The 57,091-nt window shown below is 56.6% G+C and carries 54 protein-coding genes and 1 tRNA gene (1 of these 55 cut by a window edge); 30 read left to right on the forward strand and 25 right to left on the reverse strand.

Features of this window, described 5'->3' with window-relative positions:
- Positions 1–904 precede the first annotated feature (904 nt).
- Positions 905–980, reverse strand: a tRNA-Lys gene (locus IE102_RS16445).
- A 132-nt stretch (positions 981–1,112) separates the two neighbouring features.
- On the opposite strand from IE102_RS16445, the gene IE102_RS16450 reads away from it, so the two are divergent.
- From IE102_RS16450 to IE102_RS16465, 4 genes are all read left to right on the forward strand, one after another.
- The gene (locus IE102_RS16450; RefSeq protein ID WP_189488727.1) at positions 1,113–1,466 is read left to right on the forward strand and encodes an Hpt domain-containing protein; all 354 of its coding nucleotides are present in this window, start codon (positions 1,113–1,115) and stop codon (positions 1,464–1,466) included.
- 109 nt (positions 1,467–1,575) lie between these two features.
- Positions 1,576–1,899, forward strand: a complete 324-nt coding sequence (locus IE102_RS16455) for a 2Fe-2S iron-sulfur cluster-binding protein (protein WP_189488729.1) — start codon at positions 1,576–1,578, stop codon at positions 1,897–1,899.
- A 54-nt stretch (positions 1,900–1,953) separates the two neighbouring features.
- On the forward strand, positions 1,954–2,985 hold the full coding sequence (locus tag IE102_RS16460; protein ID WP_189488731.1) for a hypothetical protein: 1,032 nt from the start codon (positions 1,954–1,956) through the stop codon (positions 2,983–2,985).
- A 5-nt stretch (positions 2,986–2,990) separates the two neighbouring features.
- Positions 2,991–3,446, forward strand: coding sequence for an NUDIX domain-containing protein (locus IE102_RS16465; RefSeq protein WP_189488733.1), 456 nt, complete (start codon positions 2,991–2,993; stop codon positions 3,444–3,446).
- 341 nt (positions 3,447–3,787) lie between these two features.
- Here the strand turns inward: IE102_RS16465 and IE102_RS16470 are convergent, their stop codons facing one another.
- Positions 3,788–4,321, reverse strand: a complete 534-nt coding sequence (locus tag IE102_RS16470) for a GNAT family N-acetyltransferase (RefSeq protein ID WP_189488736.1) — start codon at positions 4,319–4,321, stop codon at positions 3,788–3,790.
- A gap of 23 nt (positions 4,322–4,344) precedes the next feature.
- Complete coding sequence (locus tag IE102_RS16475) at positions 4,345–5,217, reverse strand: SDR family oxidoreductase (RefSeq protein WP_189488738.1); 873 nt, start codon at positions 5,215–5,217, stop codon at positions 4,345–4,347.
- A gap of 102 nt (positions 5,218–5,319) precedes the next feature.
- Between IE102_RS16475 and IE102_RS16480 the strand changes: the two genes are divergently transcribed.
- A complete protein-coding gene (locus IE102_RS16480) occupies positions 5,320–5,757 on the forward strand; it encodes a winged helix-turn-helix transcriptional regulator (protein WP_229807830.1) in 438 nt (145 codons plus the stop codon).
- On the opposite strand, the gene IE102_RS16485 is transcribed toward IE102_RS16480, so the two are convergent.
- Genes IE102_RS16485 through IE102_RS16500 form a run of 4 tightly spaced genes read right to left on the reverse strand, consistent with a single transcriptional unit; the run spans position 5,754 to position 9,513 of the window.
- Positions 5,754–7,031, reverse strand: a complete 1,278-nt coding sequence (locus IE102_RS16485; RefSeq protein WP_189488740.1) for an MFS transporter — start codon at positions 7,029–7,031, stop codon at positions 5,754–5,756. The two genes, IE102_RS16480 and IE102_RS16485, sit on opposite strands and share 4 nt — an antisense overlap.
- 44 nt (positions 7,032–7,075) lie before the next feature.
- Complete coding sequence (locus IE102_RS16490) at positions 7,076–7,714, reverse strand: 2-dehydro-3-deoxy-6-phosphogalactonate aldolase (protein ID WP_189488742.1); 639 nt, start codon at positions 7,712–7,714, stop codon at positions 7,076–7,078.
- A 10-nt stretch (positions 7,715–7,724) separates the two neighbouring features.
- Positions 7,725–8,621, reverse strand: a complete 897-nt coding sequence (locus tag IE102_RS16495) for a 2-dehydro-3-deoxygalactonokinase (protein WP_189488744.1) — start codon at positions 8,619–8,621, stop codon at positions 7,725–7,727.
- Positions 8,622–8,640: 19 nt separating this feature from the next.
- Positions 8,641–9,513, reverse strand: a complete 873-nt coding sequence (locus tag IE102_RS16500; protein WP_189488746.1) for an SMP-30/gluconolactonase/LRE family protein — start codon at positions 9,511–9,513, stop codon at positions 8,641–8,643.
- Positions 9,514–9,725: 212 nt separating this feature from the next.
- On the opposite strand from IE102_RS16500, the gene IE102_RS16505 reads away from it, so the two are divergent.
- The 3 genes from IE102_RS16505 to IE102_RS16515 all read left to right on the forward strand — a co-directional run bounded on the left by IE102_RS16505 (position 9,726) and on the right by IE102_RS16515 (position 13,739).
- Positions 9,726–10,946, forward strand: coding sequence for an acetyl-CoA C-acetyltransferase (locus tag IE102_RS16505; protein WP_189488748.1), 1,221 nt, complete (start codon positions 9,726–9,728; stop codon positions 10,944–10,946).
- A 22-nt stretch (positions 10,947–10,968) separates the two neighbouring features.
- The gene (locus tag IE102_RS16510; protein ID WP_189488750.1) at positions 10,969–13,176 is read left to right on the forward strand and encodes a 3-hydroxyacyl-CoA dehydrogenase NAD-binding domain-containing protein; all 2,208 of its coding nucleotides are present in this window, start codon (positions 10,969–10,971) and stop codon (positions 13,174–13,176) included.
- 191 nt (positions 13,177–13,367) lie between these two features.
- Positions 13,368–13,739, forward strand: a complete 372-nt coding sequence (locus IE102_RS16515; RefSeq protein WP_189488752.1) for a hypothetical protein — start codon at positions 13,368–13,370, stop codon at positions 13,737–13,739.
- A gap of 57 nt (positions 13,740–13,796) precedes the next feature.
- Here IE102_RS16515 and IE102_RS16520 read toward each other — a convergent pair whose 3' ends face one another.
- Positions 13,797–14,069, reverse strand: coding sequence for a BolA family protein (locus tag IE102_RS16520; protein ID WP_189488754.1), 273 nt, complete (start codon positions 14,067–14,069; stop codon positions 13,797–13,799).
- 70 nt (positions 14,070–14,139) lie between these two features.
- Here IE102_RS16520 and IE102_RS16525 point away from each other — a divergent pair, with 70 nt between their 5' ends.
- From IE102_RS16525 to IE102_RS16535, 3 genes are all read left to right on the forward strand, one after another.
- Positions 14,140–14,808 (forward strand): J domain-containing protein, encoded by a 669-nt coding sequence (locus IE102_RS16525; protein ID WP_189488756.1) that lies wholly within the window; start codon positions 14,140–14,142, stop codon positions 14,806–14,808.
- 210 nt (positions 14,809–15,018) lie between these two features.
- On the forward strand, positions 15,019–15,480 hold the full coding sequence (locus tag IE102_RS16530; RefSeq protein ID WP_189488757.1) for a GFA family protein: 462 nt from the start codon (positions 15,019–15,021) through the stop codon (positions 15,478–15,480).
- Positions 15,473–16,174: a VIT1/CCC1 transporter family protein gene (locus tag IE102_RS16535; RefSeq protein WP_189488759.1), complete on the forward strand. Its 702-nt coding sequence runs from the start codon at positions 15,473–15,475 to the stop codon at positions 16,172–16,174. Before IE102_RS16530 ends, IE102_RS16535 begins: the two co-directional genes overlap by 8 nt.
- 5 nt (positions 16,175–16,179) lie before the next feature.
- On the opposite strand, the gene IE102_RS16540 is transcribed toward IE102_RS16535, so the two are convergent.
- From IE102_RS16540 to ypfJ, 3 genes are all read right to left on the reverse strand, one after another.
- Positions 16,180–17,988, reverse strand: a complete 1,809-nt coding sequence (locus tag IE102_RS16540; RefSeq protein ID WP_189488761.1) for a long-chain-acyl-CoA synthetase — start codon at positions 17,986–17,988, stop codon at positions 16,180–16,182.
- Between the two features lie 125 nt (positions 17,989–18,113).
- Positions 18,114–18,614: a hypothetical protein gene (locus tag IE102_RS16545; RefSeq protein ID WP_189488763.1), complete on the reverse strand. Its 501-nt coding sequence runs from the start codon at positions 18,612–18,614 to the stop codon at positions 18,114–18,116.
- A gap of 125 nt (positions 18,615–18,739) precedes the next feature.
- Positions 18,740–19,576 (reverse strand): KPN_02809 family neutral zinc metallopeptidase, encoded by an 837-nt coding sequence (gene ypfJ / locus IE102_RS16550; protein WP_189488765.1) that lies wholly within the window; start codon positions 19,574–19,576, stop codon positions 18,740–18,742.
- 447 nt (positions 19,577–20,023) lie between these two features.
- On the opposite strand from ypfJ, the gene IE102_RS16555 reads away from it, so the two are divergent.
- The 9 genes from IE102_RS16555 to IE102_RS16595 all read left to right on the forward strand — a co-directional run bounded on the left by IE102_RS16555 (position 20,024) and on the right by IE102_RS16595 (position 27,833).
- Positions 20,024–20,248 (forward strand): hypothetical protein, encoded by a 225-nt coding sequence (locus tag IE102_RS16555; protein ID WP_189488767.1) that lies wholly within the window; start codon positions 20,024–20,026, stop codon positions 20,246–20,248.
- Between the two features lie 387 nt (positions 20,249–20,635).
- Complete coding sequence (rpsL, locus tag IE102_RS16560) at positions 20,636–21,007, forward strand: 30S ribosomal protein S12 (protein WP_006275291.1); 372 nt, start codon at positions 20,636–20,638, stop codon at positions 21,005–21,007.
- A gap of 12 nt (positions 21,008–21,019) precedes the next feature.
- A complete protein-coding gene (rpsG, locus tag IE102_RS16565) occupies positions 21,020–21,493 on the forward strand; it encodes a 30S ribosomal protein S7 (RefSeq protein WP_189488768.1) in 474 nt (157 codons plus the stop codon).
- A 178-nt stretch (positions 21,494–21,671) separates the two neighbouring features.
- Complete coding sequence (fusA, locus tag IE102_RS16570) at positions 21,672–23,750, forward strand: elongation factor G (RefSeq protein ID WP_189488770.1); 2,079 nt, start codon at positions 21,672–21,674, stop codon at positions 23,748–23,750.
- A 116-nt stretch (positions 23,751–23,866) separates the two neighbouring features.
- Positions 23,867–25,057: an elongation factor Tu gene (tuf, locus tag IE102_RS16575; RefSeq protein ID WP_189487066.1), complete on the forward strand. Its 1,191-nt coding sequence runs from the start codon at positions 23,867–23,869 to the stop codon at positions 25,055–25,057.
- A gap of 92 nt (positions 25,058–25,149) precedes the next feature.
- Complete coding sequence (locus tag IE102_RS16580) at positions 25,150–25,671, forward strand: hypothetical protein (protein ID WP_189488772.1); 522 nt, start codon at positions 25,150–25,152, stop codon at positions 25,669–25,671.
- 32 nt (positions 25,672–25,703) lie between these two features.
- Entirely contained in the window at positions 25,704–25,931 is a 228-nt protein-coding gene (locus IE102_RS16585) for a putative signal transducing protein (RefSeq protein ID WP_189488774.1), read from the forward strand.
- Between the two features lie 17 nt (positions 25,932–25,948).
- Positions 25,949–26,572: a glutathione S-transferase family protein gene (locus IE102_RS16590; protein ID WP_189488776.1), complete on the forward strand. Its 624-nt coding sequence runs from the start codon at positions 25,949–25,951 to the stop codon at positions 26,570–26,572.
- A gap of 112 nt (positions 26,573–26,684) precedes the next feature.
- Positions 26,685–27,833 (forward strand): GNAT family N-acetyltransferase, encoded by a 1,149-nt coding sequence (locus IE102_RS16595; protein ID WP_189488778.1) that lies wholly within the window; start codon positions 26,685–26,687, stop codon positions 27,831–27,833.
- A gap of 45 nt (positions 27,834–27,878) precedes the next feature.
- Here the strand turns inward: IE102_RS16595 and IE102_RS16600 are convergent, their stop codons facing one another.
- On the reverse strand, positions 27,879–29,252 hold the full coding sequence (locus tag IE102_RS16600; RefSeq protein WP_229807831.1) for a D-alanyl-D-alanine carboxypeptidase: 1,374 nt from the start codon (positions 29,250–29,252) through the stop codon (positions 27,879–27,881).
- Between the two features lie 777 nt (positions 29,253–30,029).
- Here IE102_RS16600 and IE102_RS16605 point away from each other — a divergent pair.
- From IE102_RS16605 to clpA, 3 genes are all read left to right on the forward strand, one after another.
- Positions 30,030–30,467, forward strand: coding sequence for a phasin family protein (locus IE102_RS16605; RefSeq protein WP_189488788.1), 438 nt, complete (start codon positions 30,030–30,032; stop codon positions 30,465–30,467).
- Between the two features lie 581 nt (positions 30,468–31,048).
- Positions 31,049–31,423, forward strand: a complete 375-nt coding sequence (gene clpS, locus IE102_RS16610; RefSeq protein ID WP_373295618.1) for an ATP-dependent Clp protease adapter ClpS — start codon at positions 31,049–31,051, stop codon at positions 31,421–31,423.
- Between the two features lie 200 nt (positions 31,424–31,623).
- A complete protein-coding gene (clpA, locus tag IE102_RS16615) occupies positions 31,624–33,936 on the forward strand; it encodes an ATP-dependent Clp protease ATP-binding subunit ClpA (protein WP_189488790.1) in 2,313 nt (770 codons plus the stop codon).
- Between the two features lie 194 nt (positions 33,937–34,130).
- Here clpA and IE102_RS16620 read toward each other — a convergent pair whose 3' ends face one another.
- The gene (locus IE102_RS16620; protein WP_189488792.1) at positions 34,131–34,586 is read right to left on the reverse strand and encodes a hypothetical protein; all 456 of its coding nucleotides are present in this window, start codon (positions 34,584–34,586) and stop codon (positions 34,131–34,133) included.
- A gap of 186 nt (positions 34,587–34,772) precedes the next feature.
- On the opposite strand from IE102_RS16620, the gene IE102_RS16625 reads away from it, so the two are divergent.
- Positions 34,773–35,771: an LLM class flavin-dependent oxidoreductase gene (locus tag IE102_RS16625; RefSeq protein ID WP_189488794.1), complete on the forward strand. Its 999-nt coding sequence runs from the start codon at positions 34,773–34,775 to the stop codon at positions 35,769–35,771.
- 52 nt (positions 35,772–35,823) lie between these two features.
- Here the strand turns inward: IE102_RS16625 and IE102_RS16630 are convergent, their stop codons facing one another.
- From IE102_RS16630 to IE102_RS16640, 3 genes are all read right to left on the reverse strand, one after another.
- Complete coding sequence (locus IE102_RS16630; RefSeq protein WP_189488796.1) at positions 35,824–36,012, reverse strand: Thivi_2564 family membrane protein; 189 nt, start codon at positions 36,010–36,012, stop codon at positions 35,824–35,826.
- Between the two features lie 101 nt (positions 36,013–36,113).
- Entirely contained in the window at positions 36,114–37,853 is a 1,740-nt protein-coding gene (locus tag IE102_RS16635) for a DUF4153 domain-containing protein (RefSeq protein ID WP_189488798.1), read from the reverse strand.
- A gap of 198 nt (positions 37,854–38,051) precedes the next feature.
- Positions 38,052–40,190: a putative bifunctional diguanylate cyclase/phosphodiesterase gene (locus IE102_RS16640; protein WP_189488801.1), complete on the reverse strand. Its 2,139-nt coding sequence runs from the start codon at positions 40,188–40,190 to the stop codon at positions 38,052–38,054.
- Between the two features lie 318 nt (positions 40,191–40,508).
- Between IE102_RS16640 and IE102_RS16645 the strand changes: the two genes are divergently transcribed.
- The 4 genes from IE102_RS16645 (at position 40,509) to IE102_RS16660 (ending at position 48,123) form a co-directional block, all read left to right on the forward strand.
- Entirely contained in the window at positions 40,509–42,599 is a 2,091-nt protein-coding gene (locus IE102_RS16645; protein ID WP_189488803.1) for a glycoside hydrolase family 88 protein, read from the forward strand.
- Between the two features lie 14 nt (positions 42,600–42,613).
- Positions 42,614–43,873, forward strand: coding sequence for a DUF2264 domain-containing protein (locus IE102_RS16650; RefSeq protein ID WP_189488805.1), 1,260 nt, complete (start codon positions 42,614–42,616; stop codon positions 43,871–43,873).
- A 129-nt stretch (positions 43,874–44,002) separates the two neighbouring features.
- Complete coding sequence (locus IE102_RS16655; RefSeq protein WP_189488807.1) at positions 44,003–44,851, forward strand: IclR family transcriptional regulator; 849 nt, start codon at positions 44,003–44,005, stop codon at positions 44,849–44,851.
- Positions 44,852–45,003: 152 nt separating this feature from the next.
- Positions 45,004–48,123 (forward strand): glycoside hydrolase family 2 TIM barrel-domain containing protein, encoded by a 3,120-nt coding sequence (locus tag IE102_RS16660; RefSeq protein ID WP_189488809.1) that lies wholly within the window; start codon positions 45,004–45,006, stop codon positions 48,121–48,123.
- Between the two features lie 3 nt (positions 48,124–48,126).
- Here the strand turns inward: IE102_RS16660 and IE102_RS16665 are convergent, their stop codons facing one another.
- From IE102_RS16665 to IE102_RS16685, 5 genes are all read right to left on the reverse strand, one after another.
- On the reverse strand, positions 48,127–48,330 hold the full coding sequence (locus IE102_RS16665; RefSeq protein WP_189488811.1) for a helix-turn-helix transcriptional regulator: 204 nt from the start codon (positions 48,328–48,330) through the stop codon (positions 48,127–48,129).
- Complete coding sequence (locus tag IE102_RS16670) at positions 48,327–48,740, reverse strand: hypothetical protein (RefSeq protein WP_189488813.1); 414 nt, start codon at positions 48,738–48,740, stop codon at positions 48,327–48,329. Before IE102_RS16670 ends, IE102_RS16665 begins: the two co-directional genes overlap by 4 nt.
- Positions 48,741–48,850: 110 nt before the next feature.
- The gene (locus tag IE102_RS16675) at positions 48,851–50,029 is read right to left on the reverse strand and encodes a glycoside hydrolase family 5 protein (protein ID WP_189488816.1); all 1,179 of its coding nucleotides are present in this window, start codon (positions 50,027–50,029) and stop codon (positions 48,851–48,853) included.
- 24 nt (positions 50,030–50,053) lie between these two features.
- Positions 50,054–50,404: an ArsR/SmtB family transcription factor gene (locus IE102_RS16680; RefSeq protein ID WP_229807832.1), complete on the reverse strand. Its 351-nt coding sequence runs from the start codon at positions 50,402–50,404 to the stop codon at positions 50,054–50,056.
- Positions 50,405–50,510: 106 nt separating this feature from the next.
- On the reverse strand, positions 50,511–50,828 hold the full coding sequence (locus IE102_RS16685; protein WP_189488820.1) for a rhodanese-like domain-containing protein: 318 nt from the start codon (positions 50,826–50,828) through the stop codon (positions 50,511–50,513).
- Between the two features lie 176 nt (positions 50,829–51,004).
- Between IE102_RS16685 and IE102_RS16690 the strand changes: the two genes are divergently transcribed.
- Together IE102_RS16690 and IE102_RS16695 are read left to right on the forward strand one after the other, a co-directional pair.
- A complete protein-coding gene (locus IE102_RS16690; protein WP_189488822.1) occupies positions 51,005–51,652 on the forward strand; it encodes an OmpW/AlkL family protein in 648 nt (215 codons plus the stop codon).
- A gap of 171 nt (positions 51,653–51,823) precedes the next feature.
- Positions 51,824–52,831, forward strand: coding sequence for a cupin-like domain-containing protein (locus IE102_RS16695; protein WP_189488824.1), 1,008 nt, complete (start codon positions 51,824–51,826; stop codon positions 52,829–52,831).
- Here the strand turns inward: IE102_RS16695 and IE102_RS16700 are convergent.
- The 4 genes from IE102_RS16700 to IE102_RS16715 form a co-directional block, all read right to left on the reverse strand.
- Positions 52,828–53,403, reverse strand: a complete 576-nt coding sequence (locus tag IE102_RS16700; RefSeq protein ID WP_189488826.1) for a hypothetical protein — start codon at positions 53,401–53,403, stop codon at positions 52,828–52,830. The genes IE102_RS16695 and IE102_RS16700 overlap by 4 nt on opposite strands.
- 21 nt (positions 53,404–53,424) lie before the next feature.
- Complete coding sequence (locus IE102_RS16705; protein ID WP_189488828.1) at positions 53,425–55,107, reverse strand: glycoside hydrolase family 43 protein; 1,683 nt, start codon at positions 55,105–55,107, stop codon at positions 53,425–53,427.
- Positions 55,108–55,166: 59 nt separating this feature from the next.
- Entirely contained in the window at positions 55,167–56,285 is a 1,119-nt protein-coding gene (locus IE102_RS16710; RefSeq protein ID WP_189488829.1) for an endo-1,4-beta-xylanase, read from the reverse strand.
- A gap of 85 nt (positions 56,286–56,370) precedes the next feature.
- Positions 56,371–57,091 carry the final stretch of a TonB-dependent receptor gene (locus IE102_RS16715; RefSeq protein WP_189488831.1) on the reverse strand. 2,582 nt of this gene lie beyond the right edge of the window, so the window shows 721 of its 3,303 coding nt (coding positions 2,583–3,303); its start codon lies beyond the right edge, outside the window; its stop codon occupies positions 56,371–56,373.

The following is a 57,091-nucleotide window of genomic DNA, read 5'->3' on the forward strand; positions in this document are numbered from 1 at the left end:
CGATCTGCCCGGCAGCCCGGTTTAAGCGCGGGAGCTGGCCGGTGTGGGATGGATGCTCTGACATACTGATCCGGGAAAATACCTGTCAGAGATGTATATACCCAGTGGGGGTATATTGCAAGGTGCTATTGATACCGATGCCTGCGGCATTAAGGGCCCCGGTCACTGAGGCAAGGATGCCTGCAAATTGCTGATCTATATGCCTATTTCGCTTTTCGGGCTGTTGAACCAGCAAAGTGAAGCTCTTTCCATTCTGTTACGCGATCATACTTAGATGCCCCGGAATGTTCCATAAATCTTGCGTTTTTAAGATGAGTTATCAGTCCTGAAAAAGCGGTGCTCAGGTTTCTATGAGAGCCCACGATAGCGCCAAGGCGATCTCTTACGCCTGACTTGGAATGCTTATGACGGGCAATGGCTGAAATTCCGCCAGAACAAGACGGGCGCTCGTGTCAGAATACCTGTCGGTGGTCCTTTGAAAGCCGCTCTTGATGCAGAGCTTGCGCGACGCATGGGTTCTGAAACTGGTACCAAAACTGAAGCCGTCACTATACTCGTTACAGAGCATGGGCGGCCTTGGACTGAGTCTGGTTTCGGGCCTCGTGGAGAAAAGCATACCCAAAGGCTAACGTAAGGGATGTAACTTTCCATGATTTGCGCGGCACTGCAGTCACGCGCTTGGCAATGGCTGAATGCACAGAGGCGGAGACAGCCGCAATTACCGGGCACAGTTTGCATGATGTGGGAGCAATCCTCGATGCCCACTGTCTAAAACGTGACACTAAGCTTGCACAATCGGCCATTCGCAAGCTCGAAACGAGAACAAATGTCCAACTGAACGTCCAACTGACGGCATCGCGTCCGGAGGTGGTTTATTTAAGTAATTGAACTTGCATGGAAAAAATGGTGGGTGGGCACGGACTCGAACCGTGGACCCGCTGATTAAGAGTCAGCTGCTCTACCAACTGAGCTACACACCCACACTATTTTCAGGCCAGTGCTTGGTATTCACCGGCGCCAGAGCGGCGGAAAATACGCATTTTCCTCTGGGATTCAAGCACAAAATCAGTCTATGACCCTTTTTATTGCGCAATCATGGGGAAAAGACCGATATGGCCCGCCGCGATCTTTCTGGTGCCGTTGAGTTTTCACGGCTTGAGGACTTCACCCTCAATGATGCGCTCGTCATCGAAGAGGTGCTCAATCTGTTTCAACAGCAGGCCCAGCTTTGGGCGCCGCTGCTGGAGGCGTCACACGAAGGCTGGCGCGATGCGGCCCATACCATCAAGGGCGCGGCGTCAGGCATAGGTGCCATGAAACTGTCCGAACTGGCCCACGCGGCCGAGCACGGCGATGTCGAAGGCGCGCCGACGCGGCTTGAGCGCTTAAAAACCGGGCTGGATGAGGCGCTGATGGATGTGGCGGCCTATCTGCACGAATTGCAGCTTAAGTCGCTGAAGGGGTAGGGGGATTGTTTTTGGTTGGATTCTGCGTCCGGAATGTCTAAAGCGGGGGCGAAATCCTCCACAAAACCTAAAATCACGAACCTAAAATATTGCGAACCCTGAAAATATCATGAGCGAAGACCTTCATATCTTGTGTACTGACCGCGACGGCGTGACCCACAATCTGCCGGCCATTGACGGCTGGCGGATCATGGAAATCATCCGCGACAACGGTTTGCCGATTAAGGCCGAGTGCGGCGGCGCGCTTGAGTGTGCGACCTGTCACGTCTATGTTGCGCCGGCATGGTTGGATAAGCTGGTCGAAAAGCGCGACGAAGAGGATGAAAAATTGGACGAAGCCTTTATGGTCAAGCGCAATTCGCGCCTGTCGTGCCAGATTTTGATGAGCGATGAGCTTAACGGCCTTGAAGTGACGCTGGCCCCTGAGGGCTAAGGGACGGGGCTGAGGCGCTTTAAGTTTTTGTGTGTAAATTATGGGGGATGCCCGATGTCGAAATGGTATAAATCGGTTGCACTGGCAGCAGTTGTCGTGGCGAGCTTTGGCGCGTCGCAGGCGCTGGCCTGGGGTTCACACGGGCACCGCCTGATCGGCGAAGAAGCCATGCGGGCCTTGCCGTCTTATTTGCCGTCGTTTCTGAAAACGACACAGTCGATCGCCGATGTCGGGGAATATTCGCGCGAGCCTGACCGCTGGCGCGATGCGGGCTTTGTGCACGATTCCGATCGTAACTCGGCTCATTTCATCGACCTTTATGATGACGGTACGACATTTGCGGGCACGACCATGGATAATCTGCCGCGGACACGCGCCGATTACGACATCGCCGTGGTCGCGGGTGGCAAGAAGCCGTGGCACGCCGGTTATCTGCCCTATGCGCAGATCGACGCCTATCAGCAAGTGGTCAAGGACATGGCCTACTGGCGCGTGTTGCATTATCTAGAGGGGCGCGAAAAGGACCCGGTGAAGCGCGCCTGGTATAAGGCCGATCGCATCCGGCGTGAGCAGTTGATGCTGCGCGATATCGGTATTCTGTCGCACTATATGGGCGACTCGACTAACCCGATGCACCTTAGCATCCATTACAATGGTTGGGATAAGGACACGGCCAACCCGCAGGGGTTCACGCACGAAAAGGTGCATGGCCCGCTGGAGTCCGACTTCGTCAGTGCCCATATCAAGGTTGCCGATGTGCGCGGCAACATGGCCGCACCCGTGACCTGTACCGACAAGATCGAGGTCTGCATGGCCGACAAGATCAAGCGCAACTTCACCCAACTTGTGCCGGTCTATGAGCTCGAAAAAGAAGGCGTGTTCAAAGCGGATGCGCCTTCGGAACTGACGACCAAGGGCACCGTGTTTATGGCCAAGCTGCTGGGGGCCGGGGCGGCTGACCTGCGCGATGTGGTGGTCGATGCCTGGCGCGAGTCCAAGACCATGAAGGTCGGCTATCCGGGAGCGACCTATGATGACATCATCGCCGGTAAGGTGCCGGATATCTATAGCTACCTTAAGGATTAAGGGCGATGGCGGGGACATTGACGTTCGGTGAACGCAACCCCGATCTTGATCTGGTCCGGCGCACCACCGCGCATGGCTTTTTGCTCCGTGACGGGCGGTTAGCCTGCGTGGCCATTGGATTTGATGATCTGATCTATGATGTGCCTGGCGGGGCGGTTGATGGCGATGAAACCCATCATCAGGCATTGATGCGGGAATTCCTTGAGGAAACCGGGCTTGAGGTCACGCCGGGGCGTCTGGTCACCGATGTGCGCCAGTATGTCGTCAACCGTAATAATCCGCGGGAGCAATATGTCAACCATGCCCACTTTTTTGAAGTATCGCTGATCGGTGAGCTGCTTGAGGCCAAGATCGAGGATGATCATGAACTGATCTGGCTGGAGCCGCTTGAGATCATAAAGCGCATTCGCAATGACGGCTATGCCTGGGCGATTACCAAATGGCTGCGGAGCGTGACGTAGCGTGGCAAGGTAAGTGGCAAGTGGCGCTGTGCTCAAAAAAGCGAAGCGTTAGTGCAACTAAAATCCCCTGACCCGTGAGTTGGAGTGGGCGGATGGGCCGCGCAATCTTCTCCTCCCTATCGCAGATGGGGAGGTGGCGCGGCGAAGTCCGCGACGGAGGGGGATAGCTGGGATTAGGTTGTCTGCGTTGACGTTAAGGCATCATAATAAAACTAAGGAAGTGGGTGGAAATCAGAGCGGCGCTATCCCCCTCCGTCTCGTCGCGGAGCTCCGATCCACCTCCCCATTGCTTCGCAATAGGGAGGAGAAATAAGGTACTGACCTGTCCGTCTTCGCCCGGTTCAAGGGGCGGGGGCTGTGTCCCTGTCTTTGCGCAGGATAAACTCGTGGTCGATGGTGGTGCCGACCGGGAAGCCGTATTCGCCCACCTTTTCAAAGCCGTATGACCTGTAAAGGCCAAGAGCGCGCTGGTTTTCGCTCCACACGCCGATCCATTGCGGGGCATCGCCATAGCGCATCGACAGGTAATCGAGACCGATGGTCAGCAACTGTTTGCCTAAGCCCCGGCCCTGCTGTGAGGTGTCAATATAGAGCCGTTTGATCTCGCCCTGAGTGGCAGGATCGGCATCGGTGTGGGGTAAACCGACGGGGCCAACATGGAGGTAGCCGACGACTTGCCCGTCATCCCAAGCCATGCGCCAGAACTGAGCCGGATCAGCCACCTGCGGGGCTAAAACCTCCAGCGCATAGGACCCGCGCAGGAAGGTCTCTAAATCCGTTGGCGGATAAAGATGGGCAAAGGTGTCACAAAAGGTCTTAATTGCCAGATCGGACAGGGCCTGAACATGGTCAGGGGCTATGGGGAGAATATGCATAGTCTCCCCATAGCCTGAGCCGCTTAGGCCAGCAAGGCGCCTTTGGCGGTGGTCAGGAAATCGTGGAATGTTGTCGGCGCCTTACCCATCAGGGTTTGAACATCGGTGGTGACGGCGGATAACTGACCGGCGCGGATAGCGGCTTCGGCCGAGGTCAGCATGTCGGCCACAAAATCGGGCAGACCTGCCGCGATCAGTCCGGCTTTGAAATCAGCATCCGAGACATCGACTACGCTTAAAGGTTTTCCGGTCACTTCGGTGACCAGAGCGGCCACATCAGCATGGCTGAGGGCCTTCGCGCCCGTGATCGTGAAGGTCGCCTTCGGCGCGGGCGGGTTGGCGAGGGCTGAGGCGGAGGCAAGGGCGGCGTCTTCGCGGGTGATGTAGCCGATTTTACCGCCGTTTGTGGAGGTGTACCACTGGCCGGTCTGGATGGCATGGGGCAGGGCCATCAGGGTGTTTTCGGCATACCAGTTATTGCGCAGGAGGGTGTAATCCAGCCCGCTGTTGATGATCGCCTGCTCAGTGCCATAGTGATCCGGCGCAAAGCTGATCAGGTTGCCGGGTTCGGGATTGGGCAGGGAGGTATAGACGATGTGCTTAACGCCTGCGGCCTTGGCGGCGGCAATAGCGGCCTGGTGCTGCTTAAGGCGTTGCCCCGGTACGGCGAGGGCATCGGTCGAGATCAGCAGCAAACGGTCCACGCCTGCGAAGGCCGTGGGTAAGGTTTCGGGTTTGTCGAAATCGGCGGCGCGGGTCTCAAACTTGGTGTTAAGTTTCGACGGATCGCGCGAGGCGGCGATGACTTTCGCGCCGGTCTTACTGGCGATGTGTTTCAAAACCAGTTGGCCCAGTTGGCCGCTGGCGCCGGTGATGAGCAGGGTATCTTGTGACATGGATGTGTATCCTATATAAGAGACGTGGTCTCTTTTCGAGACTATATGCAAAATAGGAACTTAATGCCATCTGTAAAGACGGCAGGTTTTCGGGAGATAGGCATGTTGAAGGAACTACCCACACGTGAAGGGCTAATGGGCGCCGATGTCGATACCATCGTTAAGGCGGTTCTTGGTGGCGCAACTGTCGGCATGAACCCGTCCGATTGTCCGGTGCGTGATGTGCTCGATCACGTCGGCGGCAAGTGGTCGAGCCTGATCTTACTGAACCTCAAGGCCAAAGCGCACCGCTTCGGGGAACTTAAGCGCGCCATCCCCGATATTTCCCAGCGTATGCTGACTCAGACCCTGCGCGATCAGCAACGCGACGGCCTGATCAGCCGCCATGTCTTTCCAACCAATCCGCCCAGCGTCGAATACCGCCTGACCGATCTGGGCGACAGTCTGATTGTGACCTTAAGCCCGCTGATGGCCTGGGCGGTCGATCACCACGCCCGCATCCTTAAGGCGCGGGCGGTGTTTGAGGCGCAATCGGATTAAATTTCATCCTTACCCGATGCGAAAATACAGGCCAGTGTGATCAGGGCCGCGATCAGCAGGTAATAACCCACGAAGTTCAGGCCGTAATTGGCCTGCAACCATGTCGCGGCATAGGGGGCTAATGAGGCCCCGACGATGCCGGCGAAATTAAAGGTCAGGGACGATCCGGTGTACCTTACCCGTGTAGGAAATGGGGCCGCCAGCGCCGTGCCGATCAGGGCGTAGGTCATGCCCATCAGCGCCATGGCAAAGAACGAAAAGACGAAGATGTCGCCTTGCGACCCGCCCATCAGCAGCGGCAGGACGAACGAAAAGGCGGCAATTGCAACCGTGGTAGCGATAAGCACTTCGCGGCGACCGAATTTTTCCGCCATCTTGGCTGAGATCGGGATGAAGATACCAAAGGCAACTGAGCCCATGATCTGGATCGCCAGGGCATCCAGAAACGGAATCTGACGGATCTTGACGTTGTAGGACAACAGATAGGCGCTGCCGATATAGAACAGCACAAAGGTCACCAGCGCCACGAAGGTGCCGAGGAACAGGCTGCGCTTATATTTGCTGAAAATTTCGACCAGCGGGACTTCGACGCGTTCATGCTTATCGATGGCCTGCTGGAACTCAGGCGTCTCGGTGATCGACAGTCGCACCCACAGGCCAATGGCGATCAGGGCGATTGACGCGATGAACGGTATCCGCCAGCCCCAGCTTAACAGGTCGTCCTGAGAGATAAAATGCAGCAATATCCAGAACGCGCCTGACGACAGCAACAGCCCGATCGGGGCCCCAAGCTGCGGGAACATACCGTACCATGACCGCTTGCCTTCGGGGGCGTTTTCGGTCGCCAGAAGCACAGCCCCGCCCCATTCGCCGCCAAGGCCAAAGCCCTGACCGAACCGGCACAGCGACAACAGCAGCGGCGCCCATACCCCAATCTGGGCATAGGACGGCAACAGGCCAATGATGACGGTCGAGATACCCATCGTCAAAAGGGCCGCCACCAGCGTGACCTTGCGGCCTATCCGATCCCCGAAGTGGCCAAACACAATCGCGCCAATCGGGCGGGCAAAAAAGGCGATAGAAAAGGTCGCAAACGACTGCAGCAGCGCCGTGGTCGGGTCGCTGTCGGGGAAGAACAGGGCGGGAAACACCAGCACGGCGGCGGTGGCGTAGACATAGAAATCGAAAAATTCGATGGTCGTGCCAATCAGGCTGGCGACCAGCACCTGCGCGGGTGAGTTCACCGGTTTGGCCGGTGTCAGTGTCGATGTCATAGTCTAAGCCGTGCCCCTTGCTTTTCAGCCCTGTGTGGTTCGTATCAGCCCTTAAGGCCTTGCCAGGCGGTGACGAACGCCCTAGCCTTCTCATACACGATTTCGGCGGTGTCGCCAGGCTTATAGACGCTGGAGCCGATGCCAAATCCGCGCGCGCCAACGCTTAGGTATTCACCCATATTGGTAGGTTCGATTCCGCCGACCGGAAAGACCGGCGTGGTGCGGGGGATGACGGCGTTCATGGCCTTGAGGCCCTTGGGGCCAGCCAGTTCGGCGGGAAACAGCTTGATGGCATCGGCGCCGGCGTCAATAGCGGCAAAGGCTTCGGTCGGCGTGAAGAAGGCCGGGAACGAGATCAGGCCCAGTTGCTTGGCGCGTTTGATGACCTCGACATTGGTGTTGGGGGAGATACAGATCTGCCCGCCGACCGCCGCCAGCATTTCGACATCACTGACCTTAAGCACCGTACCGGCCCCGACAATGGCGCGTTCCCCAAGGCGCTTGGCAATCAGTTCGATGGATTTGAACGGATCGGGCGAATTGAGCGGCACTTCGACGATCTTGAAACCGGCCTCAATCAGGGCATCGCCAATCGCCTCAGCCTCTTCGGGCTTAAGGCCGCGCAGGATGGCCACCAGCGGCAGGGTATTCAGCGCATCGCGCCATTGGTCCATAAGACTCATCGGGGTACTCCTATCGTAACGAATTGATGGCCCACAGGCCGCGGCTGGAGGCGGTGTCGCCGTCATGCTGGGTCACGCGGTCGAAACCGGCAAATTTCAGGGCGGCCTTGTAAAGCTCGATCAAGGCCCCGTCACCGACGATGCCAACCGGCTTGTTGCCGTGCTTTTCTTTTTCAGCCGCGATTTCCGAGCCGATCAGAATGCCCGACATATAGGACGACAGGCTCTCCGGTTTGATATTGTTGAACAGGGCTTCGGTGCGGACGCTAAAGATCAGCGACAGGAACGCCTTATCGTTCAGAGCGCGCTCAACGCCTTTGAGGAAGGCGGCCTCATCGTCCTTATCATCGTCCATCAGAATGCCGAGGATGGAGTTGGCCTTGAGCACCTGGAACATTTCGCCGGTCATGTGGGTGGAAAAGGTCTTGACCTCGCCGCCTTCGACTTGCGCCCACTTGGAATGGGTGCCGGGCAGGATGACCAGCCCCTCGGCGTCATCGCCCAGGCCGTATATCTGCGTTTCTTCGCCGCGCATGACGTTGAGCAGGCCGGTGTCGGGCGACTTGGCATAGAGGCCCGGCACAATCGCCACATCCAGACGCGGGTGAGGGGCGCGCACCAGTTGGGCCGCAATGTCCTTAACCGTAGAAGGACACGCGGCATAGGGCGCTTCGATCCAGCCCTGTCTAGAGCCAACCATGCCCGACAGAATGAACGGTAGGTGGTCTAAACCGGCGAACTCATCCTTGAGCACGCTCATCAGGGCCTGCTCAAAGCTCAAAACCCCAAGGTTTTTCAGCCCGATATTGGCGGCGTGCTTGGCGATGACCGCGCCCGTTTCATCATAAAGGAACATGCGGAAATTGGTCGTGCCCCAATCGGCGCCGATCAGCGTAGGTGTGGTCATCAGTATGTGTTCCTAAACTCTAGCCGCCAAATTGCAGCGTCGGTAATCCGGTGTGGCCGCGTAATAGCGGATGTGGCACCTCAAATAAAGTCCCGGCCTCTTTATCGTCTGGCTGATCGACGGCGGCGGAAGTCACAAACAGGCGGTCAAGGTTCGGGCCCGCAAAGGTCATGGAGGTGATTTGCTTTGCCGGCATAGGGACGGCGAAATCGAGCGTGCCGTCAGGCTTAAAGCGGCTGATGCGCGCCCCGCCCCAGTGGGCAATCCAGATGCCGCCTTGCGCGTCCGTGGTCATGCCGTCCGGTGAGCCATCGGTGTCTTCGTTAAAGGCGACAAATAACCGCTTATTAGACTCGTTGCCGTCGGCATCGAGGTCAAAGACATAGACTTCGCCCGCACCGGAATCCGTATGATAGATTTTGGTGTGATCCGGGCTGAAGGTCGGGCCATTGGCGACCTGATAGGGGCCGTCGATGTGCTTAAAGGTAAGATCCGCTTCAAGGCGGTGAAGCCCGCCGCTTTTTTCGGTCTGCGGCATGTGCAGGCTGCCCGCCCAGATGCGGCCCCACTTATCGGCCTTGGCGTCATTGAGGCGGTTGTCGGGATGCTGCGGTTCCGGATCGCCGATGTGTTTCAGGGTGAACGGCTCCAGCGTCAATTGGGTAAAGCCGGACTTTAAGCCCGCAATAAACCCGCCCTTTTCGCGCTCAATCACCCAGCCGATGGGCTCAGGGAATACCCAGTGTTTCAGGCTTTGGTCGTCCAGACGATACCGATGCAGCTTATGGCCCAGAATATCGACCCAATAGACGGCATTATCGCGCGCCGACCACAGCGGCCCTTCGCCCAGAAACGACCCCGGCGGTGAAATGCGGATAATGTCGTCAGTCATAATGAGTCCCCTGTTTATTGATTTTGTCGGACTTTATTTAACGCATACGCTCCAAAAATCCAGTCTGGAAAGTGCTATGGGTGAAATAATTGTATGATAATTGTGCGGCGAAATATCAGGCCACTCGCGCGAAGTTTACCAACATCGTATCTTGACGTTCGCGTAAAGTTGGCGCACACCTTTCACCAATTAAAAGCTTCGGAGGACGCTACATGGCCGACAGTGCTAATGCCGCCTATATCTATGACACGCTGCGCACCCCGCGCGGTAAGGGTAAAAAAGACGGGTCACTTCACGAAATCACCGCCCTTAACTTATCGGCGCAGGTGCTGGCGGGGCTGGCGGGGCGTAATGGCCTCGATACGGCGCTGGTGGAAGATGTCGTCTGGGGCTGCGTGACGCCGGTGGGCGAGCAGGGCGGGGACATCGCCCGTGCGGCGGTTTTGGCGGCCGGTTACGCCCAAACCTGCGGCGGGGTGCAGATCAACCGTTTTTGTGCCTCAGGCCTTGAGGCCGTCAATATGGCGGCGGCCAAGGTCATCTCCGGTGAGGCCGATATGGCCATTGGCGGCGGCGTTGAGTCGATGAGCCGGGTGCCGATGGGGTCCGACGGCGGGGCCTGGGCGATCGATGTGGCCGCAGCGTTCCCGACCTATTTCGTCCCGCAAGGCGTATCGGCCGATACGATTGCCACTAAGTGGGGCTTTTCACGCGATGACGTCGATGCCTACGCCGTCGAATCTCACAAACGGTCCGCCAAAAGCTGGGCCGAGGGCCGGTTCAAAAAATCGGTGCATCCGGTCAAGGATCAACTGGGTGTCACTATCCTTGACCGCGACGAAACCATCCGCCCCAACACCGACATGCAGGCCCTGGCCGGGCTTAATCCGTCCTTTGCCATGATGGGCGAAATGGGCGGTTTCGATGCGGTCATCAATCAGCGCTATCCTGAACTTGAGCGCATCAACCACATCCACACGCCGGGCAATTCGTCGGCCATCGTCGATGGCTCAGCCGCCGTTCTGGTCGGCAATAAACGCGCCGGTGAGGCGGCGGGCTTGAAGCCGCGCGCCCGTATCAAAGGCATGGCCTCGATCGGCTCGGAGCCGTCGATCATGCTGACCGGGCCGTCCTATGTCACGGAAAAACTGCTGAAGCGGCTGGGCATGAGTGTGGCCGACATCGACCTTTACGAACTGAACGAAGCGTTCGCGTCGGTGGTGTTACGCTACATGCAGGTGCTCGATATTCCGCACGATAAGATCAATGTCTGCGGCGGGGCGATTGCGATGGGACATCCGCTGGGAGCTACCGGGGCGATGATCCTCGGCACCGTGCTGGATGAGCTTGAGCGCACAGGTAAATCAACGGCGCTGGTCACCCTGTGCGTTGGCGGCGGCATGGCCACGGCCACGGTTATTGAGCGTATTTAAAAAGATCGAGGGAGAAAACAAAATGGACAATTTTAAAGTTGAACTCGACTCTGACGGCATTCTGGTCTGCGCGTTTGATACGGTCGGTAAGACCATGAACACCTTCACCAAGGCCGCCCTCGATGACCTGATGGCGATTGCCGAGCGCGCCAAAACCGATGCGGCGGTCAAGGGTGTGGTCATAACGTCTGCTAAGTCCAACGGGTTCTGCGCGGGCGCGGACTTAGAGGAAATGCTGGGCGGGGCATGGGAGTCGGGTACTCTGGACAAAACGGACCCAGAAGCCGAACTCAAGGGCGCGTTTGCCGCGGCGTTCGAGATGAACCGCGTTTACCGTGCGCTGGAAACCTGCGGCAAGCCGGTGGCGGCGGCGATCAACGGTCTGGCGCTGGGCGGCGGGACGGAACTGGTGCTGGCCTGTCATTACCGGGTGCTGTCGGACGGCCCGAAGGTTCAGATGGGTTTGCCCGAAGTCAAGATCGGCCTGTTCCCCGGCGGTGGTGGCTCGCAGCGCTTGCCGCGTTTGATTGGCGCGCAAGCCGCCCTGATGGCCATGTCCGATGGCAAGAGCTTCAAACCCAAGGAGGCGCTGGCCGCCGGTATCGTCCACGAAGTTGTGGCCGATGATCAGGTGGTTGAGGCCGCCAAGACCTGGATCAAAACCAAAGGCGATCCAGTCGCTTTGTGGGACAAGAAAGAGTTCAAAATCCCCGGTGGCGGGCCCTATCATCCGGCGGGTGCGCAGGTGTTCATGATGGGCAATGCCCTGCTGCGTAAGCAGAGCTTTGGCAATTATCCGGCGGTTATTAACTTGATGCACGCCGTCTATGAAGGGCTGCAACTGCCGATCGATTCAGCGCTTAAGGTCGAGACGCGCTATTTCGCCAAGACCCTGATGACGCCGCAGGCCAAGGCCATGATCCGCACCCTGTTCTTCTCGATGCAGGCGGTGGGTAAGGGCTCAGGCCGACCATCTGGTGTGCCCAAGACCGAATTCACCCAAGTGGCCGTGCTGGGCGCCGGCATGATGGGGGCAGGCATCGCCTACGTCACAGCCATGTCAGGCATCAAGGTCGTGCTGATCGACCGCGATCAGGCGGCGGCGGATAAGGGCAAATCCCACTGCGAGGGCCTGCTGAAAAAGGCCGTCTCACGCGGAAAGATGACCGAGGACAAAGCCAAAGGCGTGCTCGACCTGATCACCGCCACCCCGGACTATGGCTTGATCAAGGGCTCGGATCTGGTGGTTGAGGCGGTGTTTGAAAATACCGAACTGAAAGCCGGGGTCACCAAGCTGGCTGAGGCGGAATTGGCGCCGGACGCTGTGTTTGGCTCCAATACCTCGACCATCCCGATTTCCCTGCTGGCCAAGGCGTCGGTGCGCCCGGAAAACTATATCGGCATCCACTTCTTCTCGCCGGTTGATAAGATGATGCTGGTTGAGATCATCATGGGTGAAAAGACCTCTGATGCGACATTGGCGCGTGCGATTGACTATGTGCTGAAGATCAAAAAGACCCCGATCGTGGTCAATGATGAGCGCTTCTTCTTTGCCAATCGCTGCTTCATTCCGTTCACCGCCGAAGGCCTGCACATGTGGGCTGAGGGGATCGCACCAACCATTATCGACAATGTCGGCCGGGCCACGGGTATGCCGCGCGGGCCGCTGGAGATGATGGATGATGTCGCCCTTGATCTGCTGGTCAAGATCACCTCGGAAACCGCCAAGGCCGAAGGGGCGAATTATATCCCCATCCCCGGCGAGGGGGAGGTCGCCAAAATGGTCGCGGATGGCCGTTTAGGCCGTAAAAATGGTAAGGGCTTCTACGACTATCCCGAAGCGGGCGGCAATAAATCCCTGTGGTCGGGCACCAAGGACATGTTCCCGGTGACTATGGCTGAGGCCGATCCCAAACAGGCTGAGGAACTGAAGAAACGGCTGCTCTATATTCAGGCGGTGACGGCGGCGCGTTGCTTTGAGGAAGGCGTAATTACCGACCCGCGCGAAGCCGATGTCGGCTCGATCCTGGGGTGGGGGTTTGCGCCGTGGTCGGGCGGGATTATCTCCCTGATCGACTCGATTGGGGTCGCGTCGTTTGTGGCGGAACTCGACCGCATGACAGGGCTTTATGGCGACCGCTTTGCTCCGCCGCAGCTTTTGCGCGACATGGCCGCCAAGGGCGAGACCTTCTATGGCCGGTTCGGTAAGGCAGACAAGAAAGCGGCTTAAAAAAGTTCTGGTTAGTACCTTACGAACAGCCCGCAGGCCTTGGCTTGCGGGCTGTTTTATGGTGCGTCTGCGAATAAATACCGTTCACATTGTGTTGCAGTGCAATATTTTTCATTGACCGGACTCACACAGGTTTTTAACAATGACAGCGCTGACATTGTTGTTGGCGCTAACTTATGGATGTGTGTGTCATGAAAAATTTCTCCCTAGCGTTTGCCGTTGCCATCTCTTCTGCCCTCATCGGCGGTTCGGCCTTTGCTGAATGTGATCAGGCTCAGTTCCTGGAAACCGGTCGCCTGACGACCCTGGCCGTGTCTGAAAAGCTCGGCATGAGCGCCACCGACGTGGCGCGTAAGACCATCCGCCTTAAGGAATGTGTGGCCGAAGCCAGCGCGATTTCTTCTGAATTTACCTACAGCTATGTCGAAGGTTCCGACACCAAGACCGTCAATGGTTCGGTCAAGATCGCCGATGGTAAGGTTGCCGCGATCAATCTGGGCGGGCGCGACATCTTCGTTGCCTCCGATGACCGTCTGTTCTCCAAGGCGATCAAGCTGAACTAGGTTTGGCTTAATTTTGAAACGCGAAAGGCACCGGCTCCCCCCGGTGCCTTTTTGCTTTTAAACTTCTGCAGGGGTTTTCGCCTTAATCGACAGGGCGTGAATGGGGCCCGCCAGTTCCTCACGCAAAGCTTCATTGACCTTTCTCTGGCGCGCGACGCGGTTCAAGCCTTCAAACGCGTCAGATACGATCAACACAGAAAAATGACTTTCGCCCCCTTCACGCGCGCCTGAGTGTCCACTATGTTTGTCGCTATCATCATGAATCTCCAGTCGTTGCGGGTTAAAGGCGGTTTCCAGCTTGGATTTCAGCCGCTCAGTGACTATTCCCATGATTTCGCTACACCTTTCTGCTAGGATGTTCGATCGGTTTTTTTAAAGCTTCAGGATCACAGTTCATACTATGAGCGACGGTTACAAATATACCCCCAAATTTGGTCTGGACATGCGCATCCGCCCGCCCAAAGAAGGCGAAGTGCAGGGCAAGCGCCCCGAAGACGACGTCCTGTCCCTAAAACCCGGCCAGATTCGCTGCGAATGGCCGGAGTGTCATCGGGCATCGACCGCCAAGGCGCCCAAGTCGCGCGAAATGATGAACGAATACTATAACTTCTGTCAGGCGCACGCGGGCGAGTACAACAAAAACTGGAACTTCTTTTCCGGTATGAGTGAGGGCGAGGCCAAGCAGCATCGTGAGGCCACCATCACCGGCGGCCGTCCGACCTGGCAGTTCCGCGCCTCCCGCGTCAGCCGTGAAGCCGCCAACTTCGCCACCAAGGGGGCGAAAATCGGCAACGGTATGTACGATCCCCACAGCGTCTTTGGCGCTGGCGCCAGCCCTGATCGCAACAAGTCCGAACCGTCTCAGCGTCAGTATGGCAAGATCGAGCGTCAGGCCTTTGCGGACTTGGATCTCGATGTCGGTGCCACGGCGGAACAGATTAGGGTGCGCTACACTGAGATGCTGAAACGCTGCCACCCCGACAACAACGGCGGTGACCGCTCCGCCGAGGACAAGCTGCAACGGGTAATCAAGGCTTATAAAGTCCTCAAAAAGATGTCCTTAGCGTAAAATCGCGGTCTTTGGCCGATTAATACGCGGTCTACGCTTGCGGGTACCTAATGTACCCGCGTCGCTTGCCAGCTATTACTCGCCTCAAATCTCACGATTTTACAGCCGGTGCAGTAAAAGTAGTGGAACCTTCCTCCTCCCTTGCGAAGCGGGGGACCGGGCCGCCGGAGCGGGTGGCTGCGAGCGCAGCGATGCAGACGGAGGGGGCAAATGTCAGAGGACGTATCAGAGGTAAGAACCGGTGGGTGCCAATGCGGCGCGGTGAGGTTCCAAGTCGAAGGAGCGTTGGGTCACGCATCAATCTGCCATTGCCGGATGTGCCAGAAAGCCTATGGCAATTTCTTTGCGCCCCTGGTTAGTGTGCGCGAAGCGACCCTGATCTGGACCAAGGCTGAACCGGCGCGCTTTAAAAGCTCAAACCTCGTGCAGCGCGGATTTTGTGCTAAGTGCGGCACACCCTTGACCTACGAAGCGCCCGACGGGGTGGCAGTATCCATCGCCGCCTTTGATGAGCCTGCGACGATTGTGCCTGAAATTCAGTTCGGCGTTGAGGCCAAACTGGCCTATGTTGATGATCTGCAGAGCCTGCCGACGCGCACAACACTCGAAGACATCGATGCTGCGCCGTTTTTAAATGACCTGATAAGCTATCAGCACCCTGATCATGACTGACAAACATTCGCGCTTTGAACTGCACTTCATCTCCCGCATTGGCTGGTTGCGGGCCGCAGTGCTGGGTGCCAATGATGGCATCGTCTCGACCGCCAGCCTGATCGTCGGTGTGGCGGCAAGCCCCGCGGACAAGGCCACGATCTTGCTGACCGGTGTGGCAGCCCTTGTGGCGGGGGCTCTGTCGATGGCGGCGGGGGAATATGTCTCGGTCAGTTCTCAGGCCGATACCGAAGCCGCCGACCTGGCGCGCGAGACTCAGGAACTGCGCGACTTCCCGCAGGCCGAAGAGGATGAACTGACCCACATCTATATGGAGCGCGGTCTTGACCATGATCTGGCGCGGCAGGTGGCGGTGCAACTGATGCAGAAAGATGCCCTCAAAGCCCACCTGCGTGACGAACTGGGCATGAGTGACCATACCGAAGCCAAGCCTGTTCAGGCGGCGGTGACCTCAGCCGTGACCTTTGCGGTAGGGGCCTCCCTGCCGTTGCTGGCCATGATTTTCAGCCCCCGCGGCCTGATCGTACCGGCTGTGTCGGTCTGCGCGCTGCTGTTTTTGGCAGTGTTAGGGGCCTTGGGCGCTATCAGCGGCGGGGCGAATGTGACCCGTGCGGTGGTGCGGGTTACCTTCTGGGGCGCGCTGGCTCTGGTGGTCACGGCGGGGATCGGGCGGCTGTTCGGGGCGGTGGTTTAACCCACTCAGAGGCGATATGCGCCCGACATCAGGCGGCCATAACAGGCGGCGTCGAACGGCTCATACACTCCGCCATCTTCCTTCATGACAAACAAAGGATCTGAGACCTCCGCCGGGTCAAAGCCCGCCTTGACCAGATCCATCTTCTTGTACTTGAAGGTGCCGGTGGTCTCGGCCTGTTGCAGCAGCCGCACAAACCGCGGTCGGGCATAGGTCGGCAAACCGGCCAGCACATGCTGGCAAAAGTCCTCAATCTTGAAACCCTCGCGCACGATCAGGGCGACCATGCCGGCCTTACCGTCATAGTGCGGCACTTCGACGCCGTAGACGATAGCTTCGTCGACACCGGCGGCACCGGCGCAAACTTCACCCACCTCGGAGGTTGAGACGTTTTCGCCCTTAAAGCGGAAAGTATCGCCGATACGGTCCACAAAATAGAGATAGCCGTCCTTGTCTTGCTTCATCAGGTCGCCGGTGCGGAACCACATGTCGCCTTTCTTGAAGACATCGCGCAGGATTTTCTTTTCCGACGCCGCCTTGTCGGCATAGCCGGAATAGGAATGACGGGCGTCCTGCCCGATAATGCCGATGGCCTCACCGATCTCATCGGGTTTACATTCGATGCACAGACCTTTGGCGTTGCGTTCCGGCAGTTCCTGCTCGACGTCGAACTTGACTAACCGGATATTGAAGGCGCTGCGCAGGTAGGGCGGGGCTCGACCAATAGCCCCGGCCTGACCATCGAAGTTAAATAGCGACACATTGCCTTCGGTCGAGCCGTAAAACTCGATGATTACCGGAATACGAAAGCGGGCTTTGAACGTCTTCCACACGTCCGGGCGCATACCGTTGCCAAAGACCATCTTCAGGCTGTGGCGGGTCTCGTCTTCGGGGTTGGGAGATTGGTGGTTGACCAGATACCGGCACAGTTCGCCAATATAAACAAAATACTGGCAGTTATAGGTGCGGATATCGCTCCAGAACTGGGTGGCGGAAAAGCGTGATTTCAGCACAATCGCCGCCCCGTTCATCAGGGCGGCCCCAACCCCGCACAGCCCGCCGGTCGAATGGTACAGCGGCAGAGTGATATAGATGCGCTCGCCTTCCTTCATGCGGGAGATACCGGCAAAGGCCTGCATATAAAGCTGGGCGCGCGAGTTGGAAATTTTCGCTGCCTTAGGCAAACCTGTCGTGCCGGAGGTGTAGATATAAAGCGCCGTGTCGTGGGCGGTCATGTCCTGACGGATTTGGCGGTCAGGGCGCACCGATGACACCCCGCGCAGGGCGTGATCCAGACTGCGGATCGTCTCAGCCTCATGATCCTTATCCATGCCGAGCACCCACTCGGTTTGGTGGTGGCTAAGCTGTGACGCTATGTCCTCAAAAGCATGGCGGGTGCTCTGGTCAACGATGGTGTGGCTGGCGCCGGAGATATTGATGCAGTGGGCAAGGCCTGCCCCGGTCAGGCCATTATTGATCAGGGCCGTGACCACCCCGACCTTATTTAGGCCCATCCACACGGCGATATATTCGGCACGATTGGGCATGAGCAGGGCCACAGTATCGCCGATCCGCAAACCGCGTGCCCGTGCCCAGTGGGCATAGCGGTTGGCCATCGCATCCAGATCGCGATAGGTCAGGCTCTTGCCATCAAAGATAATGGCGGACGCGCCGCCGTGGCTATCGACCACCCGTTCAAAATCATCGCACACCAGATTGCGGGACTTAGGGTCAATCGGCTTGATGCGCCGTAGAAGCCGCGCCAACCGCTTGAGGAAGATGAATTCGCGTTTGATCCCGTCAAATAGGTTCATATCCTGGATTCCGCTTGTACCTGTAGGGTTCGCCTTTTGTGGGCAAGGCTTATTATTAACCTACCATAGCGCGGATTTGGAAATGTCAAAGCAAAAAGTTTCCGCGAACGGCAACTTTTGTCAGGTCAAGGCTGGGGTGCGATCTGTACCGTTACGTCTGACGATTTGCTGGACGCGATTTGCAGCACATAATCGCCCGGTTGCAGGTCATAGCTTACAATCTTGCGGATGCCGGAACAGTCTGGGCCATGGCCGTGACGGATAGACTTCAGCGGCGTTTTATCCTTGATCAGATCAATCCAGACGCCGCTGGAGGCGGCAACGCCGTAGGGACCGCTGTCGGTGATGTGCACCAGCATTAAACCGGCAAAACTGTCAGGGCTTTGAGCCTTGGCCGGAGCCGACGCAAAGGTCACCTGCGGGGTGGCGACTAGTGCCGCCTTATAGGCCTTGCCGGTCTCAAGGAATGGCGCATTGGCCCCGTTGGTGGCGGCATTGACCTCGGCAGGTGTGGCCCATGTTTCAAAGCCTGCGCTGACCACCGGATCGGTGGGGCAGGTGGTGGTTTGGGCCATGACGGATGTGGCAGACAGGGCCATAAAGGCGGCTATACATAATACGCGCACGGTATTTGTCCTCTAAAATTCAGCCGCCATTAACCGCTCAAATTGCGTTCGACATAAGGCCTTTTTTGCGCGCATCTTAATCCCAAAACCCAAGATATTAAGATTTGGCACTTTTTGGGATGCGCTTACCCGAACGTATCGCACGCATCCGGGTCGCCGGAGTTGTAGCCGGTTTTGAACCACTGCATCCGCTCGGCTGAGGAACCGTGGGTGAAGCTGTCGGGCACAACGCTGCCGGTCGAGCGCTTTTGCAGGGTGTCATCACCGACCGCCGACGCCGCGCGTAAGGCTTCGTCAAGGTCGCCGCTTTCCAGCCAGTTCAGTTGGTCGTTCGATTGCCGCGCCCAGATACCGGCATAGCAATCGGCCTGAAGCTCAAGCTTGACCGACAGCTTATTGCCTTCGGCTTCGCTCAGGCGGCCCTGGGCGTTCTGAACGCGCTGGCTGAGGCCGAGTACGTTCTGGACATGGTGGCCGACTTCGTGACCGATGACATAGGCCTTGGCGAAATCCCCGCCCGCGCCCATCTGGGTATCGAGCGTCTGAAAGAAATTGAGATCGAGGTAAACCCGCTCATCCGCCGGGCAATAGAACGGCCCCATCGCCGCCTGGCCATAGCCGCAACCGGTCGAGGTGCCTTCGGTATAGAGCACAACCGTTGACGGGCGGTAGGTGCGGCCGGTCTGCTGGAAAATCTGAGCCCAGACATCATTGGCCGAGGTATGGACGACATCGGCAAACGCGCCTTCTTCGTCGGTGGGCGTGCCCTCGACGCCGGCCTGCTGTTGGGCAGGGCCTTGCGCCTGATTGACAATCTGGGTCAGTTGTTGTGGGTCAACCCCAAGGAAATAGCCGATCAGGGCGATGACAATCACCCCGATGCCACCTCCACCGGCAATCGCGCCGCCGCTTAAGCCTCTGCGGTCTTCGACACCGCCTCTGCGGCCCAGATCCCATTTCATGCGGTCATCCCCTATGCTTGTTCGCGTAAACTATAGGCTCAGATTGCTCTCAAGGCAAAGGGGGAAGGGCGTCGAAGTTTGTAAAGGAGGCGTTAGCGTTGCACGGAATACCCTCTGGTCGCTACTCACGATTACGCCCTATGCATTAACTATGTGGGCACGTTTGTTGCATGGATTTTTTCATATTGTAGAAAATGCACCTAAAGGTGGAATTTATTGCTGGGTTAAGGGGATTGTTAGATCCTTAGCTCGGCAGAAATTTCTCACGACACTGTGGCGCCGACAAGGGGAGACAAAGAGATGATTACTTATGGGCGAGGACTTGCGGGCACCGATTTGTCCAAGATGCGAAGGTTGGACAACAGTAACATTACTGTTCTGGGCTACGGGCTTAACGGAGCATCTACAGCCGGGGTAAAGAGTCCTCCAAGTTCTAAGGCTGAGAGTATGAGCACATCCACAGTCACAACGTCTCCAAAGACGCAGGGCGGGTTTTCGGTTCCGAATCCAAGCACGTTGTCTGCTGATACCGCAAAGGCAAAAGCAGATGAGCTCCGCGGCATGATTGAGAAAAATACGGTCCCTCGTTTGACGATCGACATGGGCGGCGGGGTGCAGTTCACACCATCTCATTCCACCTATCTCTCCATGCTGGAAGATGCGATCACCTAGGGAAAATCCTTGGTTTAGTATGCTATCCAAAACGCTTGATCGGCATATAGACTGATCGTATGCCTGTGCCGACGCTTTTGGGTGCGTCTTATATATAGAGCTGTGGTTTCTCCTTAAACTCTACGGCCTTTAGCGATTCCCACCTTGACGCCCGTTAATCCCTAAGTTATAGCGGCCCATCATTTTTGAGGCTGAGGGATAAAACCCTCTTTCCCAATCCAAATCATGCAGGGCCTGTGTGCCCGCCGTAACCTCCATAGCGCAGGTTGCGGCTTTTGTGTTTGTCACGAATGTATGCCGGGGCGGGGTCTTTAAAGCGTAACCATCCAACCGAGACCCTCCGGCCAAACGGCACAGGTCTTATCAGAGCATAGAAGCGAAACCCTAATGCCCACAGTTAACCAGCTTATCCGTAAGCCACGTCAGCCTAAGCCAAAGCGCAACAAGGTTCCGGCCCTTAAGGGTTGCCCTCAGCGTCGCGGCGTGTGTACGCGCGTTTACACCACGACCCCGAAGAAGCCGAACTCGGCGCTTCGTAAGGTTGCCAAGGTCCGTCTGACCTCGCAAATCGAAGCCGTGTGCTACATCCCCGGTGAAGGCCACAACCTTCAGGAACACTCCGTGGTTCTGATCCGCGGCGGCCGTGTGAAGGATCTTCCCGGCGTCCGCTACCACATCCTGCGCGGCGTGCTCGATACGCAAGGCGTTAAGAACCGTAAGCAACGCCGTTCGCACTACGGTGCGAAGCGTCCTAAGTAAGGATTACACCACATGTCACGTCGTCACCGCGCAGAGAAGCGCGACGTTCTGCCCGATCCCGTATACGGCGATCTGGTTGTCACCAAGTTCATGAACTACGTCATGTACGAAGGCAAAAAGGCTGTGGCTGAAAACATCGTTTACGGTGCTTTCGACATCCTGGTTGCCAAGAAAAAAGACGCAACCGCCATTGAAACTTTCCATGCCGCCCTCGACAACGTAGCGCCTTCGATCGAAGTCCGCTCACGCCGCGTCGGTGGGGCGACCTATCAGGTTCCGGTCGAAGTCCGCTCGGAGCGCCGTCGCGCTCTGGCGATCCGCTGGCTGGTCAACGCTGCGCGCAAGCGTGGTGAAAACACTATGACGGAAAAGCTGGCCGGCGAACTGCTGGATGCTTCCAACAACCGTGGTACGGCTGTGAAGAAGCGCGAAGATACCCATAAGATGGCCGAAGCTAACCGCGCCTTCTCGCACTATCGCTGGTAGTCTGGCGCTGGAAACAGCGACTACAGCGGACACGGTGTCATCACCCTGTCAAAAAAGAGCTTTAACGCGCGGGTGGTTTGGTTTAAACCGCCCGCGCGCCTTATGGTTCAGGTCGCCGGGTTTTTTAGCCTGAAACGACCAATACCCCGAATTTGACCCTTAGTTTGAGGCTATCACTATGCCCCGCAGTCACAACATCGAGGACTACCGTAACTTTGGTATTATGGCGCACATCGACGCCGGTAAGACCACGACCACGGAACGTATCCTCTATTACACCGGCAAATCCCACAAGATCGGCGAAGTCCACGATGGCGCGGCCACCATGGACTGGATGGAGCAGGAGCAGGAGCGCGGCATCACGATTACGTCCGCTGCGACGACTGCTTTCTGGGATGGCAAGCGCCTGAACATCATCGACACCCCAGGCCACGTGGACTTCACCATCGAAGTTGAGCGTTCGCTTCGCGTGCTTGATGGCGCGGTTGCCGTGCTTGACGGTAACGCCGGTGTTGAGCCCCAGACCGAAACCGTCTGGCGTCAGGCCGACAAGTACAACGTGCCGCGTATCGTCTTCGTCAACAAGATGGACAAGATCGGCGCTGACTTCGATAAGTCGGTTCAGTCGATCCGCGACCGTCTGGGCGCCAAGGCTGTGCCGATCCAGTTCCCGATCGGTTCGGAAAACACCCTGTCCGGCCTCGTTGACATCGTGAAGATGAAGGCGATTGTCTGGGACAACGATGCCCTCGGTGCTAACTATGCCGAACACGAAATTCCGGCCGATCTGGTTGATAAGGCTAACGAAGCCCGTCAGTACCTGATCGATAACGCCGTTGAACTCGACGACGAGGCGATGGAAGCTTACCTCGAAGGCAATGAGCCTTCGACCGAAGTGATCAAGAAGTGCATCCGTAAAGCCGTTCTGAACGGGGCCTTCTATCCGATCCTGTGCGGTTCGGCCTTCAAGAACAAGGGTGTTCAGACCCTGCTCGACGCCGTGGTCGATTATCTGCCGTCGCCGGTCGATATTCCGCCGACCAAGGGCATCGACTATAAGACCGAAGAAGAAGTTGTACGTCGCGCATCTGACGAAGAGCCTCTGTCGGTTCTGGCGTTCAAGATCATGGATGACCCGTTCGTCGGTTCGCTGACCTTCTGCCGCCTCTATTCGGGCAAGATGGAAGCTGGCATGGGCCTGCTCAACTCGACCCGCGATAAGCGCGAGCGCGTTGGCCGTATGCTGCTCATGCACTCCAACAACCGTGAAGACATCAAGGAAGCCTATGCCGGCGATATCGTCGCTCTGGCTGGCCTCAAGGACACCCGCACCGGCGATACCCTGTGCGATCCGCTGAAGTCCCCGGTTATTCTTGAGCGCATGGAATTCCCGGCACCGGTTATCGAAATCGCCGTGGAACCCAAGTCCAAAGCCGATCAGGAAAAGCTGGGCGTGGCTCTGGCCAAACTGGCTTCGGAAGACCCGTCCTTCACCGTTTCGACCGACCACGAGTCGGGCCAGACGATCCTGAAGGGCATGGGCGAACTTCACCTCGACATCAAGATCGACATCCTGAAGCGTACCTATAAGGTTGAAGCCAATATCGGCGCGCCGCAGGTGGCCTACCGCGAATCGATCACCCGTAAGGCTGAAATTGACTACACCCACAAGAAGCAAACCGGTGGTACAGGCCAGTTCGCCCGCATCAAGGTTGTGGTGGAACCGGGTGAACCCGGCACCGGCTTTGTGTTCGAATCGGGCGTCGTTGGTGGTGCGGTTCCAAAGGAATACATCCCAGGCGTCATCAAGGGCTTTGAATCGTCCAAGGAAAACGGCCTGCTGGCTGGCTTCCCTGTGATCGACTTTAAGGTCACCCTGATTGACGGCGCCTACCATGACGTCGACTCCTCGGTTCTGGCCTTCGAAATCGCCGCTCGTGCGGCGTTCAAGGAACTTCGTGAGAAGGGCGGGCCCAAGCTGCTCGAGCCGATCATGAAGGTCGAAGTCGTAACCCCCGAAGAATACCTCGGTTCGGTCATCGGCGATCTCAACGGTCGTCGCGGTATGATCCAGGGTCAGGACATGCGCGGTAACGCCATTGTCGTTGACGCGTTCGTGCCACTGGCCAACATGTTCGGCTACGTGAACACCCTGCGCGGTATGTCGCAAGGCCGCGCCCAGTTCTCGATGGTCTACGATCACTACGAGCCCGTGCCGCAGCACGTCGCCGACGAAGTGATCAAGAAGTACGCTTAATATCAAACCGCTTGGCCCGTCGCATTTTGTATGCTACGGGCCAGCAACCCTAAACATAACTTACAAAGTTCAACCCCTAACCGAGTGAAGGCCCGCCTAATGCGCGGGGATTTGAAATGGCCAAGGAAAAATTCAACCGTACTAAGCCGCACTGCAACATTGGCACGATTGGTCACGTTGACCACGGCAAGACGACGCTGACGGCAGCAATCACGATGACGCTGGCCAAGTCCGGCGGCGCGGTCGCCAAGGCATATGCCGACATCGACGCTGCCCCTGAAGAAAAAGCACGCGGCATCACCATCAACACCGCCCACGTCGAATATGAGACGGCTAACCGTCACTATGCGCACGTCGACTGCCCAGGCCACGCCGACTATGTGAAGAACATGATCACCGGTGCTGCTCAGATGGACGGCGCTATTCTGGTGGTTTCGGCCGCTGACGGCCCGATGCCGCAAACCCGCGAGCACATCCTGCTGGCCCGTCAGGTCGGTGTTCCGGCGCTGGTCGTGTTCATGAACAAGGTTGACCTTGTTGACGATGCTGAACTGCTTGAGCTGGTTGAAATGGAAGTTCGTGAACTTCTGTCGTCTTACCAGTTCCCCGGCGACGATATCCCCATCACCATGGGTTCGGCTAAGGCCGCAACCGATGGCGTAAACCCGGAAATCGGTGAAAACCAGATCATCGCCCTGATGAAGACGGTTGACGAATACATCCCGCAGCCTGAGCGTCCGATCGATCTGCCGTTCCTGATGCCGGTTGAAGACGTGTTCTCGATCTCTGGCCGTGGTACGGTTGTGACCGGTCGCGTCGAGCGTGGTATCGTGAAAGTCGGTGAAGAAGTCGAAATCGTCGGCATCCGTCCGGTCCAAAAGACGACCTGCACGGGCGTTGAAATGTTCCGCAAGCTGCTTGACCAAGGTCAAGCGGGTGACAACGTCGGCGTTCTGCTGCGCGGCACCAAGCGTGAAGACGTTGAGCGTGGTCAGGTTCTGTGTAAGCCAGGCTCGATCACCCCGCACACCAAGTTCATTGCCGAAGCCTACATCCTGAACAAGGAAGAAGGCGGTCGTCACACGCCGTTCTTCACCAACTACCGTCCGCAGTTCTACTTCCGTACGACGGACGTGACCGGTATCGTGAAGCTGAAAGAAGGCGTGGAAATGATCATGCCGGGCGACAATGCTGAGCTGGACGTCGAGCTGATCACCCCGATCGCCATGGAAGAGAAGCTGCGCTTCGCTATCCGTGAAGGTGGCCGTACCGTCGGCGCCGGCGTCGTCGCGAAGATCATTGCCTAGGCAGGGACTTGTCCCTGCACCCCTAACCGGGAGCGGCGGATAAACTTGTGATTTAGATAAAACCCTCTGAGCTTGTCTCAGGGGGTTTTTCTATGTCAAAAGACTTGGAACAAGTTGAGGGGCTAATGAACAACACAAATCCATCGCGTCGTGTCTACACAGATGACGAACGATTAAAGCGCGCCTGCTTACGCTCAGCTATGCATATACGCGGTCTCTGGGAGGAAAAAGGTTCGTCGGACACGCGCCTGTTGGAGGGCTTATTCATACCGGATGACCTTACTATCGTGGGTAAGTCGGTTAACTGTGACGCTACGGCTTGCCGGGAACATGTGGTTCCGCGTCTCGTGATCATAAAAGAATGTCACGTTATGTTGGAGCGTGGTCTAAGCGACGAAGAGATTGCTGATTTTATTTTAAAGCACACTAAAATCGTTTTGATCTCTCCTTTTGAGCGGGAAAGGCTGGATAGCAAGGATCAATTAGGTATGCGTCAAACCATGCCTGATGGATGGGGATTCGGTGACGATATTTATGCGCGTCTGAGACTTGCCGATATCCAATGGGACGATGTCGGTATTAACAGGCAGTCACATCTCGGTGAAGGCGCATAGGCGGCCCGCAGGCAATAGGTTAGGTTGCGGATGTGAAAGAACTGATCCGCACCAATAATATGGTCCTGATTTCCTATGTGGAAACCCTGCTGAAATCGGCAGGGCTGGCCTATTTCGTAGCGGATAGAAACATCAGTGCGACCGAAGGCTCGATCGGGTTGTTCCCCAAGCGCATACTGGTTGAGGCCGACGGGTTTGACGAAGCGCGCACTTTGATGCAAGACGCAGGCTTGGGGGGCGAACTGCGGCCTCTGAAATAGTTTTTCGTGAGGTCTTCATGATCCTGATTGGCCAGTATGACAGCCCCTTTGTGCGCCGTGTCGGCATTGCCTTGACGCTATATGGGATCGGGTTCGAGCATAAACCGTGGTCGACGTTTCGAGACGGGGACAAGATCGCCCCATACAACCCTTTACGCCGGGTGCCGGTTCTGGTGCTGGATGATGGCGAGGCGCTGATCGACAGCCCGACCATGATCGATTATCTGGATGAGCAGGCAGCCGCCCCCTTGATGGCCAGAAGTGGTGCTGACCGCCAAAAAGCGCTTTACATCATGGCGCTCGCGACCGGGCTGGCCGATAAGGCGGTCAGCCTGTTCTATGAGCAGGCCTTTCATCCGGCGCCATCCGATCTGTGGGTTGATCGTTGCCGCCAGCAAATTACCGATGGATTGGCTGTTCTGGAAGCCGAACGGTTGAGGCTGACCACGCCGTTCTGGTTCGGGGATCAGCCCGGCCATGCCGATATTGCGGTCGCCTGTACGCTCAGGTTTATATCCGAAGCTCATGACGGTTTACTGGATTTCAGAGCATGTCCGGCCCTTGAGGCCCATCATCAGGCCTGCGAGGCCCTGCCGGTGTTTCAAGCCGTGGCCCAGACCTTCAGCCCGCCGGGGCGATGATTGGGCGGTAATATGTCGCAGGATGAAAGGCCTTGTTTACCATGGTACTTAGGCCGGATTTAATCATATTCGCGTAAAGTAGCGCCAAATCAAAGCGGCGGAAACACATCCTATGGTCAGACACGCGCGTGTGGACATTATCAAACCCGGCGACCTTAACGCGGAGGATGTCAGGCTGTGGCAGGGCTTTATGGCCGAGCGCGATGACTTGATCGGGCCTTATTTCGATGTGCGCTACGTCATGGCCATTGGTCAAAGTGTGCCCAAGGCGTTTGTGGCGCGGCTCTATGAAGGCGACCAGGTGGCAGGTTTCTTTCCGTTTCAGCGCCGCGGGCGGACTATTCAGCCGCTGGGGGCACCGCTAACTGATTATCACGGCATTATTGGTCGCCGTGATTTGCAGATCGATTTCAAAGCGTTGTTAAAATCACTGGGGGCTCAGCATCTGGTGTTTCAGGGCTGGGTAGGGCCGATGAACCCGGCAGCCAGAACCACCAACCACATCCGCCGGATCGCCGATTTATCGCACGGTTATGAGGCGTGGTTTGAGACTCAAAAAGCCGAACACCACAAGTTTTTCAAGAACATCGGCAGATGTACTCGTAATGTCGATAAAGACTTTGGCGGCTTTGAGTTTTCGTGGGAAATGGCGACATCGGCCATTATCGAATGGATCATCGAGCAGAAACGCCTGCAATATAAGCGCTCAGGCCTGCATGATGTCTTTACCTGCGGCTGGACCCTGACCCTGCTTAAGACCCTGGCCGGCTATCAGGATCAGGGCTTTGGCTTGCGGGTAGGTGTTTTCCGCCATGAGGGCGCGTTGGTTGCGGCTGAGATCTGCCTGATCAAGGGCGATAATCTGCATTTCTGGTTCCCGGCCTATGCGGAAAGCTATGGCCGCTACAGTCCGGGCATTCTGCTGTCGATGCGCATCATGCAACACGTCGAGGTGCTGGGGGTGAGGCGGGTCGATTTCGGCTGTGGCGGCGAGCAGTATAAGCACGTCCTGACAACGCCGGAGACGGCGTGCCTCGAAGGGGTTGTGTCGTCAGTGCCGAGCGTGGGCGAGCTTATTCTGGATAGTCTGGTCGAGGCTTTGCCGATGCTGAAAAGTCAGGCGAAAAGCGTACGCCTCAGTCTGCGCCGCCGCTTCAATATCATTCAGGCCTGTGAGGTGTCGGCGTCAGGCTGGCTGAAAGCCATGGGAGGCACCGCCAAACGGGCCTTAAGCCGCGCTGCCAATGATCAGGCGGCATAAAAAAAGCGCTTCAACCAAAGTCTTGGGGCGAAGCGCTTTTTTTTATCAGGATTTGACCACCATGCAATCGAGCCGCTTGGCTTCGATCGCCTTGCAGGCTTTTTGGGCCTGCGCCTTGGTCATCTCAACAAAGCGGGTGCGATACCAGCCATTTGAGTTGCGGCTGACGTCAGACACAGCCTCGGCCAGATTGGATTTGAAGCGCTTTTTCAGATCCTTGGTCCAGTCCTGAGCCAGTGACTTTTGCTTAAAGGCGCCGACCTGAATGGCCCAGATGGCGTCTGGGTCTTTTTTCTTGGCCTTGGTCGCGGTTTTCTTAGCCGCCGGTTTGGCCTTGTTGTCTTTAGTCTGGGCATCCGCCAGCGCCTTGGCCACAGCCGGGGCATTGGCGGTGGAGCTTAGGCGCTGAACGTCTTCGGACATATTGGCCATTTCCGAGCCTTGCAGGGCGTCGCGTAACTGGGCGTCGCTCATCAGTTGGTCATTGCGGGCCAGAACCGTATAGGGCGACGCTGAGGCCGATCCAAAGGACTGCGTAAAGGCGGTCTGGGCGACGAGAATTTCCTCACCCTTATTGCGGCGGGCGATGACGTCAAAACCGGTGTTGAGCAGGGCCGTGACGTGCTCACGGCGCTGGGATTTGTTGTCGCCGCCCAACATGACGGCGATCAGACGGCGGTTGCCCTTAACCTGAGAGGCCACCAGATTGTAGCCGGCGGCATTGGTCACGCCGGTCTTCATGCCATCGACGCCGGACATGGCCAGCAGCGGATTATGGTTGTAGTAGGTCTTATCACGCCAGGTGTAGTTCTTGATATGGAAGTATTCATAATATTGCGGGTAGTCGCGCATCACCGCGCGGGCCAGAATGGCGAAGTCGCGGGCCGAAGACACCTGACGGTTATCGGGCAGGCCCGACGCATTGACGAAATTGGTCTGGGTCATGCCCAGTTCCTTAGCACGCAGGGTCATCAGGGCCCCAAAGCGCGCTTCGGTGCCGCCGATCTTTTCGCCCAGAGCGGCGGCCAGATCGTTGGCGGAATAGAGGGCGACCAACTTCATGGCTGAATCGACGTCAATAGTGTCGCCAGCTTTCAGCCAGACCTTGACCGGCTGCATGGAGGCGGCGTGGGGCGACATGGTGATCAGGTCGGTGGGCTTTAACTCACCCATCGAGATGGCTTCGAACGCCATATAGAGCGTCATGATCTTGGTGAGGGAGGCGGGGTAGCGCTGACTATCGGCGCGGCTGGCGTAAAAGACTTCGCCGGATTGGGCATCGACGACGATGGCGGCATAACGCGCGCTTTGTTCGGACAAGTCCTGAGCCCGTGCGGCGGTGGCAAAGCCGATCACCATCATCAGGCAAATAAGGGTGGCGATCAGCGCGGACAGTGCGGTGCGCAGGGGGCGCGTCACAGGGATCGCACGGGCTTTTGGGGCCGGTACGGCAGTTTTACGCGAAAGGCTTTCAAGAAACATTCGCGTCTTGGCTGAGGGGAGGATACGCAACGGGCCAAGCTCCTTATTTACTAGATTTACGCCACAACCTTGTGCCTTTTTTATAAAAAATCGGGCACTGATTAAAAACTTAAGTCAGCATCGGGAGATTATGCCTTTGGATAAGGCGTGTCACGATTCCCGATCCCATCCGCCGCACTGTTAAGCTTAATTCAACAGGCTGGGGCGGATTAGTCAACTTACTACCTGTAACTATATGGTCACGATAACGCGCAATTGAGCCCAAAATGTAGCGGAGGTACGCGCCGCCGTTAAATAAGCTTACTATAAAACGCCGTTATGGCTTACAAACCCTTAACGCCCCGGATCAGGCTTATCCGGCGTGAGTCGTCTAAATGTATAATCCGTGCCGTAGTTTAAGCCGCGTCGTGCCGTAAAACGCTTACAGACTAAATTTTTTTACAAACCCTACCTTTGGCATTAAGCCGCGTCTTTTGGCTGGTTATAAAGGGGCCTCCCGCAATGGGGGAATCCTGATTGAGGTAACCGGCGGTATTTGCGTACGTAGAATTTTGTGCACTGCACAATAATGTTTGACATCAGTGTGCGCTTGCGTTATAAATGCTTTCAATGGTTGTGTTTCTGAGTGGTTTTGCACTTATGGCGATATTTTCTCGCCAAACGGACTGAGACTCGACCAAGAGTCCTTTAGCATCAAATAGGGAGATTTTTGACATGGATACGGGTACAGAAGCTTTCAAATCAACCGTCGAGCGCGCTTCGGTCGCGGGTAACCAAGCCTTCAAAGACGGCGTTGAAAAGTCGTTGGGCATGCTCAACGAAGTCAACAGCCTGTCCAAGGGCAACATCGAAGCGGTCATCGAGAGCATGACGGCAGCCACCAAGGGTGTTGAAACCGTTGGCGCCCAAACCGCCGCTTTCGCCAAAAAGAACTGGGAAGACGCAGTCGCCGCGGGCAAGAGCCTGTCGAGCGCCAAGAGCGTACAGGAAGTGATTGAACTGCAATCGTCCTGGGCCAAGTCGTCGATCGAAGCCTACGTGTCGGAAATGAACACGATTTCTGAAACCCTGTCGGCCTCGTTCAAAGACACATTCAAGCCGATCAACGCCCGCATGACGGCCGCGGTTGAGAAGTTCCAGTCTTACAAGTAGTTTTAGTAAATCTTCGGTTATTCGCCGGTCATTGGCCGGTCGCGTATCAGACCGGCACTTAAAATTTAAAGCTGCAATTCGCCAAATTGCTGTAGCCCCGGATGGTCTCAACAACCGTCCGGGGATTTTTTTTATTAGTGCTCAAGGAGCGAAGCGTTAGCACAACTTAAAATGGCTAGGCCACGAGTGACCGCAGCATGCTGCACCTGCGATCAAGTTTAAGTGATCGGGCAGAATCCACATATTCAACGGCGGCGAAGCACGTTTAGTCTTTGGCTATCTGATGTGGAGAACAATCTTTTTTGCACACCTTTTGTAAGACTTAGGCGTAAACTGTGATCGTAACAGGGGATAGTATTGGCGATTGCCCCTTAACAGGTTCAAAGTTTGTACTATCTTCATTAGGCTACGTTCCCAACCGGCGTTAAAATCGCTTCGTTCACCCGGCCTTCAGGTCGGTGGCGTTAAGTTGAAAGAACGCCGTTAGGGTATGGTTAAAACAAAGAGGTTTAGTCTTGTCGGGTAACGGGTTTGATTTCGCGCTTGAGGAGGTTGAGGGCGCTAACATCATGGCACAGTCGATGACGATCGCAGTAAAGTCAGCGGGCGCAGTGACGGCAGCGGGTAAGGGTGGGACGAAGACTCCCGACATTAAGCCTGACCAGGCCCCGTTTGCGGTTGTTGACGCCAAGCCCAAGCCACAGAAGCCGTCGCTGTACCGTGTGCTGATCCTCAACGACGACTACACGCCGATGGAATTCGTGGTCTATGTCCTTGAGCGGTTCTTTAACAAGTCGCGTGAGGACGCCACCCGCGTCATGCTGCATGTCCATCAGACAGGCGTGGGCGTATGCGGGGTGTTTACCTACGAAGTGGCGGAAACGAAGGTGGCTCAGGTTGTCGACATGGCCCGCCGTCATCAGCACCCGCTGCAATGTACTATGGAAAAGGATTGAGCATCAGGCCTATGGAAATGGCGTCAGGTGCTTACTATGTAAGAGTAGAAGCTACAGTTTTATAGAATTCAGGCCGCGTTTTTGGCAAGCGAACGATCCGATACCCAAAGATCTTATGTGTTTCGCGAACTACCGATGGGGCAAGAATAAAGTACTAAAAAGAGTACAGAGTTTGGATCACAGCTTTAAGGAGGCTGAACATGCCATCATTTTCCAGCGCGCTTGAAGATACTCTTCATCGGGCCGTCGGGCACGCCAATGCTCATCATCATGAGTATGCGACCTTAGAGCACCTCCTCCTCGCCCTCATTGACGATGTGGACTCCGCCGCCGTCATGACCGCGTGTAATGTAGATTTATCAAAACTGCGCGTGGCGCTGAACGCCTATATCGAGACCGATCTGAAATCCCTCGTGGTGCCGCAATCCGAAGAAGCCAAGCCCACCGCCGGTTTCCAGCGCGTCATCCAACGCGCGGTCATTCACGTCCAGTCATCCGGCCGCGACGAAGTCACCGGCGCCAATGTGCTGGTTGCGATCTTCTCGGAACGCGAAAGTCACGCCGCCTTCTTCCTGCAGGAGCAGGAAATGACGCGCTATGACGCGGTCAATTTTATCGCTCACGGTATTGCGAAAAAGCCGGGCGCGTCTGAACCGCGCGCCGTGCGCAGTGCCTCCGAAGACGGTGCGCCGTCGGATGAAAAATCTAAGGGCGAAAAGTCCACCGGCGATGCACTGGCCGCCTACTGCGTTGACCTGAATGAAAAGTCGCGCCACGGCAAGGTCGATCCGCTGATCGGTCGTCATGCCGAGGTTGAGCGCGCCATTCAGATCCTGTGCCGCCGGACCAAGAACAACCCGCTACTGGTCGGTGATCCAGGCGTGGGCAAGACCGCCATTGCCGAAGGCTTGGCCAAAAAGATCGTTGATGGCGAAGTGCCGGAAGTTCTGGCCGGGGCCACGATCTACAGCCTCGACATGGGCACGCTGTTGGCCGGCACCCGTTATCGCGGTGACTTTGAGGAGCGCGTCAAGCAGGTCGTCAAAGAGCTTGAGGCCCATCCGAATGCCGTCCTGTTCATCGACGAAATCCACACTGTCATCGGTGCGGGGGCCACGTCGGGCGGGGCGATGGATGCGTCCAACCTGCTGAAACCGGCTCTGGCGTCGGGTGCTCTGCGCTGCATGGGCTCAACGACCTATAAGGAGTACCGTCAGCACTTTGAGAAGGACCGCGCCCTGGTGCGTCGCTTCCAGAAGATTGACGTCAATGAACCGTCGCCGGACGACACCATCAAGATCCTGCGCGGTCTTAAGCCCTACTATGAGACCTTCCATAAGCTGAAATACACCGATGCGGCCATCAGAACCGCGGTTGAACTGTCGGCGCGTTACATCACTGACCGTAAGCTGCCGGACAAAGCCATTGACGTGATCGACGAAGCCGGTGCCTTGCAGGTCATCCTGCCGGAATCCAAGCGTAAGAAGATCATTGGCCCGCGTGAGATCGAAACGGTTATCGCCAAGATCGCCCGCATCCCGTCAAAGTCGGTGTCGCGTTCGGATACCGAAGCCCTGCGTGATCTTGAAAAAGACCTGCAACGGGTGGTCTTTGGTCAGAACGATGCCATCGAGCAGTTGTCGTCAGCCATGAAACTGGCCCGCGCCGGTCTGCGCGATCCGCAAAAGCCGATTGGATGCTACCTGTTCTCCGGCCCGACCGGGGTGGGTAAGACCGAAGTGGCCAAGCAACTGGCGTCGACGCTTGGGATCGAGCTTTTGCGCTTTGACATGTCCGAATATATGGAGCGCCACACTGTGTCGCGCCTGATCGGGGCCCCTCCGGGCTATGTCGGCCATGACCAGGGCGGGCTCCTCACCGATGCCGTCGATCAGCAACCCCATGCGGTCGTGCTGCTGGACGAAATCGAAAAGGCCCACGCCGATATCTACAACATCCTGCTGCAAGTCATGGATCATGGCATGTTGACGGATGCGGTTGGCAAGAAGGTCGATTTCCGCAATGTGATCCTGATCATGACCACCAATGCGGGCGCTTCGGACAACCAGAAGAACTCGATCGGCTTCGGTCGGGCCAAGGTCGAAGGCGAAGACGATGCGGCGATCAAGCGTCTGTTTACGCCGGAGTTCCGCAACCGTCTGGATGCCATTGTCGGCTTCAAGCAACTGAAGGCCGAGGTCATCAGCCAGGTTGTGCACAAGTTCATCCTGCAACTGGAAATGCAGTTGGCGGATCGCAACATCACGATCACCCTGACCGACGATGCCGCCAAGTGGCTGTCGGAAAACGGCTACGACGAACTGTACGGCGCGCGTCCACTGGCGCGGGTCATTCAGGAATACATCAAAAAGCCGCTGGCCGACGAGATCCTGTTCGGCAAGTTGATCAAGGGCGGTCATATCCTCGTCAAACTGACCGACGAGGGCAAGATCGGCTTCGACATCACGCCGGCCAAGGACAAGAACGCCTCCAAAGCCGAAGTCGTCGACTAGGGGCAAGCCCCTAGGACCGTAACTTGGCGCAAGCGTTTAAGTCCGCACTAAAATAAAAAGCCGCCGGAACCCTCCGGCGGCTTTTTCATTTTATACCTCCCTGCCTGTGGCGGGGAGGGGGACCGCACGAGCGGCCAAAGGCCGTGAGATGTGGTGGTGGGGGCTATGCGTGCATACAGCAGTCGATCGGGTGTTTAAATGTCTTTGAGAATAGCTTCCATTTCCTCATCTGACAGCTTTGGTCTCAAATCAGCTATTGCAGTCCAAGCAGTATCGCCGGGACGTTTAACGCGCCAATAAATCCAGCCATCTAAATTTGTTGTTTTCCCTTTTTTTGTAACAGCTATGCCACTTGCGGCGGCTGATGGACTATTGAAATCCTTGCCTTCGACCACCCATATTCCGTTTGTAATTCTTCCTTCGTAGACAGTTCCATTATACTCCATGCGCAATTCTGTTTGATGTGGAAGAGTTACTCCTTTTCCTGACCAAGGCTTACCCATGAGTGATTGAGAATATTTTGATTCTTTTACTGTGATTTTTAAAAGTCGACGAAGAACGTCATTTGGTGTTTCTGAAAAATTTAATCGTTCAATTTCAATCTTTTTATGAACATCGAAGTCTATTTCTATTGATCGCATATTTTGCATCTGCTTTCCCTCCAAATTTCTCCGTGAGGTGACAATATCGAATGGGAAAATATTTTCAAGTGAATTTAGTAAAAATAGTAAAAATAGTTTTGATTATGCCCTTCAAATCGTAACCGAACCCCTACATAAGGCCCTAGTGCTATGTGCCGCTTACCCGATGTGAGCTGGCTCCATCGGAGGTAAGTGATGATCCCGTTTTCCATTCTTGATTTAAGCCAAGTCGGTGAGGGCGGGACGGTGCGTGAGGCGCTCGATAATTCCGCGACCATGGCCGGACACGCGGAAACACTGGGCTACACGCGCTACTGGCTGGCCGAACATCACGGTATGCCGGGGATAGCCTCGGCGGCGACGTCGATCGTCATCGCCCATGTGGGGCAGGCGACCAAGACCATCCGCATCGGCTCCGGCGGGATCATGCTGCCCAACCATTCGCCGTTGGTGATCGCTGAGCAGTTTGGCACGCTGGAGGCGCTGTTTCCGGGCCGGGTTGATCTGGGGCTGGGCCGGGCGCCGGGGACGGATATGAAGACCGCGCGGGCTTTGCGGCGGAACCTTGATAACGGTGTTGACAGCTTTCCCAATGATGTTCTGGAGTTGCAGGCCTATTTGGGGGAAGGCGATGACGCCGCCAGCCGTCCGGTCATTGCCGTGCCGGGGATGAACACCAATGTGCCGATCTGGCTGCTGGGGTCGAGCCTCTATAGCGCGCAACTGGCGGCCATGCTGGGCTTACCCTATGCGTTCGCGTCGCACTTCGCGCCGGAGCATCTGTTTCAGGCCTTAAGCATCTACCGCAGCCAGTTCAAACCGTCGGCGGTGTTAGATAAGCCCTATGCGATGGTCGGGATCATGGGGGTGGCCGCCGACACGGACGATGAGGCGAAATATCTCTATACGTCGATGCAGCAGTCGTTTGCTAATCTGCGCCGCAATGACCGCAAGCCGTTCCCCAAGCCTAACCGTGGACTGCAACTCACGCCCGATGAGGCGGCGATGGTTGATCATATGCTGAAATATGCGGTGGTCGGGTCGCCTGCGACGATCGAGTCCAAACTCAAGGCGTTTTTGGCGCAGACCGAGGCCGATGAACTGATTATCTCCATGCCGATCCACGACATAAAGGCCCGCCTGCGCTCAGTCGAACTGTTTGCGCAAACGGGCCTAATGGAAGCCGTAAATTAGAACGGGCCTATCAGCCTGTTCCAAGTTCAGGGTGCAGGGGCTGTGCCCCTGCCTAGCCGACGGTGACGCCGGACAGGCTGCTGAACAGGCCAAATACCTGAAGCAGCCACAGCACGACACCGATCACGACGACCGCGTTGAGGATGTTTTTGATCTTGCCGTCCATCGGGATGTAGGTGTTGACCAGCCACAACAGGACGCCGACGACAATAAGCACAACAACAAGATTAATAAGAGGCATGGGTTAATTCCTTCGGGTTCATGGGTAAGATGAACCTAGGCCCAGTTGTCTCAGGTTTAAATGCGGAGGATAGTTCGGAATATAAAGAAATGATCGGATTGTTAGTGTGGCGTGATGAGCTTATCGCCAATCATAAGATAGTCCCATTCCGGGCGACTGACCTGAGTTTCACCTTTCAGGAAAGCGGCTTTCTGAGCGTCGCTAAGGCTGAAATCGACCGTTTGTTGTTGCCATTTTCCGTCTTCAAAGACGTAAATCCGCAGGGCGTTGTCATCCAGCATGACGATCTCCGGCGCGGTGTCGCGGTTAAGATCGATCAGTGACACCTGACACAGTTTCGACCCCGTTTTCATGCACTGAGGCGTGTCGTAACCGTCAATGTCGAAGCTCTGCGTCAAGTAGGTTGCGGGCATCACGCCATCGGCAGGGGCGATGACTTTGAACTGCCCGGCTGACGGCTTAACGGATTTTGAGGGCGGCGTGAGTTGATAGCGCTCCTTTATGGTCTTGGCCTCGGTCGCTTTCTTGCGAATGGCATCGGTGGTGCCATTTTTCTCAAGCGTATCAAGGGCCCGGGTGCCATAAACGCCGGTTTCAAACCGCAGCAGGTTCCAGTCGAACTGATCCGGCGCCACCTTACCCGATTGCAGGCGGGCGACCTGATCATTGACGCTCAGGCGGGCAGGGGTAGCGATCGGGGTCAGGACGGCGATGAAAATCACGCATTTGGCGATGGCAAAGGCGATATTGAGCGGCTCAACCAGGCGCAGCCACCTGCCGGGCATAACGGCGGCCACCGCATAACCGATCCCGTACAGTAGCGCCACGATGACTCCGACCAAGGCCATGATCCGCGCCGGCGTCAGGCCGTACTGACCGATCCGCAAACTGAGCGCATAGGCCGCCAGCACCGAGAAAATCAGGATTAACCCACAGCCGATACGGGCAGCGATTTTGAGAGCGATATTGACCGGGCGCTCAACATCTCCCTGCTGATAGGCGGCATTGATTAGCAGCACGAGCCCCAGACACGCCCCCAGCAGGGTCGCCGTCGCGGCCTTGGTCTTCCACAACGGCTCAAGGCCGCTGAAACAGAGACTAACCGTAAAGATCAGTCCGACCAGTACGATCACCGGCAGCAGCCACGACAGCACGCCTAAAATCAACGCGCGGACATTGGCCAGCAGTTTGGTCTGCACGTCCGACAGGTGAACCGAAATGCCGAGCGCCAGACCGGTGACGGGGAAGCTGAAATATTCCTGCTCCAGCAGCTTTTTGAACCAGTCAAAGCCGATGAAGCCCAGCAGCGACGCTCCCAGCCACAAAATCCCCCACAGCAGCAGGGTGAACAGAATACACAAGCACAACTGCACCCCGCGCTTCCACGCTTCGTCGAAATAGAGGCTATAGGGCGCAATGGGCTTGCGGGCCTGATCTGCGCTTGAGATCAGTTCGTGGCCGATGAACAGCAGCGGATACAAAAGAAACGTCGCCGTGCCCCAGAACGGTGAGAAATAAGGCGTAGGATTTTGCTGATACTGCGTCCAGGTGATGACCGCGATCAGCGCCATACTGATCAGCCCCCAGATCAGCAGCATTGCCCGCCGCATGGCGGCCGCCCCGGCCCAATAGATAAAGGCGCTTAAGGCGACGGTTAAAAAGGCGATCTGGTGCCAGATATAGGTCTGGGTGATCTTGGACGGATCGATCGGATGTTCGGGCCGATGGGCATCGGTATAGGTCTGGATATAGGCCAGAACCAATCCGAACAGCACCCCGATAACAGCGCGGAATATCAGCGCGTGGCGCTCCGAAAACGGTTGTTTTGCGGCGTTTAACATAGCGTCCCCCATGATATTTTGCGGGACTATAGACTGTAAGTCACGGGGGCGGAAGGAGGATTAGAGATGTACCCCTCCGTCTTTTTGGCTGACGCCAAAAATCCACTTCCCCACTACGTAGGGAGAAGGGAGCCACTTCTCCTCCCTACGAAGTGGGGAAGTGGCTGCGAATGAAATGAGCCGACGGAGGGGTATTCTTTACGCCGCCACTGTCTTTGCCACCGGGCAATAGGCGTCGATCCCCGGCGCCGGACGGCCAATCAGATAGCCTTGCGCTTCGTGGCAGCCCAGGTCTTTCAGGGCGTCCATCTGAGCCGGAGTTTCGACCCCTTCGGCGGTGATGCGCACCCCCAGCGACTGGGCCATATCCGTGATGGCGCGGATAATCGACAGGGCATCGCGGTCATGAGGCAGGTCGCGCACGAACGATTGGTCGATCTTGATCTTATCGAACGGGAAGGCGCGCAGATAGCTGAGCGACGAATAGCCGGTGCCAAAATCGTCCATGGCGATGCGCACGCCCTGTTCGCGTATTTGCGTCAATATGCTCAGGTTCTGCTTTTCGTTTTCCAGCAGCACACTTTCGGTAATTTCTAGCTCAAGGCGGCTGGCGGGCAGACCGGAAGCTTTCAGGGCCTTTTTGACCAGCACAGGCAGGGACTTGTGGCGGAACTGGAGCGGGGAGATATTGACGGCAATGCGCCACGGTTGCGGCCAGTTGGCTGCGGCATTACAGGCGGTTTTCAGCACCCACTCGCCCAGTGGCCCAATCAGGCCGGATTCTTCGGCCACGGGGATGAACTCGGCCGGTGAGACCATGCCGCGCACCGGATGATGCCACCGCAGCAGCGCCTCGAACGAGGTGATTTCATGGCTGCCGAGGTCGAGCAGGGGCTGGAAATAAAGCTGGAACTGATTGTCGGCCAAGGCACGTTTCAGGTCCTGTTCCATCTCAAGCCGGCGCTGTAGCTGTTCATCCATTTCCGGGCGGAAGAAGCACCAGCCGTTGCGGCCCTCGGACTTGACGCGGTACATGGCAAGGTCCGCGCGCGATAACAGATTATGCGGATCAAGCCCGTCCTGCGGCGCCAGAACAATCCCGATCGAAATCCCGATCTGGAAACGCATGTCGCCGACCTTAAACGGCGCTTTCATGGCCTCGACGATACGGCCGGCCAGATGCTGGGCGTCATCAACGCGCGTGATGTCCTGAATAACCGCAAATTCGTCGCCGCCCATGCGCGCGATCAGGTCGCCTTTGCGCACGCAAGCCCGCAACCGCTCAGCGACCTGAATCAGTAACTGGTCGCCCATCATATGGCCGTAGGAATCATTGACCGCCTTAAAACGATCCAGATCAAGGCACATCAGGGCGAACGATCGGCCAGACCTTTGGGCGCGACTTAAGGATTTTTCGAGATCGTTGGCAAACAGGGCGCGGTTAGCCAGCCCCGTGAGCGGATCGTAGTGGGCCAGTTGGGCGATGCGGGCCTCAGCCTCTTTTTGTTCGGTCAGATCCATGCCGAGGGTGATGATGCTGTCGGCCTCGCCATTATCACTACGCAGAACGGTTTTTTTAAGTTGCAGCACGCGCTTACGCTGCTGGTCGTCGGTAAAGGTTTCATCCTCCATGATGACGGCATCAGACGAATCCAGCGCCTTGCGATCGCTGGCCAGAATACGGGCGGTGACATCCGGTGGGAACAGATCCTGACTGGTCTTGCCGACGATATCGCAGGCCTTGACGTTAAACAGCTTTTCGCCGGCGCGGTTGATCAGGCGTATGCGCTGATCATCGGCATTTTTCACCAGCACCATGGCCGGGATATTGTTGATGACGGTGTTCAGAAACACCTGACTGCGCTGGGCCTCGGCAGTGAGTCGCAACAGGTCGTCGGTCATAACCTGTTGGAGGTCAAAAGCGTTTTGCAGATCGGCGCTGATGGCCTTAAGCACCGACAGGGAGGTGCCAACCCCGGCATATTTGCCGTCGCGGGTGGCGATAAAACCCCGCATCAGTTCCGACGGGCGCTCGGCCAGAGTGGCGCGGGTAAAATCACGCAAAGGGGTATTCACATCGACCCTGAGCGGATCGGCATCCATCATGGCGGTGACGGGTTTGCGGCTAAACAGGGCGCGACCGAATTCTGCGGCCATCCTGAGATTAAATGTGTGACGCTCAATAAGGCCGAGCACCGTGCCGTCGGCATCGGCCACAGCGACCACCATCAGATCGGGCGTATCGCGGAACAGGTCATATATAACCGCGTTGGGGCAATCGGGCGAAATCGGCGCGATCTGATCGGTAATATCGGAGATAAAGAGAGCCTTTTGCATCTCATAACGCCTTGGCATGTGCAATGATACCCTACGCAACAACCTTACTGTTGCGACGCACACTAAACCATACGGGTGAATCGGGATTTAATTTGCAGAAAAATTATTGTTACTTTTCAACAATATGCAGTGTTCTGATCAATTTTTCGGGTCTTTATATCAGAGTTGCGCAACCGTTTTATGACGTGATCTGATGAATGGTGTGACCTTGGGAGGTGGCCGGAAGCCCGTTTCTTTATCTGGACGATAATTTCAGCATATGTTACGCAGGCTCAACGATTGTGCGCGCTAAGCCACACACATAACAGAGAGACAGGCATGAAATCCATTCTGAAGGTAACGCTTGCGGGGGCAGCCTTTTTATCGGCTTTTTCGCCCCTGACGCTAAGTGCCGCGACCCCGGCAAAGCCAGCGCAAACTGCGGCGGCAAAGTCTGCGGCGATCCCCTACCGTCCGGCGGAAGTCATGGCGTTGGCTGAAAAGGTTGCCGACTGGCAACTGGCCAATATGGCGGGCGGCTCCGTTCCGGGCAATGCCTCACCCGATACGCCGGATAAGACCGGCTGGGTGCAGGGGGCTTTGTTTGTCGGCCTGATCGAACTGGCCAACCGCAGCGACAATCCGGCCTATGGCCGCGCCATCATCTCACGCGGTGAGGCCAATAGGTGGCAACTGGGTCGCCGGTTTTATCATGCTGATGAGCATGTGATCGGTCAGTCCTATCTGTGGGCGTCAAAGCATGGCGCGGGGCCGCAGGCGATCGCCCCGCTGAAAGAGCGTTTCGACCGGATACTGGCCTTTCCGCCGACCGTAGGTCTTGAGCACCGCGAATATTATGATCCGCGCGGGGTTGATTGCGATCAGCGCTGGTGCTGGGCCGATGCTATTTTTATGGCCCCGGCAGCGTGGCTTGAGCTGTCGCAAATTACCGGCGATCCGAAATATGCCAACTATGCTAAGGCGGAATTTACGGCGGTCACCGACTATCTCTATGATAAAGACGAGCACCTATACTATCGCGACTCGCGCTTTTTCAACCGGCGCGGCCCCAATGGCGAAAAGGTGTTCTGGAGCCGCGGTGATGGCTGGGTGCTGGCCGGCCTGGCGCGCATGATCCCGCTGTTGCCGCAAGGCGATCCGGGCCGCGCCGAGATGGAAAAAGTCTTTAAGGAAATGTCGGCCAAGCTGATCGCCATCCAAAAACCGGACGGTTATTGGTCGCCGTCTTTGCTGTCCGATCCGACCAAATCCCTGCCGGAATCGAGTGGAACGGGCTTTTACACCTATGGTCTGGCCTGGGGCATCAAGGCCGGGTTGCTGGATCGCAAGACCTATGAACCGGCGGTCCGTAAGGGCTGGACGGCCCTGACGCGGGCTGTGCATACCGATGGCAAGTTTGGTTATGTGCAGCCGGTGTCCGACCGGCCGGAAAATGTCAGCTTTGATGACACCCAGTTTTATGGGGTCGGTGCGTTTCTGCTGGCGGCGACGGCGGTGGCCGATCTCGATCTCAAGCCGGGTAAGGATCTGACCGTGCCGTCAGCCCCGGTGCCAGTGCAGGCCGTGCTCAATGTGCAGGACGGGGGCGTGCTGGAAAATGGGCGCCTGCAACGCGGCGTGTTCCACCTGCAAAAACAATATACTGTACCAGCGGATCACTTTATCCATGACGGCCTGATTGCGTTTGAAGGGCTGGGCTGGGAGTCTGACCTCATGGCCTACCGGCTCTATCTGGATGAGCGTATGGCCATTGATATCTTTGGCAAAAAGACGCCGGGACCGGTTTTGCACACCATTGGGCAAGGCGTCGACAATTATCACGACATGGCCCCGTGGGGCATGGACATCTTCAAGGTCGACGAGACGGTCGGCATAGGTGGCGTCGGGGTTCTGCGCGGTGGTAAGGCAACCCAGATTGGTAAATCTTCCATCTCGGTCAAGATCACGGACAATGGCCCGGCGCAGGCTGTGGCCGAAGTGGAAAACAAAGGCTTTGATAATGGCGCATCGAACCTGACGACGCGGTTCACCATTAAAAACGGCTCAGCCCTGACCCACGTCAGCGCCAAGGGGCAGGCGGCGTCCGGGCCGTTCGTCACCGGCCTGATCAAGTATGACGGGGTGACCGTGCTGACATCAGCACCGGATGCTAAGGGCTGGGCCTATGTCGCCACCTGGGGCCAACAGTCACTGGCCAATGACGGGCTGGGGATCGCCTTATTTTATAAGCCGGACACTGTTGCGGGCGGCGTCCAGGACGATGGCGTCAGCCTTTATGTCTCCTTCAAAGACCCGGCGGCGATTAATTACGCCTTCGGTGCGGCGTGGGTACAGGATCAGCAGGGCGTGCGTGACCTCGACGGGTTCCGGAAATGGCTGGATACTCAAAGCCTCAATTTAAATAAATAACACAGGGGGATCGGATGCACAGACGTGACCTGATCAAGGCAGCTATTTCCGGGTCTGCGGCCATGGGCGTTGTGGCGGCAGGCGGGGCTGAGGCGGCGAAAAAGGCCACCCCCGCTGATGACCGCGCCTATATGGCCGGGCTGCTGCAAAAGATGGCGGAGCCGGTGCTGTCGAACATGGCGGCGGGGAATCTGAAGAAAAATTTCGCTTTGGAAGTCAGTCCGACCTGGGACGGGCGCGATAAGAATGTGACCTATATGGAGGCCTTTGCGCGCCTGATGGCAGGCGTCGCCCCGTGGCTGTCTCTGCCTGAAGACGATACCGCCGAAGGCCGGGTGCGTAAGCGGCTGGAGCAGCAAGCCCTGCAATCCTTTGTCCATTCGGTTGATCCCCAAAGCCCGGATTATCTGTTGTGGCGTGGTCACGGTCAGGCTCTGGTCGATTCGGCCTATTTCACCAATGCCCTAATGCGGGCGCCGAAGCAGCTATGGGAGCCGCTCGACGTCACCACCAAAAAGCGCATTGTCGAAGAGATCAAGGGCTTGAGGCGGGTGTCGCCACCCTATACCAACTGGCTGCTGTTTGCGGCCATGAACGAAGCGTTCCTGCTGTCGATTGGCGAAGACTGGGACCCGATGCGCGTCGATCTGACTATCAAAAAAATGGAAGAATGGTATGTCGGCGACGGCTGGGTCGCGGACGGGGTCAAGTTCCACTTCGACTATTACAATTCCTATGTCATCTATCCGATGCTGCTCGAAATCCTTGAGGTTCTGGTGCGGTTCAAGCCGCGCTTTAATAATCTGAAGCCGGACATCGAGCTGTCAAAGTGGCAAAAGCGCACCCAAAGATATTGTGAGCATCTGGAGCGGTTTATCTCGCCCACCGGCACCTATCCGCCGATTGGACGGTCACTGACCTACCGCACGGCGGCGTTTCAGCCTCTGGCCCTGATGGCGTGGCGGAAATCATTGCCGGATAAGCTGCCCGAAGGGCAGGTGCGGGCGGCTTTGACTGCGGTGCATCAGGCCGTGTTCTCAAACCCCGGCAATTTTACCAAAGATGGCTATCTGACCATCGGCTTTGCGGGACACCAACCGGAACTCGGCGACTGGTATTCCAACAACGGTAGCATGTATATCACGTCCGAAGGCTTTCTGGCGCTGGGCCTGCCGGCTACGGATGCGTTCTGGACGGCCCCCGCGCTGGACTGGACGCAAAAGAAAGCCTTTGCGGGCGCTAAGTTCGCCAAGGACTATGCGGTGGATTACTGATCGTCAGATGAAGTCCGCGGGTATTTAAAGAACTTGTTTTTTTAATTGCCGCCTGTATCACTATTGTGTACGGCTGTGCCGTATTCGGATGGAGACGTTACGCGAAGTGTCCGGCCGCAGGAGTAGATTATGACCCAAGCGATAAAGACCGATATTCTGGCCGATGCGCCAGAAACCCCTGCTGAAACCCCTTCTGAAACCAAACATGAGGTCGCCGAAGGGGGCGCCAAGGCCGGGGCCATGACCCTGATGAAGGGGCTGGATGTGCTGTCGCGCGTGGCTAAGGGCGACAATACGCTGGGTAAGATGTCTAAATCCCTGGGGCTGAACAAGACAACCGTGCATCGCCTGGCCACTACTCTGGTGGAAGCCAGTTTCTTAAACTTCAGCCAGCGCGATGGCTATAGTCTGGGCACCAAGCTGCTCGAACTGGGCTATGCTGCCCAGCAGCAGATTACGCTCACCCGCGTCAGCCACGATTACCTGCGTCAGCTTTCGGCAGATACCGGCGACACGGTTAATCTGGGGGTGCTGGATCGCCATCAGGTTCATTATATCGATAAGATTCCCGGCACGCGTCGTATCGAGGTGCGCTGCATTGTGGGTGAGCGCCAGCTTTTGCGTCATACCGGGCTGGGCAAGGCTTTGCTGATGGACGAAAGCGAAGATGTATTGCGCGAAGTCTATATGCGCGAAGCCGCCGAGACGCCGCGCTATCGCTATGATCTTAAAGGCTGGCTTGAGGTCATGAAGGACTATCGCCAGCGCGGCTACACCATGGATCTGGATGAAAACGAAGACCATGTCCGCTGCGTGGCCGCCCCGATCCGTGACATGAATAACCATATCATCGCGGCCATCAGCGTCTCTTCGGCGGCCCAGTATATGGATGATGCCCGCATTGACACCTTAAGCCGTTATGTGCGCGATACGGCGACCGCCATCAGCCACGAGTTCGGCTTTAAAGGCCAGATCTAGGCCGATTGATCCTGAGCTTCGTGAAGAGGTTATGTGTAGGCGCATCTGCCGATTACAAATTGCCGGACAAATGTGCGTGACGGTACTTGCAAATTGGTTTGCCAATTAATTATAGTACAAATAACAAAAACGGCTTCAGGTGAGGAATTAGAATGTTACTTCGTCAATTATGCACCGGCACCGCTATGGCTGCGGTTCTTGTTATGGGTGCTGTGCCCATGGTCGCGCAAGCCGCACCCGCTGAGTGGGAGCAGCCAGAGGTGGTGGCGGTGAACCGCGAGCCGATGAAGGTGACGTTTTTTAACTTTGAGAGCCGCGATCTGGCGATCAAAGGCGATATGACCGCCTCCGCCTATTACCGCACATTAGACGGGACGTGGGATTTTAAGTTCTCCAAGGGCGTAGAGGCCCGTCCGAAAGATTTTTACAAAGAAAACACCTCGGCTTGGGACAAGATTCAGGTGCCCGGCATGATTCAGGCCCAAGGTGAGGGCAAGTTCGGGACGCCGGAATTCTATAATATCAAATATCCGTTCCCGATGAATGAGCCCTATATCCCGCACGATTTGATCGAGGTCGGGTCATACAAGCGCGATTTTGACGTGCCTGCCGATTGGTCGGGAAAAGACGTATTTCTGCATATCGGAGCGGCGGGTGCGGCCTATTATATCTGGGTCAATGGCGAAAAGGTTGGCTATTCCGAAGACTCCAAGCTGCCGTCTGAGTTTAACCTCACCAAATTTGTCAAACCCGGCAGCAACAGCATCGCGATTGAAGTCTATCGCTATGCCGATGGCTCTTACCTTGAGGATCAGGATTTCTGGCGCCTGTCGGGGATTGAACGATCAGTCTACGTCTATGCCGAGCCCAAGGCGCGCTTGCGCGATTTCACGGTCACGGCGGGGCTGGATAAAACCTATACTAATGGCACGTTCGCTCTGGAGGCCGAATTTGCCGGGCAGATAGCTAAGGGGGAGGTCACGGCCACGATTTATGATGGCGACGCGGCGGTTCTGACCACCAAGGCGGCGATCAAAGGCGGCAAGTCAGCGGCTCTGAAAGGCACCATTAAAAACGTCAAAACATGGTCGGCGGAGACGCCCCAGCTTTACCGTTTGGTGATCGAATATAAGGATGCCAAGGGCAATCTGATTTCGGCTACATCGCGCAAGATCGGCTTCCGCACAGTCGAAATCGCCGATGGTGAAGTGCGCGTCAATGGTAAGCGCATCATGATCAAGGGCGTGAACCGCCATGAGCATGATCCGGAAACCTACCGCGTCATCTCAGAAGCGTCGATGCGTAAAGATATCGAGCTGATGAAGACGGCCAATGTTAATGCGCTGCGCACCTCGCACTACCCCAACGATCCGAGGCTCTATGATCTGGCCGACGAATACGGCCTCTACATCATGGATGAGGCCAATATCGAATCTCACGAATATATGGACAAGGCCGATAAGGCCGGCAGCCCTCAGCGTGAAGAGATTCAGTTAGGCTATAAAAAGCACTGGGAAGCGGCCCACCTTGACCGGATTTCGCGCATGGTTGAACGCGATAAGAATCACCCCAGCATTATCTTCTGGTCGCTGGGTAACGAAGCGGGCACCGGCCCGAACTTTGAAAACGCCGCTAAATGGATACGCAAGAATGATCCGACGCGTTTGATTTCGTACCTTGGCCACGGGACGCTGGTTGAGCGTCACGCGCCGAATGCTTACGTCGATATTTATGCGCCGATGTATGACGACATCGAAAAAATGGCCGACTGGGTGCAGGACCCAACCCAGACCCAGCCGATGATCCAGTGCGAATATGCCCATGCTATGGGTAATTCGCTCGGCAATCTGGAGGACTATTGGCAAACCATCCGCGCTCACAAAAAGCTGCAAGGCGGCTTTGTGTGGGACTGGGTGGATCAGACCGTCCATGCCAAAGATGATAAGGGGCGCAAATACTGGGCGTCCGGCTTTGATATCAATCCGGCGCGCGGCGATAATTCAGTGGTCGGCGATGGCGTGGTCAACGCTGACCGCGTGCCCGATCCGGAATATTATGAGCTGCAAAAGGTCTATTCGCCGGTGGTGTTTGAAGGCGATCCGACCACGGGGCAGGTTACCGTCGTTAACCGCTATGACTTCAGCGACCTGTCGGGCTTTGAGTTTGAATGGGCGCTGACCAATAACGGCAATCTGGTCACGACCGGCACGTTTGAGGCGGGCGCGGTCAAAGCGGGAACGTCGCAAGCCGTGCCGATCAACCTGCCCATGCTGAAAGTCGCCCCCGGCTCAGAGCAGATCGTCACCCTGCGCGCCAAGGCCAAGGCTGACGCCATCAAAGGGGTCGCGGCGGGAACCGTCTTGGGTTTCTCGCAGTTCATTACCCATAAATCAGACGCCGAACCTGTGGCGGTAGCAGCGGTGAAACCGGCCCGTATCGGCGACGACATCAGTCTGAAATCGGCAGGGGCGACGCTCAAAGTCGATGGCAAGACCGGTTTGGTGACCTATAGTTCCGGCGGTAAGACCCTGCTTAAGGGCGGGGCGCCCAACTTCTGGCGCGGTCTGATCGATAATGATGAGGGCACACGAGTCGCGACATCGCATAAAATATGGCAGACCTTCAGCGAACAACGTCAGGTGCGCGCGGTCCAGGTGACGGATGAGGCGGTTAAGGTGCTCTATAATTTCGGCACCGGTGCGGTTCATTGGGAAACCACCTATCAGATGCTGTCCGATGGCGCGGTCAAGGTTACATCGACCTTCACGCCGCTGAGGGATGATCTGCCTGATCCGCTGCGGTTGGGCTTGCGCTTCGACAGTGAAGCGTCCTTAAGCGATATCGAATGGTACGGCCGCGGTCCGCACGAATCCTATGTCGATCGCCAGACCAGCGCGGCCATTGGCCTCTTTAAGGGCAAGGTCGCCGATCAGTACCACGACTATTCCCGTCCGCAGGAAAGCGGCAACAAGACCGATGTGCGCTGGCTGACGTTGCGCGATGCAGCGGGAAAGGGCGTACGCGTCACCGGCGATCAGCCGCTATCGGTCAATGCTCTGGCCTTCCCGTACGAAGACCTGTACCTGCGCAACCCGCGCGGGACGTGGAAATCGTCGGAAATCCACCCGCACGGCAATGGCTCGCTACTGATTGATCTGGCGCAAGCGGGGGTGGGTGGCGACACCGGTTGGTCACTGGATGGACGGCCTCTGGCCAAGTACCGCATCAAGCTGGTGCCGCAGACCTATAGCTTTACCCTTAAGCCGCAATAAGGCTCAACCCGTCCGGTGGGGGTTCTCGAATATGGCCTCCACCGGCAGGTCGAACACGGCGGCGATCCTGTAGGCCAGATCCAGTGACGGATCATGCTTATCGGATTCGATGGCAATGACCGCCTGACGTGAGACACCGAGTTTTCCGGCGAGGTCAGCCTGGGTCAGGCCAGCCTCGCTACGCAACGCTTTCAGATGGGTTTTCACGCGGTGCGAACCTTGCTGTCGCGGACAAAGGGGGAAATGATCGCAAAGCTGATCCAGAAGATCATGTAGGTGTAATCCAGACCGCTACCCGGCATTTCAGTGTAGTTTTTAACAAACCCCCAGGCGGTGCTGATAAACAGGGTAACTCCTGTGGCGACGATAAACCGCCGGGTCATAATCGCGCGCATATATTCGTCGCTGCGGTCCATAAAGCGCAGGAAAACCAGTATGGTACCGCCGATCGGGATACTCGGCAGCAGGGCCACGACATAGAGCAGGGGCGCCTGCGGGGGCCCAAGCGGCGTCATGCCGCGAAAATAATAGCCCGCGAAAAAGACGGCGGCGACATAGGCCACCATCCATGCGGTAAAGCCTATGGTATATTCGGTTATGGGTTTAAGCGTTTTCATGTGCGCGTGTCCTGAGAAGGTTTGATGAAACGCATCAGGCCTGATGTAAGGTAAACTTAACATGTGATAAATGTCAGGTCAAGCTTACATGTAAGGTATGCCTTACATTTTTAAGACGCGGGTTTCAGGCGTTTTTGGATAATCTCAAACAGAGGGCCGCCCCGCTTTAACTGCTGGCCCTTACCCTGTTCCATCAGCCAGTAAAACTGGCCGGATTTGACCGTGGGGCTCAGTTCATAGTCCATGCCGTCCCAAACATCTTCGCGGAAACTATAGAAGGCCCAATGGGCGTTGTAGCCGTCCAGAATTGATAATACGTCTTCCAGATAGGTGGCGCAGTCTGCCCATTGTCGCATGCAGCCAAACTCACCGGCCACGATCCGATTGGCCGGGACGCCGTGGGTTGCTGCCCATTGATAAGGCGCATCAATGTGGGCTTTGACGGCGGCCTTGTTCCAAGTGCCCGGATAGCGGTAGGGGGCCGCGCGTTTCATATTGGGCGCGCTGGTCGCCTCATAAGGCTCGTACATATGAAAGGCGTAGAGCACACACGGGTCTTTAAGCGCGTGCGGCCAGTAATCAAAACTCCGGGCATTTGCGTACCATCCTGAATCGACCATGACCGGCGTTGAAGTATCAACCGCCCGGATGGCGTTGATCACCTGTTCGTAAAAGGCCGGCAGATCATGGGTCGTGCCGCGTTGATTTGCGTACCATGCGATCATGGTATCTGTGTCGCTATGTTCGGCAAGGCCCGCCTTAAATTCCGGCACGGGCTCGTTGATAAGGTTATAGGCGGCAATGGCCGGATGGTCTTTGAGCGCGGTCGCCAGATCCACCCAGAAACGCGCACTTTGATCCCAATATTTCCGGTCTTGCCACAGGCGGCTATCGTATTTGCCATCAGTCGTCTGCTGCGCCCAGCGCGATCCGGGCAGGCTGAGCGGAGCAATGACTACCTTCAGGCCTGCCTTATCGGCGCGGTCAAGCGTGGCCGTAAGCGTGGCTAGGTCGGGCTGAGACAGGCCTGTATAGTCATCGGCGTTCCCGATCAGGAAATCACGATTACCGCCTGCGGGCTTCCATTTGGAAAAGGTCAGGCGCACCCAGGTGGCACCTGTGGCACTCAAAGCGTCGAAATAGGCCTGATCGGGCGGCGAACCGTTAAACGAATTGCCACCGTGCCGGGGTGTGTCCCAGAACGTAATAAGGTCAGCGGTTTTCGCTGCGGTAGGCAGGCATAACGCCAGAAAAAGGATCAGAATAGCCGCTGCACATTTAGTCTTCATGACGCTCCCCGGTCTGTGCAGGGACTATCGCGCCGTATGTTCAGGTCCGCAATAGATGCCGTGCAGCAGGGTCAGCACCTGGGCCGCAATCTCATTATCAAGCCGGTAGTAGATCGACTGCGCGTCCCGGCGGGTGGCGACCAGACCTTCGGTGCGCATCCGGGCCAGATGTTGTGAAGTCGCCGACTGGGCCAGACGGACATATTCGGATAGTTCCCCCACCGAACATTCGCCCTCCAGCAACCGGCACAGGATCAAAAGCCTTTGGGTATTGGCCAGCATTTTCATCAGCCGGGCCGCGGCCTCAGCACGGCTTTCGCGCTCAGAAAGGCTAAGCGGCAATATATCGGATTTGGGCGGGAGGGGCGAAGGCAAGACAGGCATACTCACTGAGCAGGTGCCGATAAGCTAGGTGGCAAAACGGCTGCGAAAACAATAGGCTTCCCCCATTTTTCTTCCCCCGTTTTTCCCCGTTTGACGCCTATTCAAATTTCAGGGGATAGCCGTTGCCGACCCAGTCCTGAATGCCGCCCCCCAGATGCTTGCTGACAGAAACGCCCTGATGCTGAAGATAGTCAATGACACGGGCTGAGCGGATACCGGCCGCGCAGTAAAAGACCATCTCACGGCTGTCACCCGTTGGTAGGGCCGCCGGATCAAAGGCCGACAGCGGCAGGCTGACCGCACCGTCGATATAACCCATGGCCAGCTCATTAGGTTCGCGGACGTCAATCAGGATGATCTCATCCTTATCGAGGGCTGATTTCACATCGGCGGCGCTGAGGTCAATGATAGCCATGGTCTCTCCTGATTTGGTCGAATTGAACGCTTGCGGCCAGAACTTTTGGCCTGAATATAGTATCAAGGGGGCTGGGTCTAGCGTGCGACATGCCGCCGCGTGGCAGAATGTGCAGGATACATTTCAATCCCATATAAATAATAAGGTCTTCTGCTTTCTCATACAGGAGATGTTCTATGAAAAATGCTTATCTATTTGGTCTGGCCGGGGTTGTGCTGCTTCTGGCAGGCGCTGCGCAGGCTCAGGATTTTACGCCCAAATCCAAGGGCCAGTTCATTGTCACCACGCGCCTGACCACCGTAGCTCCCGACGAAAGCGGCGATATCAAAACCGCCGCCGGTGTGGACTCTGGCCTGGAGGTCGAGGTTGGCAATTCAACCGTGCCGACCCTGGGTTTCACCTATTTCTTCACGGACCACATTGCGGTTGAAGGGATTTTGGGCACCTCAAAACACAAGATCAAGGCCGTGGGGGCGGGCACCGATCTCGAGGTTCATGAAACCTGGGTTCTGCCGCCGATCGTGACGGTGCAGTATCACTTTAACCCCAAAGGCCGCGTCAGCCCCTATGTCGGGGCCGGTGTCAACGCCATGATCTTTTACGAAGGCAAGGATAAGAACGGTTTTAAGGTCGATCTGGACAACGGGTTCGGCACGGCGTTGCAGGCCGGTGTGGACGTCGCGTTAAAAGGCAAATGGGCATTGAATTTTGATGCCAAGAAGGTGTTTTTTGAAACCGACGCCGATATCAACTCTGGCGCGCTGAAATCCGGCGTGACCCTCGACCCCTGGGTCGTGTCCGTCGGGGCCGCTTACCGGTTTTGAACCTCTCTATCGAAGCCGCAAGCGGCAAGGGCTGGCTCCTTTCATGGGTTGTGGAGTCAGCCCTTTTTTATGTCTTATCCATTGTCATTTGATGCGACGGATGGTTCAACATAAGCCATGACAAAACCGGTCCATAAGATGATGGGCGGGTATAAAAATGCAGGCGGGAAGATGTCGGATTTTAAAAGCGTTGATGTTTATGAAAATGTCACTCGTGATCTGTTTGAAAGTAGCATTATTCCGGCGGGCAAACCGGCCATCCTGAAGGGGCTGGTGGCGCACTGGCCGTGCGTGCGGGCGGCGAATGAATCGTCTGAGGCTCTGGCGGGCTATCTGAAACACTTCGATAGTCGAAAGCCCGGTCTGGTGTCGGTGTGTGCGCCGGAGCAAAATGGCCGTTTTTTCTATAATGAAGCCCTGAACGGGTTTAATTTCCGTAACTTCAATGAAACCGTCAGCTTTGCCGTCGACTGGCTCATGGCGAACCGGCACAAACCCGTTGTTGAATCCGTTTATTTACAAGCGCTTGGGGCGGATATTCATTTTCCGGGCATGATCAGCGAACTGGACATGCCGTTGCTTGGCGACGCGGTCACGCCGCGAGTGTGGCTGGGCAATACCCTGCGCACCCAAACCCATTTCGATCTGGCGGCTAATATCGCCTGCCATGTGGCGGGGGAGAAGGTGTTTACGCTGTTTCCGCCGGATCAACTGGCCAATCTCTATCCCGCACCGCTTGACCGGACGCCTGCCGGGGTGCCGATCAGTCTGGTCTCGTTCGAAGAACCGGATTTTGAGCGCTTTCCCCGCTTTAGGGAGGCCCTGAAAACCGCCGTTTGCGCACCGCTGGAACCCGGTGACGGCTTATATATTCCTGAACTATGGTGGCACCATGTACAGACCACCGGGCCGCTCAACATGCTGGTCAATTACTGGTGGAATGAGACGCGGGCGGATCTGGTGTCGCCGTACCTGCCGATATATCTGGCGGCCTTAAGCCACAAGCGCCTGCCGCCTGAGCAGCGCAAGGTCTGGCGCGACATCTATGATTATTTTATCTATGAGGCCTACGGCGATCCTCTGCCGGGCCTGCCGGCAGAGTTCAGCACCATGTTTGCCGAGGATTTAACTCAAGCCCAACTTAACCAGTATAAGCTTCAGCTCAAAAACCTGAATTAACTGGCTGGTTTTTTAGGTCCCATATTGAGGACGAACGCTGGGCCGATATCGATGGTCTGAGCGGCGTGGGCCAGTTGGACGGCGAAGTTGGCCGTACCCTTGGGGTAGGTGTCAGCCGACGTGGCCGTCACGCTATAAAGTTCCCAGGTCGGTTTCAGGGTGATGGTCTTTTGTACCAGTCCGGTATAGGGCGCGCCCGATTGCTGAAGGCGCAGGGTGACGGTGCCCGCCGCACCGTTTTCAGTCGCTGCGGCCTTAAGCCATATGGCCGTGACAATTTCATCGCCCTTTGTGATCTTGCCGGTAATCGGCATCTGGGCGGCGGCATCCCACGGATTGGCCCCAGCCTTTGAAATGATCACGCGGCGGGCATCGCCGCCCTGAACGGTTTCGTCCTTGATGGCGGCATTGGTTTGCACACTGCCGAAGATCTGGTAGTTGGCGACGCCGGGACTATTGATGGCTTTTTTCAGGATGTCGTCTTCCTGAGCGTGGGCGGGTGCCGGGGCGCTGATGTAAACGCCAGCACTGAGGCCAAGCGTCAATGCGGCTAATATGGTCAAAGTCTTCATGGTTTCCTCCCTCTTTTGTAATTATTTCGCGGCTTCGTTATAGGGCCCGATCAGGGTGCCGACGAACCCGCCTGCCTTACGCGTGCTCAGGAATGTGGCGTCCAGCCCCTTTCTGATCGTCACCCACTCGCCTTTTTTCAGGGCGTAGGCGAGGTCGAACGTGCCACCATTGGCCGTGATTTTCAAATAGACCGGACTTTTGGCCTTATGCGGGATTTGCGCCATAATCAGACGCTTACCCGCGACCGGATCACTGGCGCTCTGGCGGATATTGAGCGCGATCACCGTCTGCCCGGCCATTTGGGTCAGGCCAAAGAACAGATAGGCGTCGTCGCTCTGGGTGGCAATCAGGCCCGCCCGGTCGCCGTCTTTTTCCGGCATGTAGGTCACGGCGGTGGTGACGGTGGCGATGTGGTGCTGCTGACGGCGGCCCAGGAATGACGGCGCGCCCTTTTTGTCGCCAATGGCCTCGGTCTGGGCTTTCAGCACCAGATCGCCCTTATCGAGATTATAAAACGCGGTGCGCGGGGTGCGGATACCGACCCAGGCTGGCGACAGGGTATCGAACTCGTCCTTATAAGCAAAATCACCGTTCATCGGCACGGCGGGCTTGGGGCCCACTGGCAGGTTGGGTTTGGCAGCGGTAAAGGGGATGCGCTTGCCGCCTTCAAGGATCATCGGCCAGCCGTTGTCCCATTTCACGGGCAGCAGGAAGGTTTCGCGACCGATATTGTAAAGGTCAGGGCCATAGGGGCGGGTGGCCAGAAAGGTCGCCCACCAGTCACCATTTTGAGTTTGTACCAGTTTGGCATGACCGGCCGATGTCACCGGATTGGTGCGCGCCGGATCAAGCGTGCGCTGGCTGAGGATCGGGTTGCCCTCAAACGGCACGAACGGGCCGGTGATGGCCGGGGCGCGAAATACGACCTGAGAGTGCTGGTCGCCGGTGCCGCCTTCGGCTGCGGTCAGGTAATAGTAGCCATCTTTGTTGATCAGGTGCGGGCCTTCGATCCATGACGGCTTTTGGGTTATGTCGACCCCGCCATTGACGATCTGGGTGCGCGGGCCAACCATTTTCAGGGTCTTTGGGTCAAACTCCTGCACCCAGATGGCGCGGTGGCCGTCATAGCGCGGCGGCTCATTAGGGGCGCCGTTGTTGACCATATAGGCCTTGCCGTCCTTGTCCCAGAATATCGACGGGTCGATGCCCTCGAACTCGAACCACACCGGCTCTGACCACGGCCCTTTGGGATCGGTGGCGGTGATGACGAAATTACCGCCGCAATCGACGCAGGTGTTGACGATGTAGAAGGTGCCGTCATGGTGCGAAATATCCGGTGCAAACACCCCGCGCGAGGTCCCCAGATTATCGAAATTTAACTGGGATGGGCGATTGATGGCATTGGCGATCTGCGTCCAGTTGACCAGATCTTTTGAGTGAAACACCGGCAGGCCCGGATAGTGCGCAAAGGATGAGTTGACCAGATAATAGTCGTCACCCACCCGTGTGATGCTGGGGTCAGGATAGTAACCCGACAGGATCGGGTTGATGTACTGATCGGCAGCCGGTTTGGCGATGGCGCTTTCCTGACGGGTGCCATTGTATTCAAACACTGAAAAGCGGGCATCGCCAGCGTAGGCGCATGTAGCGCTACTGAGCAGGGCTGCCGACAAGCTTATGCCGCGCAGGATTAAGTTTTTCATGTTTCCTCACCTGTATTCGGTTCTGTAATCGACCGTTATTTTAGACTATAGCGCGCTTTTTACCTTTGTGGCGCGTTTTTGAACGCGGTCGCTAGCGCTTCACGCAGCAGTTTTGGCTTATAATCGACATCATAAGGGGTTGAGCGTTGCAGGGTCTTATCGGCCCGCGGTGTCCAGCCTTGCAGCCATGTGTATTTATCGCATATACCCCAGCACAAAAATTCTTTGAGCTGCTTATAGCTTAACATCATGTCGAGATAGCGGGTCGCGGCCCTGGCGATGGCGGCATCGCGCACCTTCGGATCGGTCGGCAGGTCTTTGTCGTTGACGTCGAATTCGGTAATCAGCAGATCATAATCCATGCCCACGATCTCATCGACAAAGGCTTTCCAGTCCTTGTCCTGCACCTGATCGATGTGGCCGTCATTGCCGATGTGGCTCTGGATGCCCATGCCGTTGACCGTGATATTCTTATCGCGGAACCAGCGCAGCAGTTTCAGCACGCCATTGCGGTGGGTTTCGTTGCCCTTTTCCCAGCTCATATAGTCATTGTAAACCAGTTGCGCGTGCGGGGCGTGCTCCTTGGCCGCCTCAAAAGCGATACGCAGGGCGTCAGGCCCCAGGATCTTCGTAAAGGGCGTTTCGCGAATATTGCCGGTCTGCGGGTCGATGGTTTCATTGACCACATCCCAGGAATGGACGGAGGTGCCATAGTGCTCACACACCGCCTTGATATAATCACGTAAGAACCGTTCGGCTTCTTTCTTCGGGTTCGGCCCGAAATCATGGTCCTTGATCCACTGAGGCATGAACTCGACCCGGTTCCAGAACAGGGTATGGCCACGCAGCTTCATGCCGTTTTGTTTGGCAAAGGCCGCGATCCGGTCGCCGGGCTCGAAATTATATTTATCCGGCTGGGCGGCGATCACATAGATCTTATGCTCGTTTTCCGGCACCAGCACGGCGCATTCACGCTTGAGAATTTCGAGATATTTCTGATCGTAAAACGATCCAGTCAGGGCATTGGCATTGCCAGCACCTACGGCGGAACCGAACAGTATGCCTTTGGCCTTGGCCAGTTCTGCCAGTGACGGGGTCGTTTGGGCTGACAGCGATGTGGGCAGGGTCGCAGCCGCGGTCATGAGACCCAGTGCGTGACGACGAGACATCGAGGACATAGGTTACTCCTTGAAAAGCTTATAATAAGAAACGGGCGCATCAAACGAATTCGATGCGCCCGTAAGTTGCTCCTTAAGCCTTGGCCTAGAACGTGCCGCGGATGACGAAGGTGACGCGGCGGTCGTTCATGAACCACGAACGGCCAGCCGTCAGCAGATCATTATTCAGTACCGCGGCCGTCTTAGTGACTTCGTTGGTCAGGTTAACTCCCTGAACACCGACCTTGATTTGCGGTGTCACGCTGTAGAACAATGAGCCGTCAAGCTGACCCGAAGCTTCCTGCATGATCGGCTGGTAAGGCACGATCACGTCGCGGACGGTGATCAGGAAGTCGTCACGCCAGTTGTAGGCCAGACGTGCCGAAATGCCGTACTTTTCGTAGAATACCGTAAAGTTGGCATTGTGCTCAGACAGGCCCTGCAGCGGCAGAAGCGAGGTATCGATGACGGTCACACGGCCCGCCGCAACGTCCGGATCGGTCGCTGACAACGTGCTTTGCGGCACGTTGGACGAGTCGATGTAGGAGTAGTTGGCGTTGACGCCCAGGCCATCAAACGGGGATGGCAGGAAGTCATAGGTTTGCTGATAGGCCAGCTCGAAGCCTTTAAGCTTAGCCTTATCCGGCGAATTGACCGGCTGGCTGACAATCAGGTCGAAGGTTTCGCCGTTGTTGGTAAGGGACCGAAGCTGAGTGTCATTGGTGATGACATCGGTCAGTTCCTTATGGAACAAAGCAAGCGTCAGAGAGCCAACCGGCGCGAAGTACCATTCTGCCGACAGATCGATATTGGTCGAATGGGCCGGC

The organism is Asticcacaulis endophyticus (assembly GCF_014652575.1).
In the GTDB taxonomy this organism is placed as follows: domain Bacteria; phylum Pseudomonadota; class Alphaproteobacteria; order Caulobacterales; family Caulobacteraceae; genus Asticcacaulis; species Asticcacaulis endophyticus.

Excerpts from the sequence above, each read along its gene's own strand:
- IE102_RS16450 (WP_189488727.1), top strand. The coding sequence starts at position 1,113 with ATGGCCCGCCGCGATCTTTCTGGTGCCGTTGAGTTTTCACGGCTTGAG.
- IE102_RS16455 (WP_189488729.1), top strand. The coding sequence starts at position 1,576 with ATGAGCGAAGACCTTCATATCTTGTGTACTGACCGCGACGGCGTGACC.
- IE102_RS16460 (WP_189488731.1), top strand. The coding sequence starts at position 1,954 with ATGTCGAAATGGTATAAATCGGTTGCACTGGCAGCAGTTGTCGTGGCG.
- IE102_RS16465 (WP_189488733.1), top strand. The coding sequence starts at position 2,991 with ATGGCGGGGACATTGACGTTCGGTGAACGCAACCCCGATCTTGATCTG.
- IE102_RS16470 (WP_189488736.1), bottom strand. The coding sequence starts at position 4,321 with ATGCATATTCTCCCCATAGCCCCTGACCATGTTCAGGCCCTGTCCGAT.
- IE102_RS16475 (WP_189488738.1), bottom strand. The coding sequence starts at position 5,217 with ATGTCACAAGATACCCTGCTCATCACCGGCGCCAGCGGCCAACTGGGC.
- IE102_RS16480 (WP_229807830.1), top strand. The coding sequence starts at position 5,320 with ATGTTGAAGGAACTACCCACACGTGAAGGGCTAATGGGCGCCGATGTC.
- IE102_RS16485 (WP_189488740.1), bottom strand. The coding sequence starts at position 7,031 with ATGACATCGACACTGACACCGGCCAAACCGGTGAACTCACCCGCGCAG.
- IE102_RS16490 (WP_189488742.1), bottom strand. The coding sequence starts at position 7,714 with ATGAGTCTTATGGACCAATGGCGCGATGCGCTGAATACCCTGCCGCTG.
- IE102_RS16495 (WP_189488744.1), bottom strand. The coding sequence starts at position 8,621 with ATGACCACACCTACGCTGATCGGCGCCGATTGGGGCACGACCAATTTC.
- IE102_RS16500 (WP_189488746.1), bottom strand. The coding sequence starts at position 9,513 with ATGACTGACGACATTATCCGCATTTCACCGCCGGGGTCGTTTCTGGGC.
- IE102_RS16505 (WP_189488748.1), top strand. The coding sequence starts at position 9,726 with ATGGCCGACAGTGCTAATGCCGCCTATATCTATGACACGCTGCGCACC.
- IE102_RS16510 (WP_189488750.1), top strand. The coding sequence starts at position 10,969 with ATGGACAATTTTAAAGTTGAACTCGACTCTGACGGCATTCTGGTCTGC.
- IE102_RS16515 (WP_189488752.1), top strand. The coding sequence starts at position 13,368 with ATGAAAAATTTCTCCCTAGCGTTTGCCGTTGCCATCTCTTCTGCCCTC.
- IE102_RS16520 (WP_189488754.1), bottom strand. The coding sequence starts at position 14,069 with ATGGGAATAGTCACTGAGCGGCTGAAATCCAAGCTGGAAACCGCCTTT.
- IE102_RS16525 (WP_189488756.1), top strand. The coding sequence starts at position 14,140 with ATGAGCGACGGTTACAAATATACCCCCAAATTTGGTCTGGACATGCGC.
- IE102_RS16530 (WP_189488757.1), top strand. The coding sequence starts at position 15,019 with ATGTCAGAGGACGTATCAGAGGTAAGAACCGGTGGGTGCCAATGCGGC.
- IE102_RS16535 (WP_189488759.1), top strand. The coding sequence starts at position 15,473 with ATGACTGACAAACATTCGCGCTTTGAACTGCACTTCATCTCCCGCATT.
- IE102_RS16540 (WP_189488761.1), bottom strand. The coding sequence starts at position 17,988 with ATGAACCTATTTGACGGGATCAAACGCGAATTCATCTTCCTCAAGCGG.
- ypfJ (WP_189488765.1), bottom strand. The coding sequence starts at position 19,576 with ATGAAATGGGATCTGGGCCGCAGAGGCGGTGTCGAAGACCGCAGAGGC.
- IE102_RS16555 (WP_189488767.1), top strand. The coding sequence starts at position 20,024 with ATGAGCACATCCACAGTCACAACGTCTCCAAAGACGCAGGGCGGGTTT.
- rpsL (WP_006275291.1), top strand. The coding sequence starts at position 20,636 with ATGCCCACAGTTAACCAGCTTATCCGTAAGCCACGTCAGCCTAAGCCA.
- rpsG (WP_189488768.1), top strand. The coding sequence starts at position 21,020 with ATGTCACGTCGTCACCGCGCAGAGAAGCGCGACGTTCTGCCCGATCCC.
- fusA (WP_189488770.1), top strand. The coding sequence starts at position 21,672 with ATGCCCCGCAGTCACAACATCGAGGACTACCGTAACTTTGGTATTATG.
- tuf (WP_189487066.1), top strand. The coding sequence starts at position 23,867 with ATGGCCAAGGAAAAATTCAACCGTACTAAGCCGCACTGCAACATTGGC.
- IE102_RS16580 (WP_189488772.1), top strand. The coding sequence starts at position 25,150 with ATGTCAAAAGACTTGGAACAAGTTGAGGGGCTAATGAACAACACAAAT.
- IE102_RS16590 (WP_189488776.1), top strand. The coding sequence starts at position 25,949 with ATGATCCTGATTGGCCAGTATGACAGCCCCTTTGTGCGCCGTGTCGGC.
- IE102_RS16595 (WP_189488778.1), top strand. The coding sequence starts at position 26,685 with ATGGTCAGACACGCGCGTGTGGACATTATCAAACCCGGCGACCTTAAC.
- IE102_RS16605 (WP_189488788.1), top strand. The coding sequence starts at position 30,030 with ATGGATACGGGTACAGAAGCTTTCAAATCAACCGTCGAGCGCGCTTCG.
- clpS (WP_373295618.1), top strand. The coding sequence starts at position 31,049 with ATGACGATCGCAGTAAAGTCAGCGGGCGCAGTGACGGCAGCGGGTAAG.
- clpA (WP_189488790.1), top strand. The coding sequence starts at position 31,624 with ATGCCATCATTTTCCAGCGCGCTTGAAGATACTCTTCATCGGGCCGTC.
- IE102_RS16620 (WP_189488792.1), bottom strand. The coding sequence starts at position 34,586 with ATGCAAAATATGCGATCAATAGAAATAGACTTCGATGTTCATAAAAAG.
- IE102_RS16625 (WP_189488794.1), top strand. The coding sequence starts at position 34,773 with ATGATCCCGTTTTCCATTCTTGATTTAAGCCAAGTCGGTGAGGGCGGG.
- IE102_RS16630 (WP_189488796.1), bottom strand. The coding sequence starts at position 36,012 with ATGCCTCTTATTAATCTTGTTGTTGTGCTTATTGTCGTCGGCGTCCTG.
- IE102_RS16635 (WP_189488798.1), bottom strand. The coding sequence starts at position 37,853 with ATGTTAAACGCCGCAAAACAACCGTTTTCGGAGCGCCACGCGCTGATA.
- IE102_RS16640 (WP_189488801.1), bottom strand. The coding sequence starts at position 40,190 with ATGCAAAAGGCTCTCTTTATCTCCGATATTACCGATCAGATCGCGCCG.
- IE102_RS16645 (WP_189488803.1), top strand. The coding sequence starts at position 40,509 with ATGAAATCCATTCTGAAGGTAACGCTTGCGGGGGCAGCCTTTTTATCG.
- IE102_RS16650 (WP_189488805.1), top strand. The coding sequence starts at position 42,614 with ATGCACAGACGTGACCTGATCAAGGCAGCTATTTCCGGGTCTGCGGCC.
- IE102_RS16655 (WP_189488807.1), top strand. The coding sequence starts at position 44,003 with ATGACCCAAGCGATAAAGACCGATATTCTGGCCGATGCGCCAGAAACC.
- IE102_RS16660 (WP_189488809.1), top strand. The coding sequence starts at position 45,004 with ATGTTACTTCGTCAATTATGCACCGGCACCGCTATGGCTGCGGTTCTT.
- IE102_RS16670 (WP_189488813.1), bottom strand. The coding sequence starts at position 48,740 with ATGAAAACGCTTAAACCCATAACCGAATATACCATAGGCTTTACCGCA.
- IE102_RS16675 (WP_189488816.1), bottom strand. The coding sequence starts at position 50,029 with ATGAAGACTAAATGTGCAGCGGCTATTCTGATCCTTTTTCTGGCGTTA.
- IE102_RS16685 (WP_189488820.1), bottom strand. The coding sequence starts at position 50,828 with ATGGCTATCATTGACCTCAGCGCCGCCGATGTGAAATCAGCCCTCGAT.
- IE102_RS16690 (WP_189488822.1), top strand. The coding sequence starts at position 51,005 with ATGAAAAATGCTTATCTATTTGGTCTGGCCGGGGTTGTGCTGCTTCTG.
- IE102_RS16695 (WP_189488824.1), top strand. The coding sequence starts at position 51,824 with ATGTCGGATTTTAAAAGCGTTGATGTTTATGAAAATGTCACTCGTGAT.
- IE102_RS16700 (WP_189488826.1), bottom strand. The coding sequence starts at position 53,403 with ATGAAGACTTTGACCATATTAGCCGCATTGACGCTTGGCCTCAGTGCT.
- IE102_RS16705 (WP_189488828.1), bottom strand. The coding sequence starts at position 55,107 with ATGAAAAACTTAATCCTGCGCGGCATAAGCTTGTCGGCAGCCCTGCTC.
- IE102_RS16710 (WP_189488829.1), bottom strand. The coding sequence starts at position 56,285 with ATGTCCTCGATGTCTCGTCGTCACGCACTGGGTCTCATGACCGCGGCT.